49 protein-coding genes (2 of these 49 only partly in view) are annotated in these 57671 nt (G+C 59.0%); 7 read left to right on the top strand and 42 right to left on the bottom strand.

Annotated elements, in window-relative coordinates:
• From L6439_RS08585 to L6439_RS08480, 22 genes are all read right to left on the bottom strand, one after another.
• Positions 1-785: the 5' portion of a hypothetical protein gene (locus tag L6439_RS08585; RefSeq protein ID WP_213469076.1), read on the bottom strand. It extends 103 nt beyond the left edge of the window; 785 of the gene's 888 nt are visible here — the first part of the coding sequence; the start codon lies at positions 783-785; its stop codon lies beyond the left edge, outside the window.
• Between the two features lie 141 nt (positions 786-926).
• Positions 927-2051 carry an RNA polymerase sigma factor RpoD gene (rpoD, locus tag L6439_RS08580; protein WP_168178980.1) on the bottom strand — a complete coding sequence of 375 codons (1125 nt, stop codon included), beginning with the start codon at positions 2049-2051 and terminating at the stop codon, positions 927-929.
• Between the two features lie 35 nt (positions 2052-2086).
• Complete coding sequence (dnaG, locus tag L6439_RS08575; protein WP_213469075.1) at positions 2087-3952, bottom strand: DNA primase; 1866 nt, start codon at positions 3950-3952, stop codon at positions 2087-2089.
• A 22-nt stretch (positions 3953-3974) separates the two neighbouring features.
• A complete protein-coding gene (locus L6439_RS08570; protein ID WP_237096790.1) occupies positions 3975-4454 on the bottom strand; it encodes a YaiI/YqxD family protein in 480 nt (159 codons plus the stop codon).
• Positions 4455-4679: 225 nt separating this feature from the next.
• Positions 4680-6752, bottom strand: a complete 2073-nt coding sequence (gene glyS / locus L6439_RS08565; protein WP_213469074.1) for a glycine--tRNA ligase subunit beta — start codon at positions 6750-6752, stop codon at positions 4680-4682.
• Positions 6745-7632, bottom strand: coding sequence for a glycine--tRNA ligase subunit alpha (gene glyQ / locus L6439_RS08560; protein ID WP_168178984.1), 888 nt, complete (start codon positions 7630-7632; stop codon positions 6745-6747). Before glyQ ends, glyS begins: the two co-directional genes overlap by 8 nt.
• Before the next feature lie 339 nt (positions 7633-7971).
• Positions 7972-8736 (bottom strand): DNA repair protein RecO, encoded by a 765-nt coding sequence (recO, locus tag L6439_RS08555; protein WP_213469073.1) that lies wholly within the window; start codon positions 8734-8736, stop codon positions 7972-7974.
• Positions 8737-8818: 82 nt separating this feature from the next.
• Complete coding sequence (locus L6439_RS08550) at positions 8819-8929, bottom strand: YqzL family protein (RefSeq protein WP_420540588.1); 111 nt, start codon at positions 8927-8929, stop codon at positions 8819-8821.
• Between the two features lie 165 nt (positions 8930-9094).
• Positions 9095-10024: a GTPase Era gene (era, locus tag L6439_RS08545; protein WP_168178986.1), complete on the bottom strand. Its 930-nt coding sequence runs from the start codon at positions 10022-10024 to the stop codon at positions 9095-9097.
• A gap of 196 nt (positions 10025-10220) precedes the next feature.
• On the bottom strand, positions 10221-10592 hold the full coding sequence (locus L6439_RS08540) for a diacylglycerol kinase family protein (RefSeq protein ID WP_168178987.1): 372 nt from the start codon (positions 10590-10592) through the stop codon (positions 10221-10223).
• A complete protein-coding gene (gene ybeY / locus L6439_RS08535) occupies positions 10592-11095 on the bottom strand; it encodes an rRNA maturation RNase YbeY (protein ID WP_213469072.1) in 504 nt (167 codons plus the stop codon). Before ybeY ends, L6439_RS08540 begins: the two co-directional genes overlap by 1 nt.
• Before the next feature lie 25 nt (positions 11096-11120).
• Positions 11121-13517: an HD family phosphohydrolase gene (locus L6439_RS08530; RefSeq protein WP_213469071.1), complete on the bottom strand. Its 2397-nt coding sequence runs from the start codon at positions 13515-13517 to the stop codon at positions 11121-11123.
• Positions 13518-13532: 15 nt separating this feature from the next.
• A complete protein-coding gene (locus L6439_RS08525; protein WP_168178990.1) occupies positions 13533-14501 on the bottom strand; it encodes a PhoH family protein in 969 nt (322 codons plus the stop codon).
• Positions 14502-14527: 26 nt separating this feature from the next.
• Positions 14528-15769, bottom strand: coding sequence for a sporulation protein YqfD (yqfD, locus tag L6439_RS08520; RefSeq protein ID WP_213469070.1), 1242 nt, complete (start codon positions 15767-15769; stop codon positions 14528-14530).
• Positions 15766-16059 carry a sporulation protein YqfC gene (gene yqfC, locus L6439_RS08515; protein ID WP_168178992.1) on the bottom strand — a complete coding sequence of 98 codons (294 nt, stop codon included), beginning with the start codon at positions 16057-16059 and terminating at the stop codon, positions 15766-15768. Before yqfC ends, yqfD begins: the two co-directional genes overlap by 4 nt.
• Positions 16060-16881: 822 nt before the next feature.
• Entirely contained in the window at positions 16882-17136 is a 255-nt protein-coding gene (locus L6439_RS08510; protein ID WP_213469069.1) for a hypothetical protein, read from the bottom strand.
• A 459-nt stretch (positions 17137-17595) separates the two neighbouring features.
• On the bottom strand, positions 17596-18081 hold the full coding sequence (locus L6439_RS08505) for a hypothetical protein (RefSeq protein WP_213469068.1): 486 nt from the start codon (positions 18079-18081) through the stop codon (positions 17596-17598).
• A 10-nt stretch (positions 18082-18091) separates the two neighbouring features.
• Entirely contained in the window at positions 18092-19087 is a 996-nt protein-coding gene (floA, locus tag L6439_RS08500; protein WP_168182788.1) for a flotillin-like protein FloA, read from the bottom strand.
• Positions 19088-19237: 150 nt separating this feature from the next.
• Positions 19238-20611: an NfeD family protein gene (locus L6439_RS08495; RefSeq protein ID WP_213469067.1), complete on the bottom strand. Its 1374-nt coding sequence runs from the start codon at positions 20609-20611 to the stop codon at positions 19238-19240.
• 148 nt (positions 20612-20759) lie between these two features.
• The gene (locus tag L6439_RS08490) at positions 20760-21203 is read right to left on the bottom strand and encodes a GatB/YqeY domain-containing protein (protein ID WP_006676232.1); all 444 of its coding nucleotides are present in this window, start codon (positions 21201-21203) and stop codon (positions 20760-20762) included.
• Between the two features lie 15 nt (positions 21204-21218).
• The gene (rpsU, locus tag L6439_RS08485; RefSeq protein WP_005547957.1) at positions 21219-21392 is read right to left on the bottom strand and encodes a 30S ribosomal protein S21; all 174 of its coding nucleotides are present in this window, start codon (positions 21390-21392) and stop codon (positions 21219-21221) included.
• Between the two features lie 168 nt (positions 21393-21560).
• Positions 21561-21911 (bottom strand): histidine triad nucleotide-binding protein, encoded by a 351-nt coding sequence (locus L6439_RS08480; protein WP_168182784.1) that lies wholly within the window; start codon positions 21909-21911, stop codon positions 21561-21563.
• A 118-nt stretch (positions 21912-22029) separates the two neighbouring features.
• On the opposite strand from L6439_RS08480, the gene L6439_RS08475 reads away from it, so the two are divergent.
• Complete coding sequence (locus L6439_RS08475) at positions 22030-22797, top strand: alpha/beta hydrolase (protein ID WP_213469066.1); 768 nt, start codon at positions 22030-22032, stop codon at positions 22795-22797.
• A 53-nt stretch (positions 22798-22850) separates the two neighbouring features.
• On the opposite strand, the gene L6439_RS08470 is transcribed toward L6439_RS08475, so the two are convergent.
• The 5 genes from L6439_RS08470 to addB form a co-directional block, all read right to left on the bottom strand.
• Positions 22851-23240: a hypothetical protein gene (locus L6439_RS08470; RefSeq protein WP_374043156.1), complete on the bottom strand. Its 390-nt coding sequence runs from the start codon at positions 23238-23240 to the stop codon at positions 22851-22853.
• Between the two features lie 382 nt (positions 23241-23622).
• Positions 23623-27105 carry an AAA family ATPase gene (locus tag L6439_RS29285; RefSeq protein WP_213469065.1) on the bottom strand — a complete coding sequence of 1161 codons (3483 nt, stop codon included), beginning with the start codon at positions 27103-27105 and terminating at the stop codon, positions 23623-23625.
• Complete coding sequence (locus tag L6439_RS08455) at positions 27102-28298, bottom strand: exonuclease SbcCD subunit D (protein WP_213469064.1); 1197 nt, start codon at positions 28296-28298, stop codon at positions 27102-27104. Before L6439_RS08455 ends, L6439_RS29285 begins: the two co-directional genes overlap by 4 nt.
• An 80-nt stretch (positions 28299-28378) precedes the next feature.
• On the bottom strand, positions 28379-32728 hold the full coding sequence (gene addA, locus L6439_RS08450) for a helicase-exonuclease AddAB subunit AddA (protein ID WP_213469063.1): 4350 nt from the start codon (positions 32726-32728) through the stop codon (positions 28379-28381).
• Positions 32709-36251, bottom strand: coding sequence for a helicase-exonuclease AddAB subunit AddB (gene addB / locus L6439_RS08445; RefSeq protein WP_213469062.1), 3543 nt, complete (start codon positions 36249-36251; stop codon positions 32709-32711). Before addB ends, addA begins: the two co-directional genes overlap by 20 nt.
• A gap of 320 nt (positions 36252-36571) precedes the next feature.
• Between addB and L6439_RS08440 the strand changes: the two genes are divergently transcribed.
• Positions 36572-37537, top strand: coding sequence for a DUF1835 domain-containing protein (locus L6439_RS08440; protein ID WP_213469061.1), 966 nt, complete (start codon positions 36572-36574; stop codon positions 37535-37537).
• Between the two features lie 94 nt (positions 37538-37631).
• Here the strand turns inward: L6439_RS08440 and L6439_RS08435 are convergent, their stop codons facing one another.
• Complete coding sequence (locus tag L6439_RS08435; RefSeq protein WP_168179316.1) at positions 37632-39020, bottom strand: class I SAM-dependent rRNA methyltransferase; 1389 nt, start codon at positions 39018-39020, stop codon at positions 37632-37634.
• A 150-nt stretch (positions 39021-39170) separates the two neighbouring features.
• Here L6439_RS08435 and L6439_RS08430 point away from each other — a divergent pair, with 150 nt between their 5' ends.
• A complete protein-coding gene (locus L6439_RS08430) occupies positions 39171-40136 on the top strand; it encodes a Na/Pi cotransporter family protein (RefSeq protein ID WP_006676242.1) in 966 nt (321 codons plus the stop codon).
• Here the strand turns inward: L6439_RS08430 and deoC are convergent.
• From deoC to L6439_RS08385, 9 genes are all read right to left on the bottom strand, one after another.
• Positions 40069-40782 (bottom strand): deoxyribose-phosphate aldolase, encoded by a 714-nt coding sequence (gene deoC, locus L6439_RS08425; protein ID WP_213469060.1) that lies wholly within the window; start codon positions 40780-40782, stop codon positions 40069-40071. The two genes, L6439_RS08430 and deoC, sit on opposite strands and share 68 nt — an antisense overlap.
• A gap of 131 nt (positions 40783-40913) precedes the next feature.
• On the bottom strand, positions 40914-41348 hold the full coding sequence (locus L6439_RS08420; RefSeq protein ID WP_168179314.1) for an NUDIX hydrolase: 435 nt from the start codon (positions 41346-41348) through the stop codon (positions 40914-40916).
• Positions 41349-41495: 147 nt separating this feature from the next.
• Complete coding sequence (gene mtaB / locus L6439_RS08415; RefSeq protein WP_213469059.1) at positions 41496-42845, bottom strand: tRNA (N(6)-L-threonylcarbamoyladenosine(37)-C(2))-methylthiotransferase MtaB; 1350 nt, start codon at positions 42843-42845, stop codon at positions 41496-41498.
• Positions 42846-42848: 3 nt separating this feature from the next.
• A complete protein-coding gene (locus tag L6439_RS08410) occupies positions 42849-43613 on the bottom strand; it encodes a 16S rRNA (uracil(1498)-N(3))-methyltransferase (RefSeq protein ID WP_168179312.1) in 765 nt (254 codons plus the stop codon).
• Between the two features lie 105 nt (positions 43614-43718).
• Positions 43719-44402, bottom strand: coding sequence for a site-2 protease family protein (locus L6439_RS08405; protein ID WP_168179311.1), 684 nt, complete (start codon positions 44400-44402; stop codon positions 43719-43721).
• A gap of 37 nt (positions 44403-44439) precedes the next feature.
• Entirely contained in the window at positions 44440-45417 is a 978-nt protein-coding gene (gene prmA, locus L6439_RS08400) for a 50S ribosomal protein L11 methyltransferase (RefSeq protein ID WP_168179310.1), read from the bottom strand.
• 156 nt (positions 45418-45573) lie between these two features.
• Positions 45574-45768 carry a hypothetical protein gene (locus L6439_RS08395; protein WP_168179309.1) on the bottom strand — a complete coding sequence of 65 codons (195 nt, stop codon included), beginning with the start codon at positions 45766-45768 and terminating at the stop codon, positions 45574-45576.
• Positions 45765-45962 (bottom strand): YfhD family protein, encoded by a 198-nt coding sequence (locus L6439_RS08390; protein ID WP_168179308.1) that lies wholly within the window; start codon positions 45960-45962, stop codon positions 45765-45767. The genes L6439_RS08395 and L6439_RS08390 overlap by 4 nt, the downstream gene beginning before the upstream one ends.
• 98 nt (positions 45963-46060) lie before the next feature.
• Positions 46061-46633 (bottom strand): glycerol-3-phosphate responsive antiterminator, encoded by a 573-nt coding sequence (locus L6439_RS08385; protein ID WP_168179307.1) that lies wholly within the window; start codon positions 46631-46633, stop codon positions 46061-46063.
• A 315-nt stretch (positions 46634-46948) separates the two neighbouring features.
• Here L6439_RS08385 and L6439_RS08380 point away from each other — a divergent pair, with 315 nt between their 5' ends.
• The 4 genes from L6439_RS08380 to L6439_RS08365 all read left to right on the top strand — a co-directional run bounded on the left by L6439_RS08380 (position 46949) and on the right by L6439_RS08365 (position 50856).
• Positions 46949-47857: a carbohydrate ABC transporter permease gene (locus L6439_RS08380; protein WP_168179306.1), complete on the top strand. Its 909-nt coding sequence runs from the start codon at positions 46949-46951 to the stop codon at positions 47855-47857.
• The gene (locus L6439_RS08375; protein ID WP_213469058.1) at positions 47854-48675 is read left to right on the top strand and encodes a carbohydrate ABC transporter permease; all 822 of its coding nucleotides are present in this window, start codon (positions 47854-47856) and stop codon (positions 48673-48675) included. Before L6439_RS08380 ends, L6439_RS08375 begins: the two co-directional genes overlap by 4 nt.
• Before the next feature lie 53 nt (positions 48676-48728).
• Positions 48729-50066, top strand: a complete 1338-nt coding sequence (locus tag L6439_RS08370) for an ABC transporter substrate-binding protein (protein ID WP_213469057.1) — start codon at positions 48729-48731, stop codon at positions 50064-50066.
• A 79-nt stretch (positions 50067-50145) separates the two neighbouring features.
• Complete coding sequence (locus L6439_RS08365; protein WP_213469056.1) at positions 50146-50856, top strand: glycerophosphodiester phosphodiesterase; 711 nt, start codon at positions 50146-50148, stop codon at positions 50854-50856.
• 134 nt (positions 50857-50990) lie between these two features.
• Here L6439_RS08365 and L6439_RS08360 read toward each other — a convergent pair whose 3' ends face one another.
• The 5 genes from L6439_RS08360 to dnaK form a co-directional block, all read right to left on the bottom strand.
• A complete protein-coding gene (locus tag L6439_RS08360) occupies positions 50991-52133 on the bottom strand; it encodes a sensor histidine kinase (RefSeq protein ID WP_213469055.1) in 1143 nt (380 codons plus the stop codon).
• Positions 52130-52804, bottom strand: a complete 675-nt coding sequence (locus L6439_RS08355; protein ID WP_168179301.1) for a response regulator transcription factor — start codon at positions 52802-52804, stop codon at positions 52130-52132. Before L6439_RS08355 ends, L6439_RS08360 begins: the two co-directional genes overlap by 4 nt.
• Before the next feature lie 44 nt (positions 52805-52848).
• Positions 52849-54621, bottom strand: a complete 1773-nt coding sequence (locus tag L6439_RS08350) for an ABC transporter ATP-binding protein (protein WP_168179300.1) — start codon at positions 54619-54621, stop codon at positions 52849-52851.
• A gap of 286 nt (positions 54622-54907) precedes the next feature.
• Positions 54908-56032 carry a molecular chaperone DnaJ gene (gene dnaJ / locus L6439_RS08345; RefSeq protein WP_168179299.1) on the bottom strand — a complete coding sequence of 375 codons (1125 nt, stop codon included), beginning with the start codon at positions 56030-56032 and terminating at the stop codon, positions 54908-54910.
• Between the two features lie 185 nt (positions 56033-56217).
• Positions 56218-57671 carry the 3' portion of a molecular chaperone DnaK gene (gene dnaK / locus L6439_RS08340; protein WP_168179298.1) on the bottom strand. 382 nt of this gene lie beyond the right edge of the window, so 1454 of the gene's 1836 nt are visible here — the last part of the coding sequence; its start codon lies off the right edge, out of view — the gene reads right to left on this strand; the stop codon is at positions 56218-56220.

The raw sequence follows: 57671 nt of genomic DNA, 5'->3' as shown, positions 1-57671 counted from the left end.
CCCAACAGGAAGGACAGCAGCTCTTGATCCGCTGCCAGCTGACTCCATGGGCGAGCCGCGGTCCAGACTGCCTCCGGCATGAACCAGAGCCCGGCGGAGGCGATAAGAAGCCCGGCCGCCGCCTTCGGAGACAGACGGTGAACCGCCCATGCCATCCAGACGAACAAGGCGCTCTCCGGCAGCCACAGCCATTGACTCTCGGCCAGGGTCAGGTCCGGCATCACGATCCGGAGGATCCCGCCGTAAGCGGCCGCGGCATGCAGCCAGCCCGCTCCCTGCATCAGTCCGGAACGCGCCAGCATGCCGCAGAGCAGCCAGAGGAGCGCGGAGACAACGAGCCAGACCGCGGCCGGCACCCACCAGGCTGTCCAGCCCTGGACCTTCAGCACGAGCCATCCGCCTCCGGACAGCCACAGGCAAGCCGCCAGCGCCCGCCAGCGCGACCTCCGCAAGCTCGTCTTCCGGGCCGACCATGCCAAGGCGGCCAGCAGAAGCGCTGGGGCCGCAATGACGCTGATTTGCATTGGGGCCGCAAAAGCGGTAAAATGAAAACCGATAAGACAAAACAATACAAAAATGATAAAAACAACCATCCAGGTCGTGGTCCGCATGGAAGCGATACGATCCGCCCAGGAACGGACGGTCTCGTTCGCTCCTTCCTCCTGCGGCTCCAGGGGCACATCGTACAGCTGCGCCAGAAAATTGCAATAGGCTGCAGGCAGCAGCCGATTTTTCCGCCAGCGGGCGATCTCCTGGGCCATCCATTGGCGTTGCTGAGGATCCATTGCCTGTACACCTCCAGGAACGTCATACCGCCGTCCGCCGTGAAGGCCGATTGGCCGAGGACAGCGGCTCCTTCGCTGCTTCCTCTATGCAAAAGACCTTCATCACGCCGGCAAGGGCATCAGAAGGTCTCTTGCACACCATTATTCTAGGAAATCTTTTAACCGCTTGCTGCGGCTAGGGTGACGCAGCTTACGGAGAGCCTTCGCCTCGATTTGACGAATCCGCTCGCGCGTAACGCCGAATACCTTGCCGACTTCTTCCAGCGTTCTCGTCCGGCCGTCGTCCAGGCCGAAGCGCAGGCGAAGCACATTCTCCTCGCGCTCGGTGAGCGTGTCAAGCACATCCTCCAACTGCTCCTTCAGCAGCTCGTACGCGGCTGCATCCGCCGGAGCCAGAGCTTCCTGATCCTCGATGAAGTCGCCCAGATGCGAGTCGTCCTCTTCGCCGATTGGCGTCTCCAAGGATACCGGCTCCTGTGCAATCTTCATAATCTCGCGCACCTTCTCTACGCTCAATTCCATCTCGGCCGCAATCTCTTCCGGCGTCGGTTCGCGCCCGAGCTCCTGAAGCAGCTGACGAGATACGCGAACCAGCTTGTTGATCGTCTCGACCATATGAACCGGAATCCGGATCGTGCGCGCCTGATCGGCAATCGCCCGCGTAATCGCTTGGCGAATCCACCAAGTCGCATAGGTGCTGAATTTATATCCCTTGCTGTGGTCGAATTTCTCCACCGCTTTGATAAGCCCCATATTTCCTTCTTGAATCAGATCCAGGAACAGCATGCCTCTCCCGACATAACGCTTGGCAATGCTGACGACCAGCCGCAGATTGGCTTCGGTCAAGCGCTTCTTCGCTTCCGAATCGCCCTGCTCAATCCGCTTGGCAAGTTCAATTTCCTCTTCGGCCGACAAGAGCGGAACACGGCCGATCTCTTTAAGGTACATCCGCACCGGGTCATTGATTTTGATGCCCGGCGGCAGTGACAGATCATCATCAAAATGAAAATCATCCGAATCGTCGTTGTCGCGGTCGTTGGCACGAACGCCAATTTCATCATCGGCTTCACTTACTTCAATACCCAGATCGGAGAGCTGCTCGTAGAACTCATCCATTTGTTCCGGGTCTTGGTCGAACGTCGCCATTTTCTCGGCTATCTCTTTGTAGCTGAGCGATCCTCGCTTTTTGCCGAGTTCAATCAACTGGTCCTTCGCATGTTCCAGCGCCGTTTCCGTTTCAAGTCCAGTATGTTGATCATTCGCCATTTTCCGACTCCCTCCTCCCTAGAATCATCCGCCTGCTACCGCTTCAGTTCTTGCTCTAGGGCTATAATTTCTTGTGCGATTTGCGCCGCGCGCAATACTTCGCCGGAACGTTCCGCTTGCACCATTTCTTCTCTTTTGCGCTCGATTTCGCGCTGTCTGGGCACTTTAAGAATCTGCATAATATAATCATCCAGCAGCTCGGTATCATAACGAAGAGATACTTCGGAGAGCGATATGGAGGCAGCGACTTTCTCCAAGCGTTCGTCATGCAATGTTGCCAGGAACCGGCTGAAATCCGGCTCCTTGCCTTGCGCGTAATAAGCATATAGATAAGCGGCAAGTGCCGCATGATCATCTACGTTAAACCGATCACCAAGATGCCGCTCCACGTAATCGGCAACCTCGATATCCTGGAACATGAGAGCCAGCAGGCTCCGCTCCGCATAGACATAGGCCGGGCGCAGCGCAGGCTGGGCAATGGTACGCTTATCATTTCTACCATTATTCCACCAATTGTCGTGATTATCCCCGTGCCCGTTCATTTTTTGCCGCTGTCTTATCGTGGCGCACTCCTGCTTCAGCGCGTCGAACGACGACTCGCCCTGCAGATCGAGCTGTTGGGCCAGCTCCTTCAAATGAAGCTCGCGTTCCACCGGCGATTCAACCGCCGCTATGACCCGCATCGCTTCATCCTTGAAGCGCCGTTTGCCGTCATCCTCTAGCAGTATATGATTCCTCCGCAAAGAAATAAGCTTGAATTTCGTAGGAGTGACCGCAGCCGCCGTTATGGTATGACGGAATCGCTCGGCGCCGTGCGCCTTAATGAAATCGTCGGGATCCATCCGGTCGGGTATCATGGCAACCGCCACGTGAAGCCCTGCCTCCTCCAGCATCGGGATCGCCTTCATCGCCGCGGCTTGTCCCGCATCATCGCCGTCATAGCACAAGGTCACGCTGTCCGCCATCCGCTTCATCTGAGTAATATGATCGGGCGTCAGCGCGGTCCCCATGGTCGCTACCGCATGCTGCACTTCGGCATCCCAGGCTTGGATGACATCCGCATATCCTTCGAACAGAATGATATGGCCGGTTCGCTTAATATAAGGCCGGGCATGATGCAAGTTGTACAGCACTTTGGATTTGTTGAACAGCATCGTCTCGGGCGAATTCAAATACTTGGGTTGTCCTTCCCCCAATATTCGGCCGGCAAAAGCGATCGCTTGCCCATTCCGGTTCCAAATCGGGAACGTTATCCGGTCCCTGAAGCGATCGACATACCCGCTGCCGTTCTGCCGCTTCGAGACAAGACCGCCCTTTTCCATGGCATCCAGATCGAATTCGCGCTTGCCGAGCAGCTGCACAAGCGTATCCCACTGCGGAGGGGCATACCCTATCTGAAATTGCTCGATCAGCTTGTCATGGATTCCCCGGTTCCGCAAATATTGAAGGGCAGCCTGGCCATGCGTCGTATTCATTAAAATATAATGATACAGCTTCCCTGCAAGCTCATGAGCCTCGATCAACCGCTCCTTCGCCTCATGGTAAGGATCCCGTTCCGCCTTCGCGTAACCCGTGCCCCAAGTAACCTGCATGTTCGCCGCTTCGGCGAGGCGCCGAACCGCCTCCGGAAAAGAATATCCTTCAATGCCCATCATGAAATGAATGACATTGCCGCTCTTGCCGCAGCCGTAGCAATGGAAAATCTGCTTCTCCGGCGTAACGGTGAAGGAGGGCGTCTTCTCCGAGTGGAACGGACACAATCCCTTCAAATACTTACCGTGCTTCGACAAATGGACATATTGGCCGACGACATCCACAATGTCATTGCGCTGCAGCACTTCATCCAGCACTTCGTCGGGAATCAGTCCGTAATTGCTCACTGTTCGTCCAACCACCTTCATCTAAACACGTATTACTATTTCGCTACGGGCTCAATTTCTCCTGCTCCCGCTGCAAAAGTTTTGTCAACTTATGTTGGAAGCTGATCCGGTCCTGTTCGCTCATCGCGCGGGGCCCCTTCGTGCGAAGCCCCGCCCTGCGGGCCTTGGCCGAAAAATGCCGCCTCGACAAATATTCATCCACATTATCGGCGGTCAATTCCCCGCCCCGCGGCATCAATACGGAAGCTCCGCGCGGCAGACAGAGCGCGGCCAACCCATAGTCGCTTGTCACGACTATGTCTCCTGACCGCGCTGCATTCGCGATATAGATATCCGCCGCCTGGAACGCCTGATCGACAAAGACAGTATGAATGTCGCAGTTCGTCAACTGCCAATCCGGGGCAAACGCCGCATAGGAAGCGACGAACAAAACGGCGGCCTCGTGCTCCAGCGCAGCGGCGATAATCTCGTTTTTGACCGGGCAGGCATCCGCATCCACCACAATTCGAAGCTTGTCAGACATGCGACTCACCCATTTCATAAAGACGGCATCAACGGAAAGCTATATTTTCACCGTTACTATTATATACGCTGTAAGCCGTAAAAATCCTGCTTCGCAAACGTGAATTTCCGAAGGGAATTCGCCGTTTTTTGTCGAAGCCCGGGCAAAAAGGAAGGAACATGTCGAAGAAGATCTTCTTCATGTTCCAGCTATGCCGGCGCACGCTGCGCCGGCCGCGTTGCAGGTTCAGGATGCCCAGACCAGCTTCGAGAAATCGGCATACCGCCGGATATCGGCCGCGATGTTGGCCAGCAGCGCCAGCCGGTTCGCCCGGACCGCCTCATCCTCCGCCATGACCATCACTTGCTCGAAGAAGCGGTTGACCGGATCTTGAAGCCGTCCCAGCACGGCAAGCGCTTCGGCCGCATCCGCGAACGCCGCTTCATACGCCTCGTGCACTTCGATCCAGCGCTCGAACAGTTCCCGCTCCGCCTCATGCTCGAACCGGGCGGCATCGATCGCTTCCGATTCCGCCTTGGCCGCCAGATTGCATACCCGGTTGAACGATTCGGCCGTCAGCTTGAATTCCTCGGCGGCGACGGCCTGCATCAGCGCCTCGGCGCGGGCTACCGTCTGCTTGACATCGTCATAGCCGGAGGCCATGATCGCGTCGGCCACATCGTACCGGACGGTGTCCGCCAGCACATTTTTCACCCGCAAGCCGAAAAATTCAACGAGATCCCGCCGTACCTCCTCGCTGCTCCGCTTCAGCAATTGCGCTTTCTCATGCACATCCAGCGCGATATCGAGCATCATATGAAGCGTCAGCGGCAGGCCGCGCTCCAGCAGCACCTGGACAATCCCGGTCGCTTGGCGGCGCAGGCCGTAAGGATCCTGCGAGCCAGTCGGAATGATGCCGATGGCGAAGCATCCGACGAGCGTATCCAGCTTATCGGCGAGGCTAATAATGCAGCCAACCAGCGTGTCGGGAGCCGGATCGCCGGAATACCGTGGCTTGTAATGCTCATTGATGGCGCGGGCGACCGCTTCCGGTTCCCCGGCCTTGCGGGCATAATCCTCTCCCATCATGCCCTGCAGCTCCGGAAATTCATAGACCATTTGCGTTACAAGGTCGAACTTGCAAATATCCGCTGCCCGGCTTACCCACAGCGCCGTCTCCCGATCGGTCTCCACCGCCAGGGCGAGCGCGTCGGCAATCGCGTGCAGCCGGCGGATTTTGTCGCCGATGGTGCCAAGCTCCTCGTGGAACACGATCGAATCGAGCTTGTGCACGCAATCGATAATGCGCAGCTTCTGATCTTCCTCGTAGAAAAACTTGGCGTCCGACAAGCGGGCGCGAAGCACCTTCTCGTTGCCCTTGACGACCTGATCCAGTCCGGCCGTGTCGCCGTTCCGGACAGTCACGAAGTATGGCAGCAGCTGCCGCTCCGCATTCAGTACCGGGAAATAACGCTGATGCTCGCGCATCGACGTAATCAGCACATCCTGCGGAATGTGCAGGAACGCTTCATCGAATGTGCCGTACAGCACGGTCGGATACTCGACCAGGAACAGCACCTCTTCCAGCAGATCGTCCTTGACGGCGATATGCCAGCCTTTCTCCGCGGCCAACGCGTCAATCTGGCGCGTAATCTCCGCCGCCCGCTCATCGGCATCCGCGATGACATGCTGCCCGCGCAAGCATTCCACATAATGAGCAGGCTCGTCAATCGTCACGTCTCCGCCGAGGAAGCGGTGGCCGCGGGATACGTTCCCTGCCTTCACGCCGGCGATTTCCAGCGGAATAATATCGGTTCCATGCAGCGCCACAATCCAGCGGATCGGGCGAACATAACGCATTTCCTTGTCTCCCCACCGCATGTTTTTCGGGAAGGTCATCGCCTGAATCAGCGAAGCGAGGCCTTCGCCCAGCACGGCGGACGTCTCCGCCCCGATGCTGCTCTTGTTCGCGTACACGTATTCAACGCCGTTCAACTCCCGGAAAAACAGCTGCTCCGGCTCAATGCCTTGACTGCGGGCAAAGCCAAGCGCGGCCTTGGTCCATGCGCCGTTCACGTCAAGCGCAATCTTGCGGGCCGGTCCTTTTACTTCCTCGTGAATATCCGTCTGCTTATCGGCAGCTTCGCGAACGATGACCGCCAATCGGCGAGGCGTCCCGTACACTTGGATGCCGGCGAATCCGATCCGAGATTCCTTCAGCCAGCGCTCCATCCGGCTCTCCAGCTGCTCCATCGCGGGGCGCATGAAGCGTGCCGGCACTTCTTCCAGTCCAAGCTCCAACAGTATATCTTTAGGCATGGCGTTCCTCTCCCTTCTTCAACAGCGGGAAGCCGAGCTTCTCCCGTTCCTCCAAATACGTGGCCGCCACCTGGCGGGCCAGATTGCGCACCCGCACAATATACCCGGTGCGTTCGGTCACGCTGATGGCTCCGCGCGCATCGAGCAGATTGAACGTGTGCGAGCATTTGAGCACATAATCGTAGGCCGGGAACACGAGATGCTGCGCCATCGCCCGGTTCGCTTCCTGCTCATACATCGTGAACAGCGAGAACAGCATCGCCGTGTCGCTCACTTCAAACGTATATTTCGAATGCTCGTATTCCGGCTGGTGGAAGACGTCGCCGTAGGTGACCCCATCGACCCATTCCAGATCGAACACATTTTCTTTTTCTTGAATATACGAAGCCAGGCGCTCCAGCCCATACGTAATCTCGACCGATACCGGATGAGCGTCAATGCCCCCGACCTGCTGGAAATAAGTGAACTGCGTAATCTCCATCCCGTCCAGCCATACTTCCCAGCCGAGCCCCCATGCGCCCAGCGTCGGAGCCTCCCAGTTATCCTCGACGAACCGGATGTCATGCTGAAGCGGATCAATGCCGAGTCGGCGCAAGCTGTCAAGATAGAGCTCCTGAATATTGTCCGGCGAAGGCTTCAGAATCACTTGGAACTGATGATGCTGATACAGCCGGTTCGGGTTCTCCCCATAGCGGCCGTCCGCCGGGCGGCGGGATGGCTCCACATAAGCGACATTCCACGGCTCGGGCCCGATGGAGCGCAAAAACGTCATCGGATTCATTGTCCCGGCGCCCTTTTCCACGTCATAGGGCTGGACGAGGATACAATTCTGCTCGGACCAGAATTGTTGAAGCGTTAAAATCATTTGCTGAAAATTCATGGCTTTCTCTCCTTTGCCTTTACATTCGCGGCAGCCCCGACGAGCGCGCAAAAAAACTCCCGCCCTACGTCTGCTGCCAGACGTAGGGACGAGAGTTATCTTCCCGCGGTTCCACCCTACTTGAACGATTGGCTCAGCCATTGCGCCATAAATATGTGCGCGTCAGCCGCAATCATTCCACTTTCTCCGTTCCTTGCTCCAAAGTGCCTGTTCATTCGCCCGTTCGTCCGGGCTTCCACCATCCCCGGATCGCTATGTCTCGAAGCTTGGACGAACTACTTCCTTCTTCAACGCAAGCCAATCTATCTACAGCTTGGATTCATTATAACGAATGGCATTCTACTCGTCAAGATTGCCCAAATCATACTTCTCCATCTGATCGAGGAACTGCTGCGACTTCAAGCGGACGCCGACATGCGTGTCCATATAGCCGCGCATGAACGCGCGCAGCCGCAGCTTCGTCTCCGGCTTCAACGACACATTCCCCAGCCGGCGGAGATCCGTCTTCTCGAACTGGCGGAGCAGGTTCAGCATCGCCGGGCCCGCCTTGTACCGCTCATGCTCCCGCATCAGGCAGGCACGGCAGAGCGCTCCGCCGAGACGCCACCCGACTCCGCTCAGCTCGTCCTCCCTGCCGCAGCTGACGCAGGCGTAGAGCTGCGGAGCGACGCCCGTGCGCTGCCACAGCTTCATCTCCAGCAGATGCGTCGTCACCTGCGCATCCTTGCCGGCTTGCAGCGCCTCCAAATAGGCATGCAGTTGATCGAACATGGCGCCGCCGGCCTCCTCGTCCTGCAAGGCCCGATCGACCAATTCTACGGCATAAGAGGCGTAGGCGGCCAGATGAAGCTGCTCGCGCAGCGTATGATGCCCCTCCAGAATCTCGCATGAATTCAAGGTGCCGATATGCCCCATTCCCCGGAAAAAGACATATTCCCCGTATGTAAAGAGCTGAGTGGCAGCCGCATGACGGCTGCGCACCTTCTTGGCTCCCCGCACCAGGACGCCGACTTTGCCGTGCGGTTTGGTGCATAGCGTGATGATCTTGTTCCCTTCCCCATAATCCATACTGCGGATGACGATTCCTTCCACCCGATATAGCACGCTCGTCCTCCCCATGCGCATTACGCGGCTTAAATGGCAATAAATGTTTAAAAGCGGGACTTTTTGAACAACCGCTATAAATCTATGATTCCGCTGAACTCTCCAACGGCGGTACGTCTAGCGAAGATTCTTCCGTTTCCGACAGCTGTCTGGACTGCTTATACAACAAATAAGCATCAACATCTCCCGTCATGGCAAATACGTTCCACGAGAAATCATGCATCCGTATATCCCCTTTCGTTGGAAATGACTATGCGTTCCATCCTTAGGTTGCGCTGCGGTATCAAGATTATCCCATGCAATATTTGGTCACGATCGGCACGGACGAATGCGTGAAAGAACCCGCCTGCCGCCGCTTTTACGCATCGTGGCGGAAGCCGAGATCGCGAAGAATCCGCTCTTGATTTCGCCAGTCCTTCTTCACTTTGACCCATAGCTCCATGAACGTTTTCGATCCGAGCAAATGCTCAATATCCTGGCGGGCAAGCTTGCCAATCTCCTTCAGGAGCGCGCCTTGCTTGCCGATGACGATGCCCTTCTGAGAATCGCGCTCGACATAGATCACGGCGGAGATATACACGACGCCGTTATCCTGCAGTCTCATATCCTCGATCGCGACCGCTATCGAGTGCGGGATCTCTTCCCGGGTAAGGTGCAATATTTTCTCCCGGATCAGCTCGGCCACGACGAACTGCTCCGGATGATCGGTGATCTGATCGTCCGGATAATACTTCGGCCCTTCCGGCATATAGGAGCCGAGCACGTCCAGCAGCCGGTTGACGTTATTGCCGTGAAGCGCAGAGATAGGCACGATCTCCGCGAATTCGAACAGTTCATGATACGACTTAATCATTGGCGGCAGCTCATCGGGGTGCACCTGATCAATTTTGTTCATCACGAGAATGACCGGCGTCTTCACCTTCGCCAGCTGCTCCATAACAAATTTATCCCCGCTTCCGAGGCCCGCTGAAACATCGACAAGAAATAAAATGACCTCCACCTCGTTCAAGGTGTTATAGGCCACCTGGTTCATATAATCGCCCAGCTTCGATTTGCGCTTATGAATTCCCGGCGTATCGAGAAATACGATTTGCGTATCTTCCGTTGTATAGACGCCGTGAATTTTGTTCCGCGTGGTCTGCGGCTTGTCGGACATAATGGCGATTTTCTGCCCGATCACATGATTCATTAACGTCGACTTGCCGACATTCGGCCGTCCAACGATCGCTACAAAGCCCGATTTGAATGAAGTTCGAGTCGGTTTCGGTTCGTCTTGAAATGTGTTCAACGCAAGTTGCCTCCCGTTTATTTTATCATATATGTACGCAAGCGGTGACCGCCGCTGCAAAATAAATGCAATTCCGGCAGTCACCGCTTGCGATGCGTTCCATCGGTTCCGCGGCGATTCGATGCTGCAGGGGATGCCGCAAAGAGGTTACTTCCCGAATCGATTCGCCATGACAAGACCATTGCGGGAACGGTCCTTATAAGAAGCTCCGCAGCAGTTGCAGCAGACGCCCTGCGAACAAGACCGCCCCGACAATAACGGCAAATACCGCCGTCACCAACACGGCTCCGGCGGCGGTATCCTTCGCGATTTTAGCAAGAGGATGCAGGTCGGGCATCGTCAGATCGACCGCTGATTCCACCGCCGTATTGATCAGTTCAGCTGACACCACCAGCGTGATCGCGAGAATCAGCCACAGCCATTCGCCGGCCGATATCCCGAAGCCCGCTCCCAACAGACAGGCCGCCACGGCGGCCGCCGCATGCACGCGCATATTTCGCTGGGTGCGGAGAGCATAGAGGATGCCTTCCCAGGCTGCCCGGAATGTGTCCGCCCACGGCCGTCTCATTAGCGGTTCAGCCCAACCCGGGCAAGAACCGCCTCCTGCTTGTCCATCATCTCGCGCTCGCTCTTCTCGTCCTGATGATCATAGCCGAGCAGATGCAGGAAGCCGTGCACGAACAAAAATCCGATTTCCCGTTCAAGGGAATGACCGTATTCGTCGGCCTGGGCCTGCGCGCGTTCGGTGGAGATGATAATGTCTCCCAGCAAATCATCGTTGAGGCCTTCCAGCTCGGCATCCTCTTCCACTTCGTATAAGATGTCCATCTCTTCATCGGTCGATTCGCGCATCGCGAAGGACAGCACGTCCGTCGGGCGATCGATGCCGCGATACTCGCGGTTCAACTCGTGGATGGCCGCGTCGTCGACGAAGGTGAGGGCCACCTCTCCGCCATCCACGCCTTCCGCCCGGGCCGCTTCTTGCAATATCCGCTCCAGCAGCTCGATGAGCGGCGGTTCAATCGGAAGCTTCTCCTGATCATTGTTCCATTCCAGCTTCAGTGTGTGCATGTTCCGTAATCTCCTTCATCACACTCTACGATTTGTCGTCCGGTAGCGAATCCGGTTCGCTGCTTGACGCTTCCGGCTTCGGCTCGGCTCCCGGCCTTGGCGCTTGGTCGGACTGCGCCTCGACAACCGCCTTATCCGCCTGCGGCTCCTTCTTCTCGCCGGACCCGGCTTCCGGCTTGTCGCCGCCCTGCTTCGCCTTCGGATCGTCCGGATATTCGATCCGGGAATGGAATATCCCCATGACGGTCTGCTTCAGCGACTGGCCGATAATGTCCAATTCGCGCAGGGTCAGATCGCATTCATTGAATTGATTGTCATCCAGACGGTCTTTAATGATTTTTTGAATCATCGATTCGATCTGCTCCACGGTCGGGTGGCGGAGCGAACGCACCGCCGCTTCCACGCAGTCGGCAATGCCGACGACGGCCGCTTCCTTCGATTGCGCCTTCGGTCCCGGATAACGGAAGTCATCCTCCGTGAAATCAGGCTCCTTGCCCTGCTCCTTGGCCAGCTTCAGCGCCTTGTAATAGAAATACTTCAAAAACGTCGTGCCGTGATGCTGCTCGGCGATATCCCGAATCGGCTTCGGCAGCTTGTAGTCCTTGAGCATCTCGGCCCCGTCGCGGGCATGGGCGACAATAATCGAAGTGCTCAGCTTCGGATCGATGAAATCATGCGGATTGTCCATATTCGTCTGATTCTCGATGAAATAGCTCGGACGCTTCGTCTTGCCGATATCGTGGTAGAACGCGCCGACGCGGCAGAGCAGCCCGTTGGCGCCGATCGCTTCGGCCGCCTGCTCGGCGAGATTGCCGACCATGACGCTGTGGTGATACGTGCCCGGCGTCTCGGTCAGGAGCTTCCGAAGCAGCGGATGGTTCGGGTTCGACAGCTCGACCAGCTTCAGCGCGGACAAAATGCCGAAGGTCACCTCGAAAAACGGCATCAATCCCATCACCAGCACCGCATTCAGCAGCCCGCTCGCGAAGGCGAACGCCGCCGCAAGCATCGTCTCGCGCTGATTGAGCGCATCTCCGTTCAGCATGGACAGCGTCAGCACCGTCAAGCTGCCGAAAATGCACACCATTATGCCCGCCTTCAATATCGTCGAGCGCTGGCTCGCGCGGTGGATCGCGAATATCGCCGCATAGGATGTGACGAGGGCAAAAAAGCCAAAATGAAAATCGAATAAGGCGCCCTGATGCGTGTTCAAAATAATGCTGGCGACGACGCTCAATACGACCGCGCTAATATAGGCAAGCGGCAGATCGATCAAGAGCGTAATCAGCATGACGCCCATGGCGACCGGCGCCGCGTAGCCGATAAATACCGCGTCTTCCGTCTGCGAGTACGCGATAATATGAACGGCAATGATGTTGATCGTGAAAATAAGCAGCAACATCAACAGCTGCACATTGTTGAACTTGAAATGCGTATGACTTGCCTGGCGCATGAACATGAACAAGACAAGCGAGAACAGGGCCGACAGAAGCAGCAGGCCGAATTGCGGCCAATAGTTGACTTCGGTCTTCAGCAGATCGTTCTCACGCAGCAGATCATACATTTCTTGGGTGATCAGCTGGCCCTTTTTGACGAAAATATCGCCCTGCTTAATAAATACCGGCGGCGTATTCTCCCGGGCTTGAACCTTCGCTTCCTTCGTCGCTTCATCGTCGTAAAACTTGTTCGGCGTAATGACCAGCCGGACCAGTTCCTGCACGACTTCGCGCGCCGAGCGCTTGTTCAGGGAGCTGGCGTTGACGTATTCAGGCACCTTCGCCCGGGCGATCGCCGCTTCGGGCACCGCATCGCTCATCAGCTTCGAGACGAGCTCCCGCGCGACCGATTTCATTTCCGTAATATCTTCTTTGGTCAATCTCGCGATCTTGATATACGTCTCCTCGGGAATACGGTAAGTCTGCTCTTCGAGACGCTTGCTTATTTCCTCGAGCATCACGCTAGAATAGGTATTGGTATTCCGTCCCGTCGTCAGGAACTGGCGCACATGATCCTTCACCATCTCCGGAATCTCCCGGCGGAATACGTCCACCTTCTGGGAATAAGAGATCGTCTCGTCCGAGTTCAATTGCTCGATCCGATCGAATATGCTGTCTGACAGACGCTCATTCCGCAAAGATATGATATCGTATATCGGCTGCACCCGTTCGGCCGCCTGATCCTGGGCTTTGAGCGTTGCCTTCTTGTCCGGTATCTGAATCGGCGCGATAATGTCCTTCTCGCTCCGCACGTTGACCTCAATATCGAATTTCTCCGGCAGCACGCTCGGAGCCAAGCTGAGATAGAACAGCAGCGTGATGAGAAAAAACAAAAGAAAGCGCACGCCCACGCTGTATTTCCAACCGGACATATTCACTTGCCGGGCCGGCTTGCTTCCGTCGCCGGAACGATTTGTCTTTAGCATAGAGAACAACCCTCTCTATCCTTGGTTTTCGCTATCCTTTTGATAAGCTGTAATAATTTTCTGCACTAAGGAATGACGAACGACATCCTGCTCGGCAAAGTGCACAAAGCCGATTTCTTCAATCTCATGCAAAATATGAGAAGCCTCCACCAGGCCCGAGCGCTTGCCGCGCGGCAGATCGATCTGGGTGATGTCTCCGGTGATGACCATCTTCGAGCCGAAGCCGAGCCGTGTGAGGAACATCTTCATCTGTTCGGGCGTCGTATTCTGTGCTTCGTCCAAAATAATGAACGCGTCATCTAACGTGCGGCCGCGCATGTAAGCAAGCGGCGCGACCTCGATCAGTCCCCGTTCCAATGCTTTCCCGACTTGATCCAGGCCCATCACGTCATACAGCGCATCATACAGCGGCCGCAAATACGGGTCTACCTTCTCCTGCAGATCCCCCGGAAGGAAGCCCAGATTCTCGCCGGCCTCTACGGCCGGCCGGGTCAATACGATCCGCTTGACCGCTCCTTCCTTCAGCGCCATCACCGCCAGGACGACGGCCAAATACGTCTTGCCTGTCCCCGCCGGGCCGATGCCGAACACGATGTCCTTCTTCTTAATGGTGGATACATAATGCCTCTGCCCAATCGTCTTCACCCGTATCGGCTTGCCCCGGTAAGTGTGGGCAATCTCGCCTCTGAACAGATCGAGCAGTTCATGGACTTTCCAATCCTGAGCCAAATCGATGGCGTACTGAATGTCGCGTTCGGACAGGGCGATGTTGTTCCGCACCAGCTCCAGCAGGACTTCAAATAGCTGCTGCAGCTTCTCAACCTCCATCGCCTCTCCTGAAATGGAAATCTCCGCATCCCGCGACATTACGTTCGCGTCCGTGCCGCTCTGAATCATGCGCAGGTACTTGTCCTGCGGGCCGAAGAGAGCCAGTCCCTCGGCAACGTTCTGCAGTGTAAGCTTGACAATTGTTGGTTGCGTCAAAAACTCTCAGTCTCCTTAAACGTTCATTATCCTCTCGCTTGTGGAGGCGCCGCTTGTTCATCCTGCGCACCCGGATCCGGCTGTGCCTGCGGCACAATCGGCAATTCTTCCGCAATCGACTGCTCCACTTCAAAAAGCACCTTCATGACCACTTTACCATTCTCCGCCTTCTGATGCAAAATTTTTTCCTCATGAATGCGCGCCTCGGGACCGTTCTTGGCCAACACATCGGCGCGGGCCTCCTGCAGCCCGGCGGCAGCCGCCTCCTGCTCGCTTCGCTCCTCCGAGATGATATGAGCTTCCTTCAGCACCTCCGTCTGCCAGCCGAACGGCAGCACCCATTGCCTCCATTGCAGCCGCTTCGCTTCCACAATCGTCTCGTAGCTGTCGAACGGGATGCCGCCGTAGCCGGCGATCTGCAGACGCCGGTCTCCCGCCGTCACATAGCGAAGCTCCTTTTCCTCCCCGGTATATACTTTGCGCTTGGTGACAAGAGGAGCGGCAACGTCATATTCATGCCATACGAGCGCCCGCACCTGTCCCTTGGCCGCCACCGTGCTCGGCAGCTCTTCGGTTCCGATTCGGCCCGAGATGAGAATATCGCCCTTCTTCACCCGGGAATGCTGTCTCACGGCCGGACGGCCCCGCTCCGCGATGATATGCGTAATCACCCCGTCCGTCTTGGCCACAAGATGGCGCGGGTTAACAAGCCCCTTATTTTCAGGCAAGGTCGATTCCACGACCTGAATCCGGATTCTTGTCCCGTTCCGCTCAATGCCAATCCACGAGACGCCCTTCAGTTGCGAATTCATCGCTTTGGAGACGGCGTCCGGATCGCGCAGCCGGAAGGTCCATTGGAACGGGTAGATGCCCTGCTCTCTCGCCTGCTTCAGCACCTCCTCCGTCGGAATGCGGACATTGCCCGTAACTTCGATGCTCCAGACGAGGGAAGACAGCATGTACAATCCGAGCAAAAAAAGAATTCCGCCCATGACAAAAAACTTCCGCCGGCGGATCCGCACGATAGAGAATGGAAGCCCGTAGCGCTGCTCCACATGAATGCGGCAGCCTGTCTGCTTCAACAGCGGCCGAAGGCGCCAGAAATCGCTGACCAGCAAATAACATTCCGTTTGGCCGTCCGGGAGACGCCGGACATCCCACACTCTGATCTGTTGCAGCGCGGCGGCATTGATAAAGGTCTCGATGTTGCCGCCGCGCAGACTGGCACGGACATAGCCGCGCAGGCGGGTAAATGAAGGAGCTTTCACGACGTTCCCCCCGTTCCGTGGTATTTGATATCGTTGATAACGCCCTCGATACAGATTTCCTCCGTATAGATGGCGCGAATCGTCAAACCGGTTCCGTACACTTCCAGTTGGCCCGCTGCCAAGGCGAGTCGCATGTGCTGATCGGAGAAGTGAAGAATGCCCTGATGGTTCTCTACGACCAGCTTGCGATTGCCGGTCATGACCAGACGGGGCATATCGGTGATCATATCCTGCGGCAGATCGAACCAATTTACGGACCACTGGCGCAATTTGCGGGCAATGCGGCTCATTTTGGCAAGGGCCCCCTTCCTGTACTTTACAACCTATGCGGAACAAGGCCGGATTATGAAATATGAGGGAACGGATAGAAAGGGCAGGCGCCGACAGCTCGCCGCCTTCACATGTCAACGGGGCAAAGCACTCCTGTTTGCGAGGACAGGGGCTTTTTCTTGGAAAGTCGCATTTCATTAGCAGCAGGTCGCAAAGGCCGCCCGCTTTGAGGGGGAGAACGTTGCATCGGCAAGGCTGCACCTAGCTCCCTTGCGTTGCGCCCTGGCATTGCGCCTTGCGTTGCGCTCTTGGTTGCGCCTTGCATTTCTCCCGTTAGAATACGCGTTACTGCGCTTGGTCACGGGCCAGGCATGGAATGAAGGCTATCGGGGAAGGATAGACCCCGCCGAGTTATCGGTCACTAGAGGGTTCTTTCACGGGGATTGAGCGCAGAAAGCTGCAATTTTACAGCATTTTGAAAGACACCGAGTGACCGTACAAGAAATGCTGCAAATCTGCAGGAAATTCACATCCTATTGCTTCATTCAGCCCATATCAGTGCCAAAAGCTGCTCTTTTGCAGCAATTTGCCCTCAAAGCGCTGAAACAAGCTAAAAATGCTGCATCTGAGCAGGATTCATGTCTCGTACGCCGGCGGACAATCGCTAGGTCATGCCTACTGCCCTTCTCTGACGGTCACATGACGAAAATAGCCAGACCCGCGAAGCGTCCGGAATCCCGGACATTATCCCCGCGCAGGCCTGGCTTATGTCTGTCAGAACCGACTCAGCAAAAACACAATAACGAAGAGAAGAGGAACTTCCCGACCATAGGGGAACCGTTTCAGCGGCGGCCAAAAGGCCGTTTTGCCCGCGGCGGTCCCAGAATCTCGGACCAGAGGACGCCCTTCAACGCCTCCTCCGGGCGAATCCCGACATTGGCCGCAGCCATGGCTTCCTTCTTGCTAGAATCCGCATTCCGCGGGGAACCGACCGGGCCCACCGCAGGCTTCATCGCCGCAATTCTCTCTTCCCGCATAATGCTGCCCGTCTCCCGCGTAATGCTGCCCGTCTCCCGGGAAACATAGGCTTCCGGCATCCCGGCTTGAGAGCTGCGATCCTCCGCATAGATCGGTCACTCGAAGGTTCTTTCACGGGGATTGAGCACAGAAAGCTGCAATTTTACAGCATTTTGAGAGACACCGAGTGACCGTACAAGAAATGCTGCAAATCTGCAGGAAATTCACATCCTATTGCTTCATTTAGCCCATATCAGGGCCAAAAGCTGCTCTTTTGCAGCAATTTGCCCTCAAAGCGCTGAAACAAGCTAAAAATGCTGCATCTGAGCAGGATTCGTGTCTCGTACGCCGGCGGACAATCGCTAGGTCATGCCTACTGCCCTTCTCTGACGGTCACGTGACGAAAAAAGCCAGACCCGCGAAGCGTCCGGAATCCCGGACATATACCCGCGCAGGCCTGACTTATGTCTGTCAGAACCGACTCAGCAAAAACATAATAACGATGAGAAGCGGAACTTCCCGACCATAGGGGAACCGTTTCAGCGGCGGCCAAAAGGCCGTTTTGCCCGCGGCGGGCCCAGAATCTCGGACCAGAGCACGCCCTTCAACGCCTCCTCCGGGCGAATCCCGACATTGGCCGCAGCCATCGCTTCCTTCTTGCTAGAATCCGCATTCCGCGGGGAACCGACCGGGCCCACCGCAGGCTTCATCGCCGCAATTCTCTCTTCCCGCATAATGCTGCCGGTCTCCCGCGATACATAGGCTTCCGGCATCCCGGCTTGAGAGCTGCGATCCTCCGCATAGATCGGATAAGACCGCTCTTCTTCGTCCATCTGATCCGGCTCGGCATCGCGCTCGTCCGGCTCGGAGTCCGGCCGGTTCCCCGCCGTATCGCCGCCGAAGCTCGGCATCCGATTGGCCGGCTTGTTGCCCTTCCGCAAGATGGAGAACACGAAGCCGATCAGAATGACGGCCAGAAATGGATTGTTCAACAGAAAACGCAATACCTTTTCAAAGATATCCATGGCTCATCGCCTAGCTTTCCGATTTGTTGTCGCTGCCGTTTTCGCCCATTTTGCCGAGCGTGCCGCGCATATGGGTGTCGGCTTCGATGTTTTTCAGGTTCATGTAATCCATGACCCCGAGCTTGCCTGTGCGAAGAGCATCCGCCATCGCGATCGGAACCTCGGATTCGGACTGAACGACGCGGGCGCGCATCTCGACGACGCGGGCCTTCATCTCCTGCTCTTCCGCGACCGCCATCGCGCGGCGTTCCTCCGCCTTCGCCTGAGCGATGCGCTTGTCTGCTTCCGCTTGCTCGGTCTGCAGATGCGCACCGATGTTCTTGCCTACGTCGACATCGGCGATATCGATGGACAGAATTTCGAACGCGGTACCGGCATCAAGACCCTTGCCAAGCACAGTGCGGGAAATAAGGTCGGGATTCTCCAAAACATCCTTGTGCGTGGAGCTCGAACCGACCGTCGTAACGATACCTTCGCCGACACGGGCGATAATCGTCTCTTCCCCGGCGCCCCCGACGAGACGGTCGATATTGGCGCGAACCGTAACGCGGGCGCGAACCTTGACCTCGATCCCGTCCTTCGCGACCGCAGCGACGATCGGCGTCTCGATGACGCGCGGGTTAACGCTCATTTGCACCGCCTGCAGAACGTCGCGGCCCGCCAAATCGATTGCGGCGGCACGCTCGAATTCGAGGCTGATGTTGGCCCGCTGCGCCGCGATAAGGGCGTTGACAACGCGGTCAACATTACCTCCGGCAAGGTAATGGCTCTCCAGTTGGTTGATGGACAAGCCAAGCCCCGCCTTCGTCGCCTTGATCATCGGATTGACGATCCGGCTCGGGGTTACCCGGCGCAGACGCATCGCCACCAGCGTAATAATGCCGATGCGGACTCCGGATGCAATGGCGGATATCCAGAGCATAACCGGGAAAAAGCTGAAAAACACACTCAGAGCGATAACAATAATCGCCCCGATTAATAGGGTGCTGACAATTGTTGAATCCATACGCAGTCAAACCTCCAATTGTAATATGTAAATGCGGGACTGCCGTATCGGCAGTCGATTCTTTTCAACGATACAATGAAAGCGTCCCAGGGTCAATGAATCATCTGGAGACACTAAGATTGTTCAAGAAGGCCGGTTCAGCCTCCTCTCTCATGAGCCTTCATGCGGGCTGACGACAATGCGCGCCCCCTCCGTCATCACGACGACGACCTGTTCATCCTTCGCGATAAATGCGCCGTCCGTGACAACGTCATATTTATGGCCTTCGAGTAAAATGGTCCCCGCCGGACGAAGCGGAGTAAGCGCCTTCCCGACCTTGCCAATCAGCTCCGTATGCTCGGCCGCGGATACAAAGCCTTGCTCCGTCGTAAGCGCATCCTTGAGGATGAACCGGTTCCAGATGCCGCGATGCTTGAAGATTCGCGCAATGATGACGACGACGATAACGGCTGCGACGAAAGCGATGCCCAGGGACATGAGCGCGTTCCCCGTATCGTAGGCCGCGCGGACGACCCCGGAGATCAAGCTGATCGCACCGAGGATGCCAAGAATTCCGAAGCTTGGAATAAACATCTCCAACGCCAGCAGCACTAACCCAATCAGCAGCAATACGATGGTCTCCACCCCCGCCAGTCCGGCAATAAAATGGCCAAAAAAGTATAAACCGAATCCCAGGATGCCCAGTATGCCCGGAACGCCAAAGCCTGGCACGATCAGCTCAATCGCCACGCCCGCGATACCGAGGAACAGGAGCAGGGTCGCAACCACCGGCGTTACGACATAGGAAGCGATCCGTTCGGCTGCCGAGGGCTCGATGTGAACGATTTGAGCGCCGTCAAGCTTCATTTGGGTCAGCAAATCCTGCACGGAAGAAGCTTCATATTCCAAATATCCGACCCGCTTCGCCTCTTGGACGCTCAGGGATAAAACCTCTCCCGGCTGCTTCGTGCGGTTCAACTGCGGAACCTCCACCTTGGCCTGCAGATCCGCCATCGCCGCAGCGATGTCGGCATCCCGGCCGTTCTTCTCCGCGGCGGATACCATCTGGCTGACCCACAGCGCGACGGCCTTCGGATCATCCACATAATTGTGAGACGAATCGACCAGCGCGGCAGAACCGATAGCGCTTCCCGGGGTCATCGCGATCTCATTGGCGCTGAGCGCCAGGAAGCTCCCCGCCGAAGCCGCCTTGCCGTGAACGAGCACGACCGTGCGGGCGGGGCTCCCGATAATCCGCTGGCTGAGCTCCATCGAGACATCGACATATCCGCCGGGAGTGTCCATATCGAAAATGACCGCTTCCGGTTGAAGCTGCTCCGCCTCCTCCAGCGCGCGGAACAGGAAAGACTTCATGACCGGGTCGACCGTCCCCTTGATTGGAATCACGACCGCGCTGCCCTTGCCCGCCTCTCCCTCGGCCTGCACCGGCGGGACAGCGGTTCCCAGCATGCCGGCCAGAACGGCCGCGGTCATCAGCCACAGGAGGCCTATGGCTGCAATTCGGTGCTTGAACGGGTGTTTCATCTCTCTAGTGTACCCCCTTCCCTATTCAGACAGTCTATGCAGTAATACGTTACAATCCTCACGTCCGTTCCAAGAAATCGCTAGAAAAAAACACTCCCTTTCGTGAAAAGGAGTGTTTTTGTTCGTTGCATAAGGCGGTCAAAGACGCTTACTGCAGATATTGTTGAACTATCGTATTGACCAGCTTTCCGTCGGCGCGCCCTTTTACCTTCGGCATCAGGGCACCCATCAATTTCCCCATGTCGGCTTTCGAAGAAGCACCGGTCTCTTGGATAGCCTTCTGTACAATCTCTTTAATCTCTTCTTCGGAAAGTTGGGCAGGAAGATACTGCGTCAAAATCTCGATTTCGTCTTTCAATGAATCAGCTAAATCGTCTCGGCCTGCGCTTTCAAATTGTTGGAGGGCATCTTTCCGCTGTTTGATTTCACGACCTAGAATCTCAAGCACTTCATCGTCATTCAAAGTTCTCTTAACATCTATCTCAACATTCTTGATCGCCGAACGTACCATCCGGATGGTGGAGAGTTTGAACTTGTCTTGACTTTTCATCGCTTGCTTCATATCTTCGTTCAATCGTTGGCTAAGATCCATTGGTGCTAATTCCTCCTAAAACTTTCTCTTGCGGGCAGCCTCGGACTTCTTCTTGCGCTTAACGCTTGGCTTTTCATAGTGCTTACGCTTTTTAACTTCAGCCAACACGCCATCTTTTGCAATGGAGCGCTTAAAGCGACGAAGTGCAGCATCGATTGTCTCGTTTTTGCGAACTTTCGTTTCAGACACCAGTTTTCCCTCCCTCCGACCAGACCGTCCAAGAACAACAACACGGTTATCAACCTACATTATATGTGATTGTAAAAGTGAGTGTCAACCTTGACGGCGCAATCTGTATAGATTTATGCATCGGAATGCAGTTACAGGGATCGGTCGCTGTCATCCCCTTCCTGCAAGCTACGCTTTCGGCCCGATCAGAGCACCCAGCGGCGCTCCTCCCAGCAGGTGATAGTGGAGATGGAACACAACCTGCCCGCTGTCCTTCCCGCAGTTGTTGATCAAGCGGTAGCCCGAATCGGCAATGCCCATATCGCGGGCGATCTGCTGGGCAGCCAGGTGGATTTCTCCCATCAGGACAGCATCCTCCGCTTGTACATCGTTCATCGTTGCGATATGCTTTTTGGGGATAATAAGAATATGTACAGGAGCTTGGGGCGTAATGTCGTGAAAGGCGACGACATGATCATTTTCCAGTACCTTTTTGGAAGGAATCGTACCTTCGATAATTTTACAAAAAATGCAGTCCATTTTTGAACGGCCTCCTTTTTATTTTTCTCACCATCTGATAGCGGATCAGTCGGTTATTCCGGATATTGTTATCATATCAAAAACGAAGGGCTCGTCCAACTGAAAGGAGGATATCCCGATGTCTTCACCTCATCAGCAGCCGGGGCGCCGCAGAGGGATGCGCATCCTTATCGGGGCCGCTGCCGTCCTGCTCGTGCTCGCCGCCGCTCTCGCCATCTATTTGCGCCCCTATCCCGCGGGCACCAAGGCGGAGCAGGCCATGGCTCCCAGCGAAGAGATCACCGTTGTGATGGAAGACGGCGTATTGCGGTTCGAGACGACCGCCGAGCCGGCGGCCAACTTCATTTTCTATCCCGGAGGCTTGGTCCAGCCGGAAAGCTACGCCGTGCTGGCGCGCTCCTTGGCGGAAAAAGGGGTCAATACGTATATTGTCGCGATGCCGCTCAACCTGGCGGTGCTCGACCGCGATGGCGCCAAACGGGCGCTTCCGCTGTTGAATGCCCACGGGATCAACATTATCGGCGGCCATTCGATCGGCGGCACGATGGCCGCCGAGTATGCAAAGAACAGCACGATCGACGTTCAGGGCATCGTCTTCCTGGCCTCATACCCCAACAGCGACCTCGGCGGCTTGAACATCCCGGTTCTGTCCATCTACGGCTCCCAGGACGGAGTGCTCGATCTGGAACGGTATACGAACAGTAAATCCTATATGCCGGATTCCTTCGAGGAGCATGTCATCGAGGGGGGCAATCACGCGCAATTCGGCGATTACGGCCTGCAAAAGAAGGACAAGGGGGCGACCATATCGGACGATGAGCAGATTCAGGAAACGGTGGGCACAATCGTCGATTGGATCGCAGCCCTCCACGAATCCGGAACGTAACCAGAGGCCTGCCTGCATCCGTCGCGACCGAAGCAGACAGGCCTTCTCCCGAGTCAATAATACGGCAGCAGCGCCAAGGCCGTCAGCGCGGCCAGCGGCAGAATCAACCGATTGAACGGCCGGTAGTAACCATACGGGAAAGCCCCCGGGTAATAACCGCCAAAATAATAGCCGGGATAGCCTCCGCCATAGAAGCCGTACGGCACAAAGGCGCGATCCATCGAAGCCCCCGCTCCCCCGTAATGCATCCATTGCCCTGCCGGAACCGCAAGGTACAGGTACTCGGCGTCCACTTTTTCCACAATGCCGTGATAACAGCAGCCGTCATAGGTGTGAACTTTCACATACCGGTGGATATGCTTCAGGCACAGTTCATACATCGGGTGCTTCCCGACGGGAGCCGGCTTGACACTCGGCTTCACGCCCGTTACCTTCTTCTCCATCACGCTCTCCCACTTTCTTCTTGAAAAGTTGATATACGCTACTGTATTCGCCCAATCGCCCAGAGGTGCGGAGAAGGGAACGGCTCCCGCGGGGTTGATTAAAAAAACGGCCTTCCGCCGAGAAAGCCGCAAGAACGGAAAACCTGTCCTTTGGAAGACAAAAAAAAGAGCACCTCGTCCCCCGCTCGCAAGCGGGCAGCGTCACGGACGCTATGAACGTAGTGCACCTGCAAGCGAAATGCGGCTGCAAAGAGCCTGCACCGCTTGCAGAAGCAGTACGGTCATCGAGGTGCCATTGGATAAGATGTCGGCTATCTGTATTATAACAGCGGCCTCCAACTGTTACTGTGACGAAGTTCACACTCCATGCGTTCGCGCCGTATCAGTCCGCTTCGTCCATTCGGATGCGGGAGCCGGCACCCGTCAGCTCCGCCGGCAGCACGCTCAGCTTGCGCGCCAAGCGGGCCCGCAGCTCCGGCACATGACTGATCACCCCGACCGCCAGCCGATCGTGGTGAAGCTTTTCCAGCGCGGTGACGACGGTGTCGAGCAGCTCGGGATCGAGCGTGCCGAACCCTTCGTCCAAGAAGAAAAATTCGAGCGGATACATTCCCCGCAATTGTATCTGGGCCGACAATGCCAGCGCGAGCGCGAGGGAGGTCAGAAAGGTCTCGCCTCCGGACAGCGTGGATACCGGCCGCCGGATGCCTCCGTTGCCGTCGTCCCGAATCACGAAGCCGCCGCCCGAATCGACTTCGAGCGCATACCGCTGCTTGGTCAAGTTTTTCAGCCGTTCCGATGCGGCCCGGCTGACCTGCATCAGCTGCTCCTCCGCGATGAACTCGACGAAGGCGTTGCCGCGGAATATGCTCTGAAGCTGCTGAAGTCTCCCCAGTTGCTCCTCCATGCGCAGCCGTTCGCCCTCAAGCTCCATCCAGCGCTCATGCTTGCTCCGGATATGCTCGGCGTCGCGTTCGGCCCGGGCACGGCTTCCAAGCGCCGCTTCGTCCCGTTCGACCGCCAGCTCCCACCGCTCCTTCGCTTCCTGCCACTCGGCGGCCGGCACGGTGCGGCCGCCAAGCTGCTCCGCCAGGCGGGCCAGACGCGCTTGAAGGTCGCGCAGCTCCTCGTCATATGCCGCCAGCCCCTCTTCCAGCTCCAGGCAGCGCTCCGGGGCGCGGCGCGCGGCCATTACTTCATCGGAAGCCTCGAACGGGGAAGCGGCCAGCTTCACGGCGAGACGCTCTCGCGCGCCGTCCGCGCGCTCGCCCAGGTCCGCGCGCTGCTGCTCCGCCAGCGCCGCGCTCCGTTCCGCCTCCCCCTGGGCCTGGCGCGCCGCTTCCGCTTCTCTGGCGGTGCGGGCGGCTTGTTCCCGCAGCGCATTCAGCCGCGCTTCGGTGTCGGCGGCCTGCCGTTCGATCGGCGGACCGTCCGCCCACGGCTCCAGCCGCTGCCGGTATTCGGACAGCAGCCGGTTGACGCCATTGAGCTCGGATTCCGCCTGAACCCGCTGCATCTCCGCCTCCTGGATTTCCGCTTCGAGCTGACGCAGCCGCTGCTGCATCTCCTCGACATAGGCGGCCCCTTTGTCCAGCCGGGCCCGGCAATCGTTCACGAAGGCTTCATCCTCGCGCCACCGCTCGGCGATCGCGTCCATCTCGCCCAAGCTCCAACCGGCCGGCTCATACCGGGCTGCCCATCGCTCCGCTGAACGGGCATATTCGGCTCCGGCCCGCTTCCATTCGGCCTCGCCTTCCCGCCGGGCCGCCTCGGCCGACTCATATGCCGACCATGCCTGCTGCAGCTCCCATTGGGTGTCGGCCATCCGCTGCATGCTCTGTTCCATGCCGCGCTCCCAGGCCGCGGTCCGCTCCTGCAGGCTCGGTATCCCCGCCTCCCAGGAGACCTCCGGTTCTTGCCCGCCCGGGCCGCCCAGGCCGCCCGGCCCGCCCGTTACCGGGCCGCCTTCCTCCAAGGCGGCCGCCATCTGCGCCGCCGCGGAAGGCAGGGAGGCAGCGCCCTCTTCCCAGAGGCGCATCATCGGCCGCAGCCGGTGGTTCATCTCCGCTATCCGCTCGCTCCATTGGCGCACCGCGCCGGCGCAGCGCTCCTTGCCCTGCTCGGCCAGCCTCACGGCCTCCCGGCGCTTGTCTCTCGCTTCCTCCCATTCCGGCCAGCCTTCGCGGACCGCTTCGGAAGAGGCGGGCATCCGCGCGGGGTGAGCATGGCACGTGGAGCCGCAGACCGGGCACGGCTGGCCGTCCTCCAGCCGGGAGGCCAGCTTGGCCGCCATCTCCTCGGCGGCCTGCTGCCACTGGCGTTCCCTCGCGGCCGCCAGCTCGCGTTCCGCTTCCTCCAGCGCATCGCTTGCCTGCGCATAGAGCCGCTGCCACGCCGACTCGAGACGCCGGCCCTCATGCGCCGCGGCTTGTCCGGCCAGCACATGGCCCGTTAACGTCTGCAGCAGCCCGATCCAGATCTGCCCGGCCTGCTCCGTCCGGGCGGCTTGCTTGCCGCAGCTCTCCTCCAGCTCCCGGCACCGGTCGTGCTGAAGCGCCAGCAGCTGCCGCTCGCTCACTGCCTGCTGGAACCGGTCGCGCTCCTCGGCCGGCTTCTCGCGGGCCTGCATCGCTTCGCGCAGCTCCGCCTGCCGGTCCGCCGCCTTCCGCAGCATCTCGCGGGCCCGGGCCGCTTCCGCTTCCGCCCGCTCTGCTCGGCCTGCGGCCTCGGTCCGCTTCGCGGTCCACTGCTCCGCCTCTTCCCGCAGCCGCACGCTGTCCTGATACAGACGGACCGCTTCCTGAAGGCGGGCATGGCGGCTCATCAGCTCCGGCTCCTCCGCCTCCTTGCGCCGGAGCGCATCGTCGGTCGCCCGAATCGCCTGCGCCGCCCGCTCCGCGGCGGCGGCTGCGGCGGCCCGGGCCGCCTCATGCCCGGCGGCCGCCTTCTCCAGCCGCGCTTCGAGCTCTTCCAGCTCGCTGACATACGGAAGCAGCGCCTCCGCTTCCCGCGCCCGATGCAGCTCTATCCGCTCGGCCGCGCGCTTCGGCCCCTCCTGCTCCAACTCGCCCCTTCTCGCGAGCAGCCGCTCCCGCTCCTGCAGGCGTTCCCGCAGCTCGCTCAGCTCCCGGTGTACCCGTTCCGCTTCCAGGCGGGCGGCTCTCGCCTCCTCGGCGTGGCGCACCGCGGCGGCCAACGCCGCTTCCGCCTCGCGGACCGCCTCTTCGGACGCGTCGCCCAGCCCTTGCTGCTCGGCCTGGCACGTCTTCAAGCGGACATCGGTTTCCTTCACGCGGCGGGCCAGCCGGGCAGCCAGCTCATCGCCGTATTTCTCCAGCGAGAACAGCCGCTGCAGCATCTGCCGGCGCTCGCTCCCCTTCAAGGAGAGGAACTCGGCGAATTTGCCCTGCGGCAGCACGACCGCCCGCGTGAAATCGTCCATCTTCAGCCCGATCTGCTCTTCCACGCAGCGGTTCACCTCCGCCAGCTTGTCCGCCAGCACGATATCGCCTTCCGGCCGGAGCTCGATGAAGCGGGTCAAGGTGCTCCCCACCGTCACGTCGCCGGTTCGCTTGAAGCGCCGCTCGACCCGGAACGTGCGCGGGCCGGCCGCGCCGTGCAGAGCGAAGGTAAAGGAAACCGACAGCATATTCTCCATCTGGTTCAAAATTCCCTGAGTTCCGCCCGACGCGCGCTCGACCTTGCCGTACAGCGCCAACGTCATCGCGTCGAGGATGGAGGATTTGCCGCTTCCCGTGGGGCCGAAAATGCCGAACAGCCCGGTCTCGCACAGCTTCCCGAAGTCGATCCGCTGCTCTTCCCGGTAGCTCTGCAGTCCGGCCAGCCTCAATTCGATCGGCTTCATGCGCTCTCCTCCTTCTCTTCGGCTTCGGGCTCAATCAGTTCAAGGAAGCAGGCGACAAGCGCGTCATCCGGCTGAGCGCCGCCGGTCTGCCGCTCATAGAAACGGCGGAACATCTCCTGCACCGGCAGCTCGCTCAGCCGCACCTGGTCTTCTGTCTCCCGTTCCGCTTCCGCATAGACCGGCCGGATATGAACGATGCCCTCATGGGCACGGCGCAGCTTCTGAATCTGATCCATCGTCAGGGCCTCGGTCAGCGTCAGGCTGACATCCAGCCAGGCGCGGCTGTCGCGTCCTTCCTCGATCCAGCGCATCACTTCCTCATAGCCTCCGCGGGCGTTCCATTCCGCAAGCGGACGGCCGGACGACAGATATCGCTCCTCGGGGACCGCTTCCGCGCCGGGCGCCAGATCGAGCAGCGTCACCGATTTGGCCTGCCCGGCCTCCGAGAAGCTGTAGGCGAGCGGCGATCCGCTGTAGCGGATAACGCCCGGCCCCTTGACGCGCTGGGGCCGGTGCAGATGCCCCAGCGCCGTATATTGGGGCGCGGCCGGCGCGCCCTGGCAGCCGAAGGCAGCCGGATCGACCGTGTAGGCGCCCCCGACCTGAATCGGGCGCTCCGAATCGGACTCCGCTCCGCCCAGCACATACAGGTGGCTCATGGCGAGATTGATCGCCGTGGGGCGGAACCGCCGCGCCTGCCGGGCCAGCAATTGCGACACGCGGGCGCTGTAGGCCCGGCGAACCGCCTGCTCCTCGGCCTCCTCCGACAGCAGCTCGCCCAGCCGCGCTTCCGACGGGTAGGGCAAGGCCGCGATAACCGCCTCTTCCCCCGTCCGCGCGCACGGCACGACGACCGCATCCAGCGTCGGCTGTCCAATAAGGAAGACGCCCCGCTCCCCGACGAGCGGAGCGGAGGCGGATAACCGGTCCGGATGATCATGATTGCCGGAAATAATGACGATTGGGCGTCTGCCCCCATCCGACAAGCGGGCCGCCGCTTCATAGAACAACTGCTCCGCGGCAGCCGGAGGGTTGACCGAATCATAGACATCCCCCGCGATCAGAACGAGATCGACCCGCTCCTCCTCCGCCATCGCCACCAGCTCATCGACGAACGCCGCCTGCTCCTCCAGACGGCTCCGCCCTTCCAGCGTCCGTCCGAAATGCCAATCCGCGGTATGTAAAATGCGCATGAATATCACCATCCTCGCCAATCGAAATCAAAAACCCTAGACGGGGCTAGCAGGCGGAGGAAGCCGCCCGCCGCTCCTCTTTACAGCTCGCAAGCCTGCTTGGCGTCGAAAAAGTAGAGCACCTTCCGCTTGACCGGCCGCTTCCAGATATCTTCGATCGCCCTCGCATACAGCTCCAGCTGGAAGCGGTAGTGCTCCGTCAGCCCGCGGAGGCCGCCCCGATGAGCCAGCACTTTGTCCGTCTTGTAATCGAGCAGAATCAGATCGCCGTTCCATTCGAACAGGCAATCGATAATCCCTTGCACGAGCACCGTCTCCCGATCGAGCTCCCCGGATGAATCCATTGCGGCGAAGGCCGGGGTCGCGACGAAGCGCGGCGCATTCCCCGATTCGGGAGCGCTCCCGCTTCTCAGCGCTTCGGCGGCGGCCGTCATCGACTCGCGCCGACGCAGGCCCTCGATCGTGTATGCTTCCGTTGCCGTGAGGCCATAGCTGAACGGCAGCTCCCGCTTCACCCACGACGCTTCGGCCAGCTGCCGGCCGACCTCGCTGTCGAAGAAAGCGGCGACGCTCTCCGCATCCAGCGCATCCGCCTGCATCCGGGTCATAATGAGCCGGGCTGCCAGATCGTCGAGAGTCTGATTCACCTCGTCCGCCGTCAGCCGGCGATCCAGCGGAAGATGCTGCATCAGCAGATGGTAAGCCGTCCCCCGCTCGACAGGCGTGATGCCGCGCCGTTCCATGAACCTCGGCCGCCGCAGATACAAAGTGCGGGACGGATCGGCATATGGACCGTTCGCCTGCTGATCGCCGCCAGCCTCCTCAGGCTCCGCGGCCGGTTCATTGACGCCCGCGCCCGCTGCCGTCTCCGCGAACTCTCGGCCCGCGGGGTCCGCCGCCATCTCAACCGCTCCTTCCCCGGGCCCTGCCGGATCGCCAATCCAGTCCTCCGGCGGCCAATCATCGGAAGCGGCCAACCGCTTCATCTCCGTGACGGATGTCTTCGACGGCAGCAGCGTCACGATGCGGTGCGGATCGCGCCAGGACAACCGCTCCCCGATTACCTCCGTCCAAGCGGAACGGGGGATCGCGTCACCCGTCTCCAGCCGGCGCAGCGCCTTCAGGCGGGCCACACGCTCTTCATCCTCCGGCATGTCCGCCAGACGTTCGCCCGCCGCAATGACGGATGCCGGGACGATCGCGAGCTGCCACCGGGACGGATCGTCCAGCAGACATTCTCCGTTCCGGTTCGGCAGGCCGGCATACCGGCGCCATTCGGCCGCGGCCGGGTGCCGGATGAGGGCAGGCCCGATCCAATCGAGATACGAGCGGGCTTCCGCCACCAAATAATCCGGCAGCAGCAGCCGCTCGGCATCAAGCGCCTCGCCCCATTTCCGAATCGACTTCTCCGCGTCCTGCACCGTGCCGATCAGAATGAGCTTCTCCTTCGGCCGGGTCAAGGCCACGTAGAGCACGCGCTGCTCCTCGGCCAGCAGCTCCAGCCTCATCTGCCGGCGAATGGCCAGATTCGGCAGCGTCGGATAAGCGACCCGCTTCTCCTCGTCGACGTACTTCGGACCGAAGCCGAGCTGCTTGTGCATCAGGAAGGACGCGTTCAAATCCTGCTGATTGAACCGCTTCGACAGCCCCGCGACGATGACGACCGGGAATTCGAGCCCCTTGCTTTTGTGAATCGTCATAATGCGGACGACGTCCTCCCGCTCGCCGAGCGCCCGGGCCGTCCCGAGATCCCCGCCCGTATCCCGCATCCGGTCGATGAACCGCAGGAAGCGGAACAGTCCCCGGATCGAGGACGATTCATACTGCCGGGCGCGATCATACAGGGCGCGCAGATTCGCCTGGCGCTGCAGGCCGCCGGCCAGTCCTCCGACCCACTCGTAGTACCCGGTCTCCCGGTACACCCGCCAGATCAATTCGGACAGCCGGCCTTGCCGCGCGGCATTCCGCCACTGCTCCAGGCGCTCGAGGAAGCGGTTCAGCTTCGCTTGCCAGTCCCCGCGGCCTTGCCGAAGGGCCGTATCCGCGCCCTCATCCGCTGACCGGGGAAGCTCCAGCTCTATCTGCGGCGGCGCCGCCGACGGAGAGCCGGGCTCCGCTTCCGCCCTCGCCGCTTCCATGACGGCGCAATAGAACGGCTTGCCTCGCCCGTACAGCCGAATCCGGGCCAGCTCCTCCTCCTTCAAGCCGACGATCGGCGAACGCAGCACCGCGGCGAGCGGGATATCCTGCTGCGGATTGTCGATGACGCGCAGCAGGGACAGCACGATCTCCACTTCCGTCGCCGTAAAATAGCCGGTGCTGAACTCGGCATAAGCCGGAATTCCTTCCCGTCTCAGCTCCTCCATCATCAGCGGCGCCCAGGCTTGGGTCGCCCGCAGCAGAATGACCATATCCCGGTACGTGACCGGGCGCATCCGCTTCTGATCCTTGTCGCACACGAGATAAGCGGGCTCCCCTTCGTCTCCTGTCATGCGGCGGATGCGCGAAGCGATTGCCCTCGCTTCCAGGCGCGCGGTCTCCAGCTCGGCGGCATCCCATGCGGCCCGTTCCGTCTCGCCGTCCTCCTCCTCCGCCGCTTCGTCCGCCGGAGCCGGCACGCCCTTGTCAATAAGCAGCAGTTCGGTAGCGAAATACGGCATGCCGAACTCCTCCCGGCCGCGGCGGCTCTCCGCCGCGATCTCCTCGGCGGACGGGTAGGACGCCCCGCATACGAGCTCGGCCGCGGAGTCATAAGTGAGTTCGGCTACGTCGGCGTTCATAATCTGGCGGAATACCATATTGACCGTATCGACGATGCCTTCGCGGCTGCGGAAGTTGCGGGCCAGATCGATGCGAATGCCTTGCCCGCGGCCTTTCTTCCCGTAGGAGACATACTTGCTCTGGAACAATCCCGGCTCCGCCAGGCGGAAGCGGTAGATGCTCTGCTTCACATCGCCTACCATGAACCGGTTGCCCCGTCCGGGACGGGTTATCAGGTCCACGATCGCTTCCTGGACCATGTTCGTATCCTGATACTCGTCCAGCAAAATCTCGGCGAACTGCTCCTGATACAGCAGCGCCGCCGCGGAAGGCACCGGCCGTTCCGGCGTGGAGGAAGGATCGCGCAAAATGCGGAGGCAGTAGTGCTCCAAATCGGCAAAATCAAGCCATCCCTTCGCCCGCTTGGCCGCCTCGAACCGGTCGCCGAACTCGCGCACGACCGAAGTCAGCGCTTCGAGCACCGGCCGGATTGAATGAAGCTCCTGCAGGAACTGCTCCGGCGTCCGGCGGAACAGCTCGTCGCGCACCTGCTGCAGGCGCTTCTTCGCCTGATCGCGCAGACGCTTCACTTGCTCCTGCAGCTCTTTGTCGTATTGATCCCCGCGGCAGGCCGCGAGCCGTCCGAAGCTCAGCAGCCCGAACGATTCATGCATCCGTTCCCACGGGACGGAGGAGGCGGCGTCAGCCAAGGCAGCCGCTCCGGCCAGCTCCTGCTCCAGCGCGGCGCGGTACGGCTCCGGACCGCCCGGAGCCGTCGTCAGGGCGATCGCCTGGCGCAGCAGCTCGACGATGCCGTTCAGCGTCAGCCGCGCCGCCGCCATAATGCTGTCCGCCCACGGGGAGCGGCCCAGCTCGGCGATGTCCGCGGGACCGAACGAAGCGGTCATGCTGTCCAGCCAGTCCTCCGGCCACGGATGGCTGCGGGAGAAATCATAGAGCCGGTGAACGAGCCGGAAAGCGGCTTCGTCATTGCGCTCTCCGCTGAACCAATCGACCATCCGCGCAAAGGCTGGATCCTTGCTGGCATAGCGCTCTTCGAAAAGCTCCTCCAGCACGTCCTGGCGCAGCAGCTCGATCTCGGTCTCGTTCGCGACCCGGAAGGCCGGATCCAACTGGACCGCCTGGAAATGCCGCTGAATCACCTCCAGACAGAAGGAATGCAGCGTCGTGATCGAGGCGCGGTTCAGCAGGGCGAGCTGGCGGCGCAAATGCTCCGAATCCGGGTTCGCCTCGAGCTTGCGCTCCAGCGCCAGCCGGATGCGCTCCCGCATCTCGGCGGCGGCCGCCTTCGTGAAGGTGGCGACGAGCAGCTGATCGACATGCAGCATCGCTGCCTCGTCGCTGATGCGGCGGATAATGCGCTCGACCAAGACGGCCGTCTTCCCGGAACCGGCTGCCGCCGCGACCAAAATGTTCTCGCCGCCGTCGACGATGGCTTGCCACTGCTCCTCGGTCCACGTGCTCTCGCGCGGCCTCGGCGGCAGCTCTGCCGTCCCTTCTGCTTCGCCCACAGACGCCGCTGCGGCGGTCAGAACGTGCGAATCGCTCTCCTGACCGGCGGCAGCGGCCGACGGCAAGCGGGAAGCCCCGCCAGCCTCGCCGCCGCTCTCATATTCCCGGCTATTCCGTTCATCGCGGTTCATGTCCATCGACCGCTTCGCCTCCCTTCAGCTTCGCCCATACTTCGTCTTTGCCCAGCCGCGGCAACAGTTGATATTGATTGCCGTCCACCAATTCGTCGAATTGGCAGACCGGCTTGTAGGAACAAAAATCGCATGCCGTCGCCGTGCCGCTCCGGTAAGGTTCGATCACCACATCGCCGTTCGTGATGCGCGTCCCGATATCCCGGATGACCGAACGGACGGTTCCCCGGAGCAGATCCCACTGCTCCTCCGTCGCGACGGAGGAATTGCTGTAGAACGATCCGTCCGCCTTCACCGCCAGCGGCAGCACCTGGGAATGCCCTTGCTCCACCGAACCGTCCATCAGACGCACGGCCTCGCGGTCGGCCAGGATGAGCCCTTTCATTTTGAATCGCTTCAGGAGCTGCTCGTAAGCCTGCTCCTCATTCAAGCCGTTCGCCGCCTGGAGGAGCGGATTGTGCACATGGAAATAAAGGGTTCCGGCGGCTGTCGCCTCCGTGCCGAGCCACTCCTCCGCAAAGGTAAGGAGCACGTCCAAATAGGTGAGCATCTGCAGCGACAGCCCGTAGTACACGTCATGGAGAGCCAGGTCCGTCTGGCTGGACTTGTAATCGATCACCCGCAGCAGGACGCCCCGCTCGCTCTCCGCCTTGTCGACGCGGTCGATGCGGCCGATAATCTCCATCGTGCAGCCGTTGTCCAGCGTGAAGCGAAGCGGCGGCAGCGGCTTGTCGGGACCGAAATCCATCTCCAGCGCCACCGGCTCGAATTGTCCCCGCTTGGCATGCTCGCCCATCACGGCCGCGGCCCGTCCGACGATGCGCTTCAGCTTGCCGGATATATGGCCGTACCGTTCGGAGCTGAGCAGAATCTCCCCCTGAAGCCGGGGGGCCAGCAGATCGACGATGCGATCCGCTTCCGCCTGGCATTCCTGGGGCGTCAGCTCCGCCCAGGAGCGGTGCTGGGCCTGCAGCTCGCCGGCAAAGCGGCTTAGCGCCGCATGGAATAGCTGGCCGATATCCGGCGCCTCCAGCCGATACAGCCTTCGTTCCTTCAGCTTCAAGCCATGCGAGGCGAAATGCGAGAACGGGCAGGCGACGAACCGCTCCATGCGGGAGACGCTCGTCCGCAGCAGCTGCCCGTACAGCTGCCGGCTCGTGCCGGCCGTCAGCGCCTGCGCCTGGTTGCGGTAGGCGAGCGATCCGAGCACCGTCTTCAGCCGCTCCCGCCAAGCCGGCTGCGCGGCGAACCACCGGTACACATCCCACCACAGATCCGCGATCGGGCGGCCTTGCCGCCATTCCCTCAACTGGGCGATCAAATGTCTCAGCGCCGCTTCCGGATAGGCGATGAAATCGGCCTGCTCCGCTTCCGGCACAAATTCATTCGGCTCCGCCAACAGGAGCTCCTCCTGCATGCCCGGGAACAGCCCCCGAATCTGCCGCACCGTCTCCGAAGGGAGCAGCGAGCGGCCTTCCTCGTCGGCCAGCGCGTAGCTGAGCCACAAGCTCTCGCTCGGAGAAGTGAAGGCATGATAGATGACGAACCGCTCGTCCAGCAGCTTGCGCCGGATGCCGGGCGCCAGCTCCATCCCGATCGCGAGCAGCAGATCCCGCTCATACTCGGTCAGCAGCCCGTCCTCGATCGGACGCGCAGGCATTACCCCGTCGTTCACGCCAAGCACATACAGATGCTTAATCTGGCTCGAACGCGTCCGATCCATGGACGCGATCAGCACCTGATCAAGCGCGGGAGGCACGAGCGCCAGCTTCACGCTCTCGAAGCCGGTCTCCAGCATCCCGGCGTACAGCTCGAGCGGCATCTTCTCTCCGCCAAGCATCTCCACCATCTGGTCCAAAATATCGAGCATCTCGCCCCAGATCTGGCGATGCTCCCGGGAAAGCTGCACATCCCCGTCCAGCAGCGCCTCCTGACTCATCCGCTCCAGCTTGTCCGGCACCCCGAGACGGATCCAGAACGTGTACAGCGCCTCGCACATGTCCTGCACATGCCGGCTTCGCGCGAGCGAGCGCTGCAGCGCGGAGAGGGGCTCGACAATCCGGCGGCGGCACTGCTCCGCCCATTCCGGGGCCTGCTCCGGCACGCTCTCGGCCTTCTCTTCGGCCGCCGGATCGTCGGGATCCAGCGACTGCCGCGGTTCGGCAGGCCACGGGCGTCCGTTGGTCCATTTCGATCCCTCGATGCCGCAGGCCAGCACGTAGTTCTCCAGCCGATCGAATGACTCCCTCGTCACGCTTCCGTCTTCCGGCAGGACGAAATCCGTCTTCACGAAGCGAAATACCGCGTCATAGCGCCAGTGGCCGATCAGGATGTCCAGCGCGGCGCGGGTCATCTCGACGAACGGATGATGGAGCACCGCTTGCTTCTGATCCGTGAAATAAGGAATGCCCGCATCGCCGAAGACCGTATCGATCAATTCCGCGTAATCCGGCAAGTTCCTGACCATGACGGCCATCTCCCGCCAGCGTACGCCCTCCTCCTGCGCCCGGCGCAAAATGTCGCGCGCCGCTCCTTCCACTTCCGCCCGGCGGTTGACCGCCGCATGAACGCGAATCTCCGCCCGCTCCCCGCCAGCGGAGGCAGAACGGTAAGCCGAACGCCGATCGAAATGGCGTTCCAGATGGGCGAGCATCGGCGAGGAAGCGAATCTTGGCAATCCGCCCTGTCCGCCCAGCTGTATGACCTCGCCCATATCGACGCCGAGCGTATCGGCGATGCTGCTCAGCTTGAGAAAGGTCGTCGCCGTAGGATGGAACAGGTTCAGCTCATGAAGCTCCTCGCCCAAGCCGTAAGGCCGATCCAGGCACAGCGCCACGGTCACATGGCGGGCATGGAGGAGCAGCGATGCCAGCACGGCATATTCCTGGGGCGTGAAGCCGTTGAAGCCGTCAATCCAAATCTCCGCCTGCCGGACATATTCCGAGTGCGGAATGCCTTCCGCCAAACGGACAAGCACATCCTCTCCGTCCAAATACTGCTGCTCCAGCTCGGTCTCGTACTCGCGCAGCACGGCGGACAAATCATGCAGCTTGGCCGACAGAAGGGGCTGGCCGTCCACATGCTCCTGGACGAACGCGGCATGCTCATCCAGCTCGGAAGCCTGGATCCGGTACCGCTTCATCTCGTCGAACAGATCATTCAATTTTTCGATGAAGCCGAATTGCTCCGCCGCTCCGGCGAACAGAGGCAGCTCGGGCTTGCGCCGCTGCAAAATTTTGTACAGCAGCATCTTCTTGCCTTCCTCGCCTATCGGCGTGAGCGCCGTGCCGCCGCTCTCCTGCATCACGCGGTACGCCAGGCGCCGGAAGCTCAGGACTTGCGTCCGCAGCATCCCCGACAGGCGCTCCGAAGTGACGAGCGCATGCTCCGCCTGGAACGTTCCCTGCTCGGGCACGAGCAGAATCATGGGCGGACCATCCGGCTGAGTCTCCAGCCTCCGCCGGATTTCATTCAGCAGATGCGCCGACTTGCCGCTCCCCGAGCGGCCGATTATAAAATGCAAAGCCAATGTATATCCCCCGCTTTCCCGTACGACTGCCAATAGATATGTATTCTGCCATGCCGTATGCAGGCTTTTTCCGCAAATGGCGTGTGTAAAAGTGTATTTACAAATCGCAAGAAAGGATTAAAAATAAGAATAAGTCCAAAAAGGCCGATTCCCGGTATTTCCTCATTAGACAGAGACTGCGCAAATCGTCTCTTTTACGGAAACCTTGCTTTATTATAGCATATTATCGCGAGCAGACTGGAACACACGTTTGGAATGTGCAGGAAGGAATTCAAGCCTCCGGCTGACGATGCCGCCGGAGAGAAAAGGAGGCACACCGCGTGATTCATATCGTGAATGGAGATATTGTGGCGGAACGGCTTCGTCCGATCGCCCGGGAGCGCTGGAACGAAGAAGTATGGGTCTATCGGGAGCTGCTGACCGAAGGACCCGTCTATCCCATCTTTGAACGTTATCTGGCCTATCGCGCGCTTCAATTGGAAAAAATGTGCGGCCTGCCCGCATCTCTCTACCTTCAAATGAGCAACGAACAGGAGCGGTCCTGGAAAGCGGACGTGCTGCGGCAACCGGAAATCGCGCTCTGGTTCGAGCATGATCTGTTCGATATCACGATGCTGCTGCGGCTGACGGAGCGCCTGTCCCGGGAGCATCCGGAAGCGGCCGTCTACTGGATCGGTATTTCCGCCTTGCCCGGGCACGACCGCTACCGCGGCTTCGGGGCCCTCGACGCGGACCAGTTGGCGCGCCGCCGCGAGCATGGGCTTCGGCTGGACGTGGAAGCGATCTCATGGATGCGCCATGCCTGGCTGGCGTATACGAGCCCGAATCCGCGCAAATTGGTGCGCTGGATCGACGAAGCCGGCTCAGTGGAAGCTCCTTATGACGCCGTCGTGGATGCGATGCGGTTCCATCTCCGCCGCTTCCCTTCGCGCGACGACGGGCTGGGCGTCGTGGAACGGCTAACGCTGGATGCCGTCGCCGATGGCTCCGGCTCCTTCCTGGAGCTGTATGAGCATATCCGGCCGCATGTGCCTGAATACGGACTCGGCGACATGCAGTATTGGGGCTATTTGCGCCGCTTGACTTCCGGAGAAGCCCCGCTATTGTCCCTGTCCGCGGCTTCCGAGCCGCTGCCGCAGCCGCTGCGGCCGGTCGAGCCGTCCGCCGGACGGCTGCTTCTCACCGAGGCGGGCCGTAGAGTGCGCAGCGGCGAGATCAATTGGGCCCGCGAACGGGGATATGCGCGCTGGCTTGGCGGCGCATTCGTCACCAATCCGGCGCCCTAAGCGCCGCCAGTCCATTCCGCCCTTCCCCCGCAACCGCAACCGCAAGAAGCACCTCGCGGCGATCACGCCATGAGGTGCTTCTTCATCATGCTATCTATCGTCTGGCGCGGACTTCGAAAATGCCGAATTTCAAGTAATGCCCTTCTTCGACCCCGGCCACCTGCGGATGATCCTTCCCCGCCGCGCGCCAATCGATGAGGCGCAGCACCTTGCCCGCGTCATGGGCGGCATCCTGGATCGCCTGCAGGAAGCGCTCCGGCTTCATATGATAGGAGCAGCTCGCCGTCACCAAATATCCGCCCTCATTCACGAGCTTCATCCCGTGAAGGTTGATGTCCTTGTAGCCGCGGTACGCTCCCTCCGCCGCCTGCCTCGTCTTGGCGAACGCGGGCGGATCGAGAATGACGACGTCCCAGGTGCGGCCGCCGCCCGCGGTCATCGGCTTCGATGTGTCCGTCTTCGATTGGCTCGTCCCGCGTGCCATGCGCTCCTCTCTTCCCTGCACTTGCTCCCGCAGGTAAGCAAACGCGTCCGCTACCACGAATTCCACCCGGTCCGCAAATCCGTTCAGCTCCACATTGCGCTTCGCGCTCTCGATCGCATGCTCGGAAATATCGAGACAAGTCACCTTCTTGGCTCCATATTTGCAAGCATGCAGCGTGAAGCTGCCCGTGTGAGAGAAGCATTCCAGCACCGTGGCTCCGTCCCACCACGGAAAGGTTACTTCCTTGCCGTTCGCGTTGACCGGCACGGTGCGTACGCCCGCTTCCGTCTCGATATCGGCCAGCGTTATGCCGCTGCGCGCTCCCCATCCGGTCATCAACGGCTCTATCGCAGCCCGGTTCTCGCGCTGGTCGAAGAAATAGCCCGTCTTCTGCCCTTCGACAATATCGATTTCAAGCTGCAGCCCGTTCTCGGTAATCTGCACATGGCGCGGGCATTCCCCGTACAGCGCGCCCGTTCTCTGTTCAAGGCCTTCCTTTTCCCGAACCGGCACATCGCTTCGTTCGTAAATGCCGCGCGGATTCATGACTTCGACCAAGGCCTGAACGATCGCATCGCGCGCCAGATCCATTCCGAGCGTCAAGATTTGCACGACGAGCACATCGCCGAACCGATCGACGATCAGTCCCGGGAGAAAATCGGCCTCGCCATAGACGAGCCGATATGCCGTCGCTCCCGGCAAGAACCGGTTCCGATGCTCCAGGCATTGCCGCAGCCGCTCCTTGAAAAAGCCGGCGTCCATCGCGTCGGCAGGCTGATAGCCGATGACGCGCACAATGATTTTGGAAGCCGGGTTATAGTATCCGGTCGCCACATATTGGCCTTGCGCGTTCACGACGTCGACCAGCGCCCCCGGCTGCGGATTGCCTTCCACGCGCTCGACCTCGGATTGGAACACCCACGGGTGCCCGTGCTCCGTCCTTTTTTTGCGATTGCGGCTCAAGATTACGGTTGCTGTTGTCGATTGCTTCAATTGCATGTCCCCTCTCGGCTTCCGCCGGGCTTGTCATCGTTGTCCATCCGCAAGCATACAGTGACAGTAGAGGCTGTTCACTTAGTCCCTCTCAAGCTGTTCCAGCTCGAATGATAGAACCCGCATTTTGTGTGGAATGACGAAGGAGTCCGGCGTATGTTCGCAGAAATCTGGTATCCGCTCCTAGGCGGAATGGCTGTGTTTCTTTTTGGCATGAAAACGATGGAGCTCGCCCTTCACGCATGGGCAGGGCCTTATTTGAACCGCTTCCTGCACCGTTCCACGCGGACGCCGCTGCACGGCATGCTGTTCAGCTCCGGCATGACGGCGCTCTTGCAGAGCAGTACCGCCATCACGGTCATCACCATCGGGCTGGTGAACGCCGGGCTGATGAGCTTCTCGCGCTCGCTCGGCATCATCCTCGGCACGAATGTCGGCACTTGCCTGACGACGGAGCTGATCGGCCTCAACATCAGCCGCTACGCGCTGCCGCTGCTGATCGGATCGCTCGCCTGCTGGAGCGCGGCGATTCTGGGCGGCGAATACCGCCTGCCCCTGCCGAAGCGGCTCGCCTCCCTCCTGCATCCGCTGCAGTTCGGATCCCTGGCCGCCGCCGGCTTCGCCCTCATCCTGCTCGGCATCGAATGGATGAAGCAGATCGGGGGGCCGCTCCAGCATCGCGGCATGTTCACCTGGTTCCTGGAGCGGTCCAACGACAGTCTGCTCTGGGCGCTGGCAGCCGGCATGATCATTACGGCCGTCGTCCACAGCAGCGCGGCCATCATCGTCATGGCGATGGGCTTGTCCGCTACCGGCGCCCTGCCGGTCGAGATCGGCATCGCCATCGTCATCGGCTCCAATGTCGGCACCTGCTTCACCGCGCTCATCGCATCGCTCGGCGGAAGCCGCCACGGCCAATTCGTCGCTTGGAGCCATATCGTGCTCAATGTGGGCGGGGCGATCCTGTTCTATCCGCTAATCGGCCAGCTCCATGCGCTGTCCGCCTGGTTCACCGACGATCCGGCCGCCCAGATCGCCCGGGCCCAGACGGTCTTCAATATTGCGAGCTCTGTCCTGGCGCTCCCGCTGTGCTATCTGAAGCTGTGGGACCGGCTCCGGTAACGATCGCGATTCCGGAGCTTGTCCCAATCCGGTTCGCGCCGGCCTCGATCATGGCGAGCGCCGTCGCCGTGTCCCTCACGCCGCCCGAAGCCTTGACGCCGACATGCTGCGATACGTTCCCCCGCATAAGCCGGATATCCTCGACGGTGGCCCCGCCGCGGCCGAACCCGGTCGACGTCTTGACGAAATGCGCCCCCGCGGCTTCCGAGGCTTTGCACGCCTCGATCTTTTGCCCTGTCGCCAGCATGCCCGTCTCAAGAATGACTTTGACGATCGCCTTCCCTTCCACCATGCGGACCACTTGGGCGATGTCGTCTTCCACCGCCTTCACGTCGCCGTCAAGGAGGCGGCCGATCTGCAGCACCATATCGATCTCCGAGGCTCCGTCCTCCACGGCTCTGGCCGCTTCGAACGCCTTGGCGGTGGATGCGGCGGCCCCGAGCGGGAACCCGCATACGGCCGCGATCCGCACGTCGGATCCGGCCAGCAGCTCGCGGCAGAGAGAGACCCAGGTCCCATTGACACAGACGCTGTAAAAGCCGTGCTGACGCGCCTCGCCGCACAATTTCTCAATATCGCTCCGCACCGCTTCCGGCTTGAGGAAGGTGTGGTCAATCAGGCTCGCCAATCGGATTTGTTCGTTCATCTGTAATCACCCTTCGCAATCAGATTAGAGTTGAAAGCGTACGATTACTGCGCATATTCAGCTGCGTACCTGCTCCCGGCATCTGGGCAGTTCACTTGCGCTCGCCGACCCGCAAGACAAGCAGCGGCCGTCTACAAGGCAATCCCCAATTGCGCAAGCGCCTTGCTCAGAATGACGTCATTGTTATCATACCCGGAATCGGTCTGCTTGGCCCATGCCGCTTGCGGCTCGTACCATTCGACGCTGTGAATCTCCTCGACCTGGGGCGCAAGCTGCCCGGCCTTCGCCTCGACCAGAAAATAATGAACCTCTTTGTCCACCGTGCGGCCTTCCGGCGACGTATATTGATAGCGGATCGTGTCCAGCTTGCCGACGATGCTCCCTTCAATCCCGGTCTCCTCCTGAATTTCCCGCAGAGCCGTCTGCTCTACCGTCTCTCCAGGCTCCATTTTTCCCTTGGCCAAGGAAGTCTTGCCGTAACGATCCTGGATCAACTGGAACTCGATATGCTCCCCGCGCCGCCGGTACACGACGCCTCCCGCCGATATTTCTTTCATAGCGAACATCCTCCAACTCAAAAAGTGTGGGGCGTGCTCAGGTCCCTTACCGCCCGCCTTGTTGAAACTGAATATGTATATCGTAACCGAAAGGAAAGAGGATTTCACCTGCTTCTCGCACGCGAAGCGGCAGTGGAATCCTCTGTGTTCTCCATATTACATATTAGCTGCGTGCGCGCCCGTTTCATCCCCGAGCACCCGAGTCAGGACGCCAAAGCATTCGTTCACGCCGGCCTTCGTCACCTTGACGCGGCAGAGCTGGCCGATCAGCGACTCGTCGCCGTCGAACACGATCTGCAGGTAGTTATCGGAATATCCCATCACTTGGCCGGTTCCCGGCGCCCCTTTATAATCGCGTTCCGGAATAACGTCAAGCACTTGCCCGACGAACTTCTCGGCGTATGCGAGCTGCATCTGCTCCGACAGATCGATCAGATCGTGAACGCGGGCATGCTTCACTTCCTCGTCCACCTGATCCTCCATGCGCGCCGCAGGCGTTCCGGTACGCTTGGAGTACGGAAAGACGTGCATCTCGGAGAATCCGACCCGCTTCATGAATTCGTAGCCTTCCCGGAACTGCTCGTCCGTCTCGCCCGGGAAGCCGACGATCACGTCCGTCGTGATCGCCACATTCGGCATCGCCTCGCGGATGCGGGCGATTTTGTCGCCGAACTCCTCGACCGTATATTTGCGCCGCATGCGCTTCAGCACTTCATTGTTGCCCGCCTGCAGCGGAATATGAAGATGCCGGCACATTTTCGGCGAACGGTTCAGCACGTCGATCATCCGATCGTCGATCTGGCTCGCTTCGATCGAGCTGATGCGCACCCGTTCCAATCCTTCGATGCGGTCCAGATCCCAGAGCAGATCGGTCAGATCATAGTTCTCGAGATCGTCGCCGTAGCCTCCGGTATGGATGCCGGTCAACACAATCTCCTTGTAGCCTGCTGCCACGAGCTGACGGGCCTGGTTGAGGACGCTTTGCGGGTCGCGGCTGCGGGACAGCCCGCGGGACCACGGAATGATGCAGAAGGTGCAGAAGTTGTTGCAGCCTTCCTGAATCTTCAGAAATGCGCGGGTCCGCTCCGCGAAATCCGGCACATCCAGCTCCTCGAACGCGCGCGTCTTCATAATGTTGCGCACGGCGTTAATCGGCTGGCGCTCTGCTTGAAGCTGGGCGATGTAATCCATCAGCTTCTCCCGATCCTGCGTGCCGATGACGAGATCGACGCCCGGAATGTCGAGAATCTCCGCCGGGGAGGTCTGCGCATAGCAGCCGGTCACCGCAATGATGGCGTCCGGATTGCGGCGGACGGCCCGCCGGATAATCTGGCGGCTCTTCTTGTCGCCGGTATTCGTAACGGTGCATGTATTGATCAAATAGACGTCAGCCGTCTCTTCAAAGTCGACTTGCTCATAACCTTCTTGCTTGAACAGCTGCCAAATGGCTTCCGTATCATAGAAGTTCACCTTGCAGCCCAACGTATAAAACGCTACCGATGGCATTGTTCAACTTCCTCCCATTTCTCCGAATTGATACATGATGCAGGCACAGGCCGCCAGGCCCGCCGTCTCCGTCCGCAAAATGCGGCGCCCGAGACTGACGCAGACCGCGCCGGCCGCCGTGGCCGCTTCCACCTCGCGCAGCGAAAACCCGCCCTCCGGTCCGATTACGACCAGAATGCGGGCTGCCTCCCGGCCTTGCCGGGCTTCGCGGAAAGGCTCCAGCACGTCGCGGAGCCGCGTTCCCTGCTCGTCCTCATAGCAGATCAGCACGAGATCATAGTCCGCGAACTGCCCGGTCAGCTTCGCCCAGGCCGCAGGCGCCGCAATGGCGGGAACGCGATTGCGATGCGACTGCTCGGCCGCTTCCTTCGCAATCTTCGCCCAGCGCTCCAGCCGCTTGGCTTCCTTCTTCGCGTCATACTGCACGACCGTGCGTTCCGACAGGAACGGAAGGAATCCCGCCGCTCCCAGCTCCGTGCATTTCTGTATAATCAGTTCCATCTTGTCGCCCTTCGGCAGGCTCTGGGCGATAGTCACCTCGACTGCGGCTTCCCGATCGGCAGCGACCGGCTCCTCCAGCCGGGCGATGGCCGTCTCGCCGTCGCCGCTCTCGAACACGGCCACGGCCTCGCGGCCGGCGCCGTCGCTCACCAGGAAAGTGAAGCCCGGCTTGGCCCGCATCACCTTGACGATATGATGCGCGTCCGCGCCGGTAATCCGTATGTGCTGATCCCCGAACGCTTCGGGGCTGACAAAGTATTTTTGCATCGTAATCAACATTCCTCATCATACACGTTTTGCGCGCAATGCGCTAGATTTGCAGCGATATTTCCAGAAAGTCCACGCCATGCATCCGCCTGCCGGAACGGTATTCTACATGCCGACCAGATAAGCGGCGGTCCGCGAAAAATTAAAGACGATCGGCTCTATTAAATTGAAGAGCGGCGTAAGCGTCATGTTCCGCAGCGGGGGAATGAATACAAGCATGAAGAAAATAAGAATCGACCATTGCTCGAACTGCTGCAATCGCCGACGCAGGCTGCGCGGCGCCAGATCCTCGACAATGCGGTAGCCGTCCAGCGGCGGCAGCGGAATGAGATTGAACAGGAACAGCAGCACGTTATAAGTGATGAAATAATTCAGAAAGTAATAGACGGCCAGATGGACGCGATCCGGAGAACCCAACTGCACGAAGCCGAACTTGAGGCCGAGATGAATCACGATAGTCCCGATAAAGGCCAACAGCAGGTTGCTGATCGGTCCGGCGGCCGACACGACGATGCCCATCAGCCGCGGATGCTTGAAGTTATCCCGGTTCACCGGCACCGGCTTCGCCCAGCCGAAGCCGGCGATAACGAAGAACAGCATGCCGAGGAAGTCCACATGTTTCGCCGGATTCAGACTGACGCGGCCGAGCATCTTCGCTGTCGGATCCCCGAATTTCCAGGCAAAATAGGCATGCGCGAATTCATGGACCGTAAAGGCGATCAGCAGCACCGATACGAGAAACGGCAGCATCTCCAGCTTGACGGCGAACAAATTATTCAAAAAATCCATATCTTCCCTCGCTTTCTTCTATTACATGGCATCTCTCTTACATTGGTTTTTTGGCGACGAAAGCAACCCAGTCCTCCTCGCGATGCTTCCCGCCGATGAGGAAGCCGTGTCGGATCAGCTCCCGCTCGACCGCCTCTTCTTTGTTCTTGTAAATCCCCGAGGCAATGTAGATTCCGCCAGGCTGCAGCGCCGCGAACACATCTTCCACGAACAGCAGAATCACCTCGGCCAAAATGTTGGCGACCACGATCTGGACAGGAAGCGTTACGCCAAGCGCCGGGGCTTCTTCCGTTCCGCTCGCCTTCAGCATGTGAAGGAGATCGCCTTCCCGGACGGTAACCGCGTCACCGAGCCCGTTCATCGCCGCATTTTCCCGGGCGCTCTTCACCGCTACCGGATCCAGGTCGATGGCGAGGACATGCCGGGCGCCGAGCTTGCACGCCCCGATCGCCAGAATGCCGGAGCCGGTTCCGACATCGATTATGTCTTCTCCGCCCTGAATGACGCCTTCCAGCGCCTGGAGGCAGAGCGACGTCGTCGGATGGGTTCCGGTGCCGAAGGCCATGCCGGGATCGAGCTCGATGACCATCTCCTCCGCCGTCGGCGTGTAAGGCTCCCAGGACGGCTTGATCGTCAGCTTGCCCGTAATGCGCGCGGGCTTGAAATATTGCTTCCAGGCATCCGCCCAATCGTCTTCATGAACCGGGCGCCAGGACATGGACGCCTCGCCCGGGTCGATTCCGTACGTGCGGAGCTCCCGAATGCGTCCGGCCACCTCCTCCCCGATCGCCGCCAGATCCGTTCCTTCCGCGAAGTAGCCTTGAATCTTCGCCTCGCCTTCGGGAATATCGTTCAGCGGAGCGATATACAGCTCGCCATAGGTCGTGTCGCGCTCCTTGTTCAGCGTCCCGGATTCCTCGATCGAGACGCCTCCCGCTCCCGCCTCATGCAGGAAATTCGAGATCATCTCGACCGCTTCTTCCTTAGTATGTATCGTTAATTCATGCCAGCGCACGATGGTATTCCCCCTATGAATAAGATCGGTGCCGACAAGTTTGACGGTGTTCCCCCGTACGTTATGATAACCGTCCGCACATTCTATTTATTGTACACAAAAATAAAACTCCACACAACGAGCGGTCTTACCCGCCCGTCGCAGGAGTCTGTTCCTCTACAAGAGCATGCCCTCGTAATCGCGCATCACGGCATACGCCTGATCAAGCACGGCATGGTTCACATCGGCGGAGACGATATATCCGTCTTCCCGGGGAACGACTTGAATGGCATGCGCCCGCAGCGCGTTCAGCTTGCGCCCGCAAGCGTCGGCCTTCGATTCGTCCCTGAACTTCGCTTCGATGTGTCTCATGGACGTTCCGCCCGTTCATCCGCTTGTCTGGCCCGCTCCAGCGCCTCCAGATCGTCGGCGTCCGCCTGCTCGATCGAGAATTCGACGTCTTCGTTCTTGCCCGCCGCCGCATTCGTCTTGCCGACGACGAGATCCGGCTGCTCCTCGAAAGCGTTGAGATGGTTCTTCCGGCGGCTGTCCCGGTAATTGGTCATTGCCCTTCCTCCTTTGCCTCATCATGTCATAGAGGGTCATCTATAACATGAGTCGGAAGCGGGGACTTTATACGATGGGCTCAGCTCCCTCGCCCGAATTACCGCCGCGCTCCCCCGGCGGCGTACTGCTTCCAGAGCGTCTGGCTGGAGGTCGTGACGGCCACGGCGCCGGCTTCAAGCGCCCTGTTCACATCATCTTCGGTCCGGATGAAGCCGCCGGCGAGAAGCGGAATGTCGCGTCCGGTCTTCAACTGCTTCAGATAAGGCAGCATCGGGCTCGGGAGCACCTCGATATAATCGGGATTCGTCTTTTCCAGCAAAGCGCCGCTCTTCTCGAACGAGCTGTTGTCGATCAGGAAAATGCGCTGAATGGCAACGACGCCCTTCTGCTTCGCGCGGATAATGACGCTCGCCTTCGTCGACAGCAGCCCGTACGGCGTAAATTCCTGGCACAGATATTCCGCCGCATAGCTGTCGTTCTGCAGCCCCTGAATCAGATCCACGTGCAGCAGCAGCTTCTTGTTATGCGGACGAACCATCTGAAAAATTGGCTTCAGCTGCGCAATATGGACATCCAGCAGCACAATGTATTCGAACGGACTGACCAGCAGCTTTTCCATATCCTTCATCTGCCTTACGGCCGGCAGGATGGCCTGGTTTGCGAAATGCATCGCTCGCTCTCCCTTCGGTCTGTAGCTCGGTTTTTCTCTGACGCCATTTTATTGCTCCTTCTACCGCTATCGTAATGCTCCGCCGCCGGCCCGTCAACATCGTCTCCGTTCCGTCAAGCGCAAGCGTCACAACGCACCCCCATAATTTGTATTGATTTTTAATATTGTGTGAATTATACTGGGATGCAAGTTAATATTCCGGTTTCGGGAAACGGAGAAGACCACGCTTGTTCCAATTGGCTTCCGGCCATTTGGTCGTTCTGTGGTCTTCTTTTTTTCTGACCGTTGCGCTGGTAAAGAAAGGGGAATCGTCAAATGGATCCATCCGCAACAACCCTCCGCAAGAAAGATTCGCCGCTGCGCCTCCTTGCGGCGGCCCTGCTCTATTTAAGTCCGATGCTCATCATTTTATCGGCCTTTACGTTCTATCCAATGTTGAAAACGCTTTATTACAGCTTCTTCTCCACGAACGCGCGCGGCGTTCCGGTCATGTTCGTCGGCTTCGATAATTATGCCGGCCTGTTCCAATCCGACAGCTTCCTGACCAGCATGGCCGGCACGTTCCTGTTCGTGCTGTACACGGTGCCGCTGGGCGTCGCCTTCGCGTTCTTCCTGGCCGTCATCTCCAGCGAGAAGCTGCGGGGAATCGAATTTTTCCGCGTGATCTTCTCGTCTACGGTCGGCGTGTCGGTCGCCGCGGGATCGATGATCTTCCTGTTCCTGTTCCACCCCAGCATCGGGTTCCTGAATCATATGCTTGGTTGGGCAGGCCTGCCGCCGATCCATTGGCTGACCGATCCGAAGTGGGCGCTGATCTCCATTGCGGCGACGAGCATTTGGATGGGCGTCGGCTTCAATTACATTATCCTGCTCGGCGGCCTGCAGAGCATACCCGAGGACATTTACGAGAGCGCCCGCATTGACGGCGCCGGGTACTGGTCCCGCTTGTTCCGCATTACGCTGCCGATGGTCTCGCCGACCTTGTTTTTTGTCATCATCGTGACCGTCATCCATTCCTTTCAATCGTTCGGCCAGATCGATATCCTCACCAAGGGCGGACCTGCAGAATCAACGAACCTCATTGTATATTCCATCTATCAGAACGCCTTTATTCACTACAAATTCGGCATCGCGAGCGCGCAAGCGATTATTCTGTTCCTGATCGTGCTGCTGGCGACGCTGATTCAGTTCAAAGTCGGCGAAAAGAAGGTGCATTATCAATGAGAATGGCTTTGTACCAGAAATGGGTGTTCTATATATTGCTGCTGGCCGCGGCCGGCCTCATGTTCTTCCCGATCATCTATGCTCTCCTGGCCAGCCTGATGACGACCGAGGAGATTATGACCGGCAAGCTGTTCCCGGCCAGCTTCGTATTCGACAATTTCACGCTGGCGCTCAAGAGCGTGCCGCTGCTGAAGTTCATGCTGAACAGCCTGATTGTCTCGCTCACCGTCATGATCGGCCAGCTCATCGTATGCAGCCTCGCCGCCTACGCCATCGTCTTTATTCCGTTCAAAGGGCGCAACTTCGTGTTCTTCCTGTTGATATCGACGATGATGATCCCGTGGGAAGCGACGATGATTCCGAACTATTTGACCATCGTCGGGCTGAATTGGGTCAATACGTACCAGGGATTGTCGATGCCGTTCTTCGCGCTCGCTTTCGGCGTCTTTCTGCTTCGCCAGCATTTCCTGACGCTGCCGCATGAGCTGCATGAATCGGCTCAATTGGAAGGCTGCGGCCGGCTGCGCTACCTGGTGTCGTTCGTCGTCCCGCTCTCTCTGCCGATGCTGAGCGCGCTCGGCGTATACGGGTTCTTGACGACCTGGAATATGTATTTATGGCCGCTGCTGACGACAACCAACAATTCGGTCCGTACCGTGCAGATCGGCTTGAAGATGATGCAGGCCCAGGAGACGAACACGAATTGGCCCGTCGTCATGGCCGGGGTCGTCATCGTGCTCGTGCCAACCTTGCTTTTCTTGTTCCTCAGTCTCAAGCAGCTCAAGCGCGGCTTGATGTCCGGGGCATTAAAAGGATAAATGAATCACCATGAGTTGCCGGCATAAATTACATTCGCGAGGGGGATATGCAAGTGAAAAAAGCAGGCATACTGATGCTGCTGCTGGCGGTGCTGTCGCTGTCCGCTATCGGCTGCACGAATTCGTCCGGCTCGGAGGCGAGAACATCGGATGACGGACGAATCAAGGTCACCTTCTGGCATGCCATGAGCGGCAATGCCGGGGAACTGATCGCCAAGATGGCGGACGACTACAACGCATCGCAGGACAAATACTTCGTCGATGCGATATTCCAGGGCTCGTACGAGGAATCGTTGACGAAGCTGAAGGCGGTGGGGGGCACGTCCGAAGCGCCGACGCTGATGCAGGTGCAGGAGATCGGAACGAAGTATATGGTCAACAGCGGTTATATCCAGCCGGTTCAGGACCTGATTGACCAAGACAAATTCGACTTGTCTCAATGGGAGGAGAATATCCTCAGCTATTATCAAATCGACGGGAAGCTCTACTCGCTGCCATTCAACACTTCGAACGCTATCTTAATCTACAACAAGGACAAATTCAAAGCGGCCGGACTCGACCCGGAATCGCCGCCGAAGACGTTCGGGGAAGTTCGGGACATGGCCCGGAAGCTGACTGATAACGGGAAAAATGAAAAAGGGTTCGCGCTGCTCGTCTACGGCTGGTTCATCGAGCAGTTGCTTGCCAATCAAGGAGCCGACTTCGTGGACAACGGCAACGGGCGGGACAGCCTGGCAACCAAGTCGCTGCTCAATTCCCCGGAAAGCCTCGGCATCTTCCAATGGCTCGATGAGATGAACAAGGACGGCACGCTCGGCAACTACGGGCGGCAGTGGGATGACATCCGGGCGGCCTTCAGCGCCGGGAAGGTCGCCATGTACATGGACTCGACCGCGGGCATTGCCGGCGTCATGCAGGCTTCGCCCTTCGAAGTCGGCACAGGATTCCTGCCGACGCCGGACGGGAAGGAGGCCAATGGCGTTATCGTGGGCGGCGCCTCGCTCTGGCTGATGAACAGCGTCGCCGAAGAAGAGAAGGAAGCGGCCTGGGATTTCATGAAATATGTAACGACCCCGGCCGTTCAGGCCGAATGGGCGGCGGGCACCGGCTACTTCCCGATTACGAAGGCCGCGCATGAGGAGCCGATCCTGAAGGAGAAGTACGGGCAGGCCCCGCAATTCCTGACCACCGTGAAGCAGCTTCAGAATACAAAGGCCGGCTCGGCTACCCGCGGCGCGTTGATCTCCGTCTTCCCGGAGACGCGCAACGAAGTCGCGACGGCGATCGAGAAGCTCTACCAGGGAGACGCTCCGCAGAAGGTCGCCGATGAATTGACCGCGAAAATCGATAAGCTCATCGAAGAGGACAACAAGGTGAACGCGCCGAAATAAGCAGGAACGCGGCGGGCAAGGAGGCACCGGGAATTTCGCTTCCCTGTCCGCCTCACTATGAAGCGGGAGGTTGAGGAGCATGTTTATATTTGCCCACCGGGGCGCATCGGGGTACGCCCCGGAAAATACGATGGCCGCTTTCCGGGCGGCGCTCGATCGCGGCTGCGCCGGCATCGAGCTTGATATTCAACAGACGAAGGACGGACGGCTCGTCATCATCCATGACGAAAATGTCGCGCGCACGACATCAGGCCAAGGCTACATCGCGGACCTGACTTGGGAGGAGCTGAGCGTGCTTGACGCGGGAAGCTGGTTCCGCACGGACTTCAACGAGGAACGGATCCCGCTGCTGGATGACTATCTCGATCTGGTGCAGGATCAGGATCTCATGACCAACATCGAGATTAAGAACATCCCTTTCTTCTATGACGGAATCGAACAAAAGCTTCTTGACGCCGTAAAGAAACGCGGCCTGCTGGAACGAATTATCGTCTCCTCCTTCGACCATCAGGCGCTGGAAAGGATATCCAACCTGGAGCCCGGCGTGAAGCTCGGCGTGCTCATGGCCGATCGCCTCTGCCGTCCGGGGCAATATATCCAGTCCCTTCCCTTCCCGGTCTACAGCGTGCATCCCCATTTCTCGTTCGCGGACGCGGACTTCATCGCGGCATGCCATGGAGCCGGCTGCAAGGTGTACGCCTACACCGTCGATCGGCCGGAGTGGGCCGGGATGCTCCGGCAAGCCGGCATCGACGGCATCTTCTCCAACGTGCCGGATCAGTTGGGATAACCGGCCGGCACCTTGTTCCGCATGACCATGCCCGATCCGGGGTCCCGATCGGGCATGGTCATGCTGCATTTCGCCGCTTTATTCCGGGAACATCTCCGCGTTCGCCGTGCGCGCAAGAGGAATGCGATGCCAAGCTAATCCTTAGTTGATCGAACCATGGGCGCTTCTTTTTCAACCTGAGGATGGTGGTCCGGCATGCGCAGCGGCAGCTTCACGGAGAAGACAGACCCGCTTCCCCGCTCACTGCTCACGGCAATCGTCCCCTGATGGAGCTGAACAATCTTCCGCGCGATGGAGAGCCCCAATCCGCTGCCTCCATGCATCCGGTTGCGGGACGCATCGGCCTTGAAAAATCGCTCGAACAGATGGGGAAGATGCTCCTCCTCGATTCCAATGCCGCTGTCTTCCATCCTCACTTCTACATAGGGCTCATGCACCGTCAGCCCAATGTGGATGAAGCCCTTCTCCGGCGTGAATTTGATGGCATTGTGGAGCAGGTTGACCCACACCTGGCTCAGCATATCCTCATCTGCGGTAATGTGAACCTTATCCAGGCTCAATTCGATGTCCAAAGCTTTGGCCGCCCATTGCGGTTCACTGGCCAATGCAAGATTGCGCAGCTGCTGATCCAGGCGGTACGATTGAGGCTTGATCGGATGATGCTCCGATTCCAAGGACGTCAGCCTCAGCAAATTGTCGCTTAATTTGGATAGTCTGGTTGTCTCCATCTCGATAATCTGGAGGTAATGCCGCCGCTCCTCCTCGCTCAATTCGTCATTTTGCAAGGCATGGGCAAATCCGCGAATCGACGTAAGCGGCGATTGAATCTCATGGGACACATTCGAAATAAATTCCTGCCGCATCTTCTCCATCACACCCAGCTCGCCGGCCATCTTGTTGATGCTCTCGATCAGCATGCCGTATTCGTGTTCAAAATCTTCATTCATCTTGATCGTCACATCGAAATCTCCCTTGGAGATCCGGTTGACGGCGTCGATGATGGAATGATAGTAGAGAAGATGCTTATTGCGCGCAAAAGGGACAAAGATCCCGATTATGGCGCACAGAATCAGGAAACCTACCGTGCCCGTCATGATAAACGCCCCGTATTCCGTCAATTCCCATCCGAACCACCGTAGCAGTGCCGGATTGATGAGATAGGCAATCGACCATGAGGCGTACATGAACAGCAAGATGACGCCCATGCTGGTGACGAACTTAATCGTCTTCCATGTTCTCGTTGCCTTGAACTTGCGGAACCATGCGAGCCGTTTCATTCGAGCACCTCAAGCCGGTAACCGAGCCCGCGTATGGTTTTGATGCGAAATCCGTGCTCGCTGTCGGAGAACCGCTCGCGGAGGCGGTTAATGTGCACATCCAGCGTCCGCTCGTTCCCCTCATAATCATAACCCCATATTGCTTCGATTAACTGCTCTCTGGAGCATGTCCTGCCGGGGACGGCGCCCAGCTTGAAGAGGAGCTCGAATTCCTTCAGCGGCAAGGAAAATGTATCGCTGCCCGAGGTGACTTCGAATGTCTGCCGGTTCACGGCCACGCGGCCGATATGAACAATCCGGGACGCCGCAATCTGATATCTTCTCAGCAGCGCCCTTACGCGCACGACCAATTCCATCGGCTCGAACGGCTTCACCAAGTAATCGTCGGTTCCCAGATTGAAGCCTTTCACCTTCTGCGATGTGTCTCCCTTGGCGGTCAGCATCAGCAGCGGAATATCATGCAGCGCTTTGAGCTCGCGGCATAGCTCCCATCCATCCATATTCGGCATCATAATATCGAGTATCACCAGATCGGCTTTCTCCGTCTCCAGAAGACGGATCGCCTCCACGCCGTCGGAGGCTTCGATCGTCCGGAAGCCCTCCTTTCCCAATAATACGGTGACAAATTCCCGAATATGAGGATCGTCATCTACGACAAGAATGGTTGCCATCTCGCGCAATACCGCCTTTCCCTTTGATAGACTCGTTGCCGAATTTAAGCCCCGTGCTGTTCCTGAATTTTGAGCTGCTGCGCCGCGAACTCCCGGTACATCGAATGGCTCTCCAATAACTGTTCATGCGTGCCGCAGCCTGTCAGCCTGCCTCTGTCGATGAATAAAATCTGATCCGCGTCGACGACAGTGGACAGCCGGTGAGCAATGACCAGCGTCGTCCGCCCCTTCATCAGATTGTTCAGCGCCTTCTGAACGACAATCTCGGACTTGCTGTCCAAGCTCGACGTCGCCTCATCCAGCATCAGAATGCGCGGATTGCGCAGAAGCGCCCGCGCGATAGCAATCCGCTGGCGCTGTCCGCCTGACAGCTTCATGCCGCGCTCGCCCACTTCCGTATCGTATCCGTCGGCCAATTCTTCAATGAAGCCGTCCGCATAAGCCATCGCGGCCGCCCGCTTCAGCTCCTCGTCGGTCACGGCCCGATTCATCCCGTAACAAATATTTTCCCGGATCGTCCCGTCGATCAGCGGGCTCTCCTGCGACACGTATCCAATCAGAGCGCGCCAGGAAAATAGCGAGAACTCATTAATGTCCTCATTCCCCAGCTTGATGACACCGGAGACCGGCAGGTAGAATCGCTCGAAGAGGGAGAACAGCGTCGTCTTGCCGCTCCCGCTGGGCCCGACGATAGCCGTTACCTTCCCCGGATTGATCGTGAAGCTAACATCTTCAAGTATAGGTTCTCCTTCGGCATATGCAAAGTGCACATGCTCTGCATGAATCGGCAAATTCGCCCGCCCGGCCTCTTTCCCCTGCATAGGATCTTCTTCCGGGGCCTGCAATATCGCAATCATATGTTCGGTTGCTCCAATCGCCTTCTGAAGCTGCGTGAAAAACATAGACAACTGGCTCATCGGCATGACAATCTGAATCAGGTATAGAATGAAAGCGACGAGTTCGCCTGCGGTCAGCGCCCCCGACGATACGCGCATGCCGCCATAGCCAATAATGACGACCAGCAGCACCATCAGCACGAACGACATAATGGGCGAAATCAACGCCTGCACGACGCCTTCCTTAATGCCGAAGCGAAGCAGTCGGGCAATGGCTTTGCGACCGTTCTCGTATTCCCTCGCCTCGGCATTGGATGCTTTCACCAATCGTATTTCCGACAGCACTTGACTTAATACGGCCGTGAAGGAAGCCGTTTCATCCTGCAGCCCTTTGGATATGTTGAACATCTGGTTGCCAAGCGGGAACAGCACCAATGCCGCGAGCGGTATCACGAGGAGCATGATGACCGTCATTTGCCAATCCAGATACAGCAAGACAATGAGCGAACCAATGACGGAGATGATGCCGGTGAAGAAGCCGGACAGATGCTCCGTGATGAAGCCCTTTACAATCCCCGTATCATTCGTGATGCGGCTGACCGTCTCGCCGGTCTTGTTCCGGTCATAGTAGGACACCGGGAGCACCAGCATCTTCTTCCACAGCCGGTCCCGCAAGCCGGCCACGACGCGTTGTCCGATAAGATTAAGCATATAGATAGATAAGCCGGCGGCCACCGTCTGAACAACAAACGCGATCGCCAACGCCGCAATCTGCATCGTATCCAGCTGCGACATGGCGAAGTTGTCCACCATCCCCTTGGTGAACATCGGAATGACGAGCGATACGGCCGCCCCGCCGACGCTCATCAGCAAAGCGGCGAATAACATGAGCTTGGATGGCTTTGTCTCATTCATGAGATTCAGAAATTGCCGCCAATTGCCGAGCGAACCTTTCGTCGTCCGATCGATTTCGTTCCTCATAACATCCACTCCTTCTTGGCACATCACCTAAGTTATGGAGTCTATGATAGACGGTGAATGTAAACGGAATGTAAACCGGAGAGGCTTCTCTTGGATGGGACCGCCAGCTGTCCCGGAAGGCATTGGCTCCATGCTCTTTTCCCCGCCGAAAATACGAAAGACCACAACCATCGCATAGGTTTCCTCTATGCGCAGTTGTGGTCCTGACCCGTAGCTCCGGCCGATAGGATAAACGTATATATCGATAAGGAAGGATATAGCTCATGCGATCAAGAGGGGCCGGGGTCTAGTCTCCCCGGAACGCCCGCTTCATCCGATCGAAGAACGTCTCCTCGTGCCCGCCGTTCGTCTGCTCGCCGCCGCTGGCCGCGAACTGCCGGAGCAGCTCCTTCTGTTCGTCATTCAGCTTCGTCGGCGTCACGATGACAACCTTGACATGCTGATCGCCCTGGCCGTGGCCCCGAAGGCGGGGAACGCCTTTGCCGCGCAGCCGGAAGAAGGTCCCCGTCTGCGTGCCGGCAGGAATTTTCAGCTTGACCTTCTCGGTCAGCGTCGGGATTTCAATCTCGTCGCCCAGCGCCGCCTGAGCAAAGGTGAGCGGCACCTCGCAATAGATGTCGTCGCCGTCGCGCTCGAAAAATTCATGCGGCTTCACGCGAATGACAATGTACAAATCGCCGTTCGGACCGCCGCGCAATCCGCTCTCGCCTTCTCCGCTCATGCGCAGTTGAGCTCCATCGTCCACCCCTGCCGGAATGCGCACATGAATCACGCGCTGCTTTTTCACGGTTCCGCTGCCGTGGCAGGTGCCGCATTTCTCGCGGATAATTTTGCCCTTCCCTTGACATACCGTGCAAGTGCGCCGGTTAACCATGCGCCCGAACGCCGTATTTTGCACGACTTCTTGCTGCCCCGTACCGCGGCAGGCCGAGCAGGTATCCGGCTTCGTGCCAGGCTTGGCCCCGGTCCCGAAGCAGGTGTCGCACTGCTCTGTCCGCGGAATCGTAATGTCCGTCTCTTTGCCGAAGACGGCTTCCTTGAATTCAATCTGCATCGTATACTGCAGATCGCTGCCTCGCTGCGGCGCATTCGGATCGCGCGTGCGTCCTCCTCCGCCGAAGAACATGTCGAATATGTCGCCGAATCCGCCGAAATCGCCGGAGAAGCCGCCTCCGCCCATGCCCTGATTCGGATCTACATGCCCGTACTGATCATACATCGCCCGCTTCTGATCGTCCCCAAGCACATCGTACGCTTCCTTGACTTCCTTGAACTTCTCTTCCGCGTCCGCTGCCTTGTTCACGTCAGGGTGATATTGACGCGCAAGCTTCCGGTAGGCTTTCTTGATTTCATCCTCGCTTGCCCCTTTGCTTACGCCGAGCACTTCATAGTAATCTCGCTTTTCCGCCACTCTTCCACCCCCATTGCAACTTGAAAGCCCGGTGTCCCGCGCCCTTCCCGCTCTACCCTGCGGAAAGGGGCGCGCCGCCGGACAGGTGCCGCATGGCGCCGGCGCCATGCCGTTCCGCATTCTTCATTGTAAACAGGCAAAGCCAAAGCCGGGCGAAACCCGGCTTTGACCCTGTCCATCCGCGCTTATTTCTTGTCTTCGTCCACGACTTCGTAATCGGCATCGACTACATTATCTTTTTTGGCCGCGCCGTCATTTGCCTGTTCTTGACCGGCCTGTTGCGCTTGCGCCGCCTGTTCGTACAGCTTCACGGACAGCTGCTGCACGACTTCGGACAGCTTCTCGGTCGCCGCTTTGATTTCGTCGATATTGTCGCTTTCGAGCGCCTTTTTCACATTTTCCTTGGCTTCGTTCGCCTTATCGATCTCGGCTTGGTCAACCTTGTCGCCCAAGTCCTTCAACGTTTTCTCTGTCGTATATACCAATTGGTCGGCATTGTTCTTCACTTCGACCATTTCTTTGCGCTTCTTGTCTTCTTCCGCGTGCAATTCCGCTTCCTTCATCATGCGGTCGATCTCATCGTCGCTCAAGCCGCTGGAGGATGTGATCGTGATGTTTTGCATCTTGCCGGTTCCTTTGTCCTGGGCAGATACTTTGACGATGCCGTTCGCATCGATATCGAACGTAACTTCGATTTGCGGCACGCCGCGCGGCGCCGGCGGGATATCACCCAGCATGAAGCGTCCCAGCGTCTTGTTGTCCGCCGCCATCGAACGCTCCCCTTGCAGAACATGAATCTCGACGCTCGTCTGATTGTCCGCATACGTCGAGAAGATCTGCGACTTGCTCGTCGGGATCGTCGTATTGCGCTCGATCATCTTCGTGAATACGCCGCCTGCCGTCTCGATTCCGAGAGAAAGCGGAGTGACGTCGAGCAGGACGACATCCTTCACGTCGCCGGTCAGCACGCCCGCCTGCACGGCTGCGCCCAGCGCGACGACTTCGTCCGGATTCACGCCTTTATGCGGCTCTTTGCCGGTCAGTTTTTTGATTGCTTCCTGAACGGCCGGAATCCGGGTCGATCCGCCGACGAGGACGACTTTATCGATATCGGACGGAGTCATGCCCGCATCCTGCAGCGCTTGGCGCGTCGGGCCGAGCGTACGCTCCACCAGATGCGCGGACAGCTCCTCGAACTTGGCGCGCGTCAGGTTCAGCTCCAAGTGCTGAGGAACGCCGTCGACGACCGTGATGAACGGCAAGCTGATCGTCGTCGTCAGTACGCCGGACAGCTCTTTTTTCGCTTTTTCCGCCGCATCCTTCAGACGCTGGACTGCCGCTTTATCTTTGCTCAGGTCGATGCCCTGTTCTTTTTTGAATTCCGCTACCAAGTAGTCGATAATCACTTGGTCGAAGTCGTCTCCGCCCAACTGGTTATCGCCGCTCGTCGCTTTCACTTCGAAGAAGCCGTCGCCCAATTCGAGAATCGAGACGTCAAATGTGCCTCCTCCCAAGTCGTAGACGAGAATCGTATGGTCGCCTTCTTTGTCCGCGCCATAAGCAAGCGCAGCCGCGGTCGGCTCGTTCACGATGCGGAGCACTTCCAGGCCCGCGATCTTGCCGGCATCCTTCGTCGCCT

It is taken from the genome of Paenibacillus dendritiformis (assembly GCF_021654795.1).
Lineage (GTDB): Bacteria > Bacillota > Bacilli > Paenibacillales > Paenibacillaceae > Paenibacillus_B.
Note: the sequence above shows the minus strand (reverse complement) of the source record. Positions and strands in the feature narration are given on the sequence as shown.

Excerpts from the sequence above, each read along its gene's own strand:
- rpoD (WP_168178980.1), bottom strand. The coding sequence starts at position 2,051 with ATGGCGAATGATCAACATACTGGACTTGAAACGGAAACGGCGCTGGAA.
- dnaG (WP_213469075.1), bottom strand. The coding sequence starts at position 3,952 with ATGAAGGTGGTTGGACGAACAGTGAGCAATTACGGACTGATTCCCGAC.
- L6439_RS08570 (WP_237096790.1), bottom strand. The coding sequence starts at position 4,454 with ATGTCTGACAAGCTTCGAATTGTGGTGGATGCGGATGCCTGCCCGGTC.
- glyS (WP_213469074.1), bottom strand. The coding sequence starts at position 6,752 with ATGCCTAAAGATATACTGTTGGAGCTTGGACTGGAAGAAGTGCCGGCA.
- glyQ (WP_168178984.1), bottom strand. The coding sequence starts at position 7,632 with ATGAATTTTCAGCAAATGATTTTAACGCTTCAACAATTCTGGTCCGAG.
- L6439_RS08550 (WP_420540588.1), bottom strand. The coding sequence starts at position 8,929 with ATGACGGGAGATGTTGATGCTTATTTGTTGTATAAGCAGTCCAGACAG.
- L6439_RS08540 (WP_168178987.1), bottom strand. The coding sequence starts at position 10,592 with ATGAGACGGCCGTGGGCGGACACATTCCGGGCAGCCTGGGAAGGCATC.
- ybeY (WP_213469072.1), bottom strand. The coding sequence starts at position 11,095 with ATGCACACACTGAAGCTGGAATGGAACAATGATCAGGAGAAGCTTCCG.
- L6439_RS08530 (WP_213469071.1), bottom strand. The coding sequence starts at position 13,517 with ATGCTAAAGACAAATCGTTCCGGCGACGGAAGCAAGCCGGCCCGGCAA.
- yqfC (WP_168178992.1), bottom strand. The coding sequence starts at position 16,059 with ATGAGCCGCATTGCCCGCAAATTGCGCCAGTGGTCCGTAAATTGGTTC.
- L6439_RS08510 (WP_213469069.1), bottom strand. The coding sequence starts at position 17,136 with ATGCCGGAAGCCTATGTTTCCCGGGAGACGGGCAGCATTACGCGGGAG.
- L6439_RS08505 (WP_213469068.1), bottom strand. The coding sequence starts at position 18,081 with ATGGATATCTTTGAAAAGGTATTGCGTTTTCTGTTGAACAATCCATTT.
- floA (WP_168182788.1), bottom strand. The coding sequence starts at position 19,087 with ATGGATTCAACAATTGTCAGCACCCTATTAATCGGGGCGATTATTGTT.
- L6439_RS08495 (WP_213469067.1), bottom strand. The coding sequence starts at position 20,611 with ATGAAACACCCGTTCAAGCACCGAATTGCAGCCATAGGCCTCCTGTGG.
- L6439_RS08490 (WP_006676232.1), bottom strand. The coding sequence starts at position 21,203 with ATGGATCTTAGCCAACGATTGAACGAAGATATGAAGCAAGCGATGAAA.
- L6439_RS08480 (WP_168182784.1), bottom strand. The coding sequence starts at position 21,911 with ATGGACTGCATTTTTTGTAAAATTATCGAAGGTACGATTCCTTCCAAA.
- L6439_RS08475 (WP_213469066.1), top strand. The coding sequence starts at position 22,030 with ATGTCTTCACCTCATCAGCAGCCGGGGCGCCGCAGAGGGATGCGCATC.
- L6439_RS08470 (WP_374043156.1), bottom strand. The coding sequence starts at position 23,240 with ATGGAGAAGAAGGTAACGGGCGTGAAGCCGAGTGTCAAGCCGGCTCCC.
- L6439_RS29285 (WP_213469065.1), bottom strand. The coding sequence starts at position 27,105 with ATGAAGCCGATCGAATTGAGGCTGGCCGGACTGCAGAGCTACCGGGAA.
- L6439_RS08455 (WP_213469064.1), bottom strand. The coding sequence starts at position 28,298 with ATGCGCATTTTACATACCGCGGATTGGCATTTCGGACGGACGCTGGAA.
- addA (WP_213469063.1), bottom strand. The coding sequence starts at position 32,728 with ATGGACATGAACCGCGATGAACGGAATAGCCGGGAATATGAGAGCGGC.
- L6439_RS08435 (WP_168179316.1), bottom strand. The coding sequence starts at position 39,020 with ATGCAATTGAAGCAATCGACAACAGCAACCGTAATCTTGAGCCGCAAT.
- L6439_RS08430 (WP_006676242.1), top strand. The coding sequence starts at position 39,171 with ATGTTCGCAGAAATCTGGTATCCGCTCCTAGGCGGAATGGCTGTGTTT.
- deoC (WP_213469060.1), bottom strand. The coding sequence starts at position 40,782 with ATGAACGAACAAATCCGATTGGCGAGCCTGATTGACCACACCTTCCTC.
- L6439_RS08420 (WP_168179314.1), bottom strand. The coding sequence starts at position 41,348 with ATGTTCGCTATGAAAGAAATATCGGCGGGAGGCGTCGTGTACCGGCGG.
- mtaB (WP_213469059.1), bottom strand. The coding sequence starts at position 42,845 with ATGCCATCGGTAGCGTTTTATACGTTGGGCTGCAAGGTGAACTTCTAT.
- L6439_RS08410 (WP_168179312.1), bottom strand. The coding sequence starts at position 43,613 with ATGCAAAAATACTTTGTCAGCCCCGAAGCGTTCGGGGATCAGCACATA.
- L6439_RS08405 (WP_168179311.1), bottom strand. The coding sequence starts at position 44,402 with ATGGATTTTTTGAATAATTTGTTCGCCGTCAAGCTGGAGATGCTGCCG.
- L6439_RS08395 (WP_168179309.1), bottom strand. The coding sequence starts at position 45,768 with ATGAGACACATCGAAGCGAAGTTCAGGGACGAATCGAAGGCCGACGCT.
- L6439_RS08390 (WP_168179308.1), bottom strand. The coding sequence starts at position 45,962 with ATGACCAATTACCGGGACAGCCGCCGGAAGAACCATCTCAACGCTTTC.
- L6439_RS08385 (WP_168179307.1), bottom strand. The coding sequence starts at position 46,633 with ATGCATTTCGCAAACCAGGCCATCCTGCCGGCCGTAAGGCAGATGAAG.
- L6439_RS08380 (WP_168179306.1), top strand. The coding sequence starts at position 46,949 with ATGGATCCATCCGCAACAACCCTCCGCAAGAAAGATTCGCCGCTGCGC.
- L6439_RS08375 (WP_213469058.1), top strand. The coding sequence starts at position 47,854 with ATGAGAATGGCTTTGTACCAGAAATGGGTGTTCTATATATTGCTGCTG.
- L6439_RS08365 (WP_213469056.1), top strand. The coding sequence starts at position 50,146 with ATGTTTATATTTGCCCACCGGGGCGCATCGGGGTACGCCCCGGAAAAT.
- L6439_RS08360 (WP_213469055.1), bottom strand. The coding sequence starts at position 52,133 with ATGAAACGGCTCGCATGGTTCCGCAAGTTCAAGGCAACGAGAACATGG.
- L6439_RS08355 (WP_168179301.1), bottom strand. The coding sequence starts at position 52,804 with ATGGCAACCATTCTTGTCGTAGATGACGATCCTCATATTCGGGAATTT.
- L6439_RS08350 (WP_168179300.1), bottom strand. The coding sequence starts at position 54,621 with ATGAGGAACGAAATCGATCGGACGACGAAAGGTTCGCTCGGCAATTGG.